We start from the raw sequence: 56793 nt of genomic DNA on the forward strand, positions 1-56793 counted from the left end.
ACCGAGAAGTGGCGCAAGGTGGTGGAGTTCGCGGGGGTGTCGGTGGACTAGGGTGGGCCGCCGCGGGGTCCGTCGCTCGCCGGCAAGAGGTTTGAGGGGGCCAACAGGCCCTCTCAAACAAAAAGTGCGAAAACAACCCCATGCACAGTAGAGACGTGAGCAATCACAGGGGCTTACGGAAGCGAAAAATGGGCACCGGTCGATGATCTTCAGGGCTGTTTGACTTGTCGGGCAAAACAGTGGCAAAATGCCATTATTCCGAATTTCGCAGTCATCCGACGGCAGCGCTTTCCGCGCAGCGCCCGCGTTCCCCGCGATCACCGCACAGTTTGGCGCGTTTTCCTGATGCGAACCGGGGACCACTTCGCTTTGAAAACGCTTGAGGATTGCACCCCCGCCTCAGGCCCTGTAAACGAACCGCGCACCGTTGCCGGCCGCATTCCCGCGGCCGTCCCGCGGCGGGGCCTGTAGCTCAATGGTTAGAGCCGGCCGCTCATAACGGTCTGGTTGCAGGTTCGAGTCCTGCCGGGCCCACCAGGAAATCAATCACTTATCGGACTTTCATTTCGCCGGCCGTTGGGCCACCGCACCAGAAACGCCTCACTTCGTTGCTCGTTGCCATACTTCAGCAGTCCGCAAACTACCGCTCCGCAAGCGACCGCCCTCCTAATCACTGTGCCGTCGTACCCACCACTCTGCAAGCTCGTCCCGGAAGACGAGGTCCATCGGACGCATGCGGCTCGTCACCACAAGAAAGCTTTCTCCCTGTTCGCTGAGACGCCAAAGGGCGCTACTCAACGTGTCGTGAACCGAGCAGTAAGCTACGTCCCGATCAATAGCCGTGTCACCGACCGCCTGATCGAACGCCGCCTGACGGTGCCTGGCGATCGCTGCGATGAGGCTCGCCTGGCACACCACGCCACAGAAGGTGTCGTCCGCTCGGACAACCATTGCCGCCTTGCGGTCCAGCTCTATAAGACGTGAGACGGCAGAGCGCACGGAAAGAAGTGCAGGCACAATTGGCGTCGGCGCTCTACGGAGAAGAAGAAACTCTCCAATGTGCATCGCGATTCTCCTCGGAAGACGTGCGATGGCTAATCGCGAGGTCAGAACCGCGCCTTCGAGATGGTTCACATGCTCGGCATCGACGGCAGGCATCCCGGCCGCTGGCATAGGAGACCGGATTCGCCTTCTCTTATTGTCAGTTGTTGTCAGCCCTATCGGTACTAGGTCGCGCCGGTTAGTCGTTTCAGCCAACTCTTTCCGCCACCGCTGACCTGCTCAGCAGGCTCTGCGGGTCCTCCAACGACCGTCGCGAACGATTCAAAGAATTCGCCGGCGAGTTTCCTGGCAGTCGAATCAATCAGACGCGCCCCAAGCTGGGCGAGCTTGCCGCCGATCTGCGCCTGGACGTCGTAATGCAGCACCGTGACATCGGGGCTTTGCGATTCCAGCCGCACCGAAGCACCACCCTTGGCGAAGCCGGCGACGCCGCCTGAGCCCTCTCCCGAGATACGATAGCTGTTGGGTGGATCGAGGTCGGACAGCGTCACCTTCCCGCCGAAGGTCGCCTTGACCGGCCCGACCTTGAAAACGACTGTCGCGGTCATCTCATTCGGACCAGATGATTCGAGTGACTGACAGCCTGGAATGCACTGCTTCAGCACCTCGGGGTCGTTGAGCGCCGCCCACACCTTTTCACGCGACGCGGGAATGCGCTGGCTGTCGTTCATCTGCATGATTTGTCCTCGCTTCTACTTGCTTGAACCAACTTGGCCGCGCGTTGGCCGCGCCGGCGCACTTGCGTGATCTCGGCGAGGATCGACATGGCGATCTCCTCTGGCGTGATGGCGCCGAGATCGAGGCCAGCCGGTGCCTTGACGCAGTCGATCGCGGCGGCCTCAACGCCTTCCGCAGTCAGCTTCTCGCGCAGCGCCGCCATCTTGCGGCGGCTGCCGACGAAGGCGTGATAGGCGGCCTCCGTCGTCACTGCCGCGCGCAACGCGGCCTCGTCGCCCCTGCCTTGCGTCGACACCACGACAAAGCGCTTCGCCTCGTTGAGCTCGCCCAGCCGATAGCCGTCGATGACCGTGTCGGCATCCGGTGAAGCGGTGAGATCGGCGGGTGGCGCCGCGAGCGTGACGTGATAGCCAAGCGTGCGCGCCTGCCCGGCCAGCGACAGCGCGACCGGGCTCGCGCCGAGAATGACGAGCGAGGGATGCGGCAGCACCGGCTCGACGAAGATGTCCGTGGTGCCCTTGCTCGGGCACATGTTGCTGGCAAAGCGGATGCCTTCGCGACTCTCGCCCGGCTTGACACCAAGCTCGGCGAGCAGATTTTCCGGCTGCACCGAGACCATGCGCGGCTCGCCGTCCTCGAGCGCCTCGCGCGCCGCTTTCAGCACGGCGCCGCGGGCGCAGCCGCCGCCAATCCAGCCCGCAACGATCGTGCCGTCAGCCGCGATGATCGCTTTCGCGCCGGCCTTCGCCGCCGTCACCGACACCGTGCGTACGACGGTCGCGAGCACGAAGGCGCGCTCGGCGGCCTTCATCTGCGCCACCAGATCCAGCACTTCGACATGAGCAGTCATCGGCGCCTCCTGTTAGAGTTTCGCCAGATAGGGTTCGAGCTCTCGCAGGCTCTTCAGCGTATTGGCGGGCGCATAGAGGTCGACATGGGGCAGCGCGGCCTTGATGCCCCTGGCCTCGGGCGCGTAGCCCTGCCAAGCCATCATCGGATTCAGCCAGACGATGCGGCGGCAGCGCCGCGCCAGCGCCGCCATTTCTCGTCCGAGCAATTCGGCATCGCCGGTCTCGTAGCCGTCGGACACGATCATCACGCAACTGCGCGAATGGATCACGCGCGCCGCGTGCCAGCGGTTGAAGCTTTGCAGGCTCTCGCCGATCCTGGTCCCGCCGCCCGCGCCCTGTGCCATGATCGAGAGGCGATCCAGCGCGCGACCTGCGTCCTTCTCCTTCATCGCATCGGACACGTAGGCGAGGCGGGTGTGGAACAGGAACGCCTCGGCCTCGTGGAATTCATCGAGCACGCCGTGGATGAAGCGCAGAAATACGGACGTGTACATGCTCATCGAGCCGGAGGCGTCGAGCAGCACGATCAGCCGCAGCGGCTTGTCCTTGCGCTGCCGTTTCACGAGGCTGATCGGCACGCCGCCATGGCTGATGTTGCGGTGGATGGTTCGCCGGAGATCGAGCCGGTAGCCGCGCCGGCGCGCGAGATCGCGGCGCGTCAACCGCGTGCGCATGACTTTCGCGAGCTGCGCCGCAGCTTCATGGGCCTGCGCCACCTCGTCGGGATCGGCGAAGTTCCGAAAATCGACCTCGGCGAGATTTTCGGCGCGCGAGGCGCCTTCCATGCGCCCCTCAGCGCCGGCCGCCTCCGGCGCATCGTCAGATGACGGAATCCGGTCGGTGGCGGGTCGGCTGTCGCCCTGCTCCGGCCTCGCATCCTGCAAGCCCTTCAGCGATGGGCCATTGGCTCCTTTGGCCGACCCGATGGTTCGCGATCGCGAGCGCACGCGCTTGCCCAGCCAGAACGCGTCGAACAGTCCGTCGAACTTTTCCCACTCGGCTTTGCGTGCCGAGAACAGGTGTTTGAACGCCGAGCGCAACAAGCCCGGCCGCGCCGCGTAGCCCGCCGACATCAAGGCGGCAGCATCGCGCCCTTCCGCCAGTCCAATTCGAAAGCCGGCATCGCGCAACGTGCGAAGAAAAGCGGCGAGCTTGTTGGAGACGAGACGAGAGACCGCGTTGAGGTCGTCGAAGTCGGGGCTCGAGCCGCAGCAACTCATGCGACCCTCCCGAGCAGGCGCTGCGCCACTTCCGGCGTGACGCGAGCGCGATCCTCATGTGTTTTCAAGAGACAAATCAACGTCTCGAGCACGGTTTCGGGCGCATCGTGGAGGTCCCAGATCTCGAGTCCGACCAGCGCAGCCGCCCAGTCCAGCGTCTCCGCAACTCCCGGCACCTTCCGCAACTCCTCTTTCCGGACGCTCTCGACCATGCGCGCAATCTGCAGCGACAGCGACGGGCTCGCGCCTGCGATCCGCGCCAGGATGATGCGGGTCTCGCGGTCGACATCGGGATAGTCGACATAGTGGTAGAGGCAGCGCCGGCGCAGCGCATCGGAGAGCTCGCGCGTCCCGTTCGAGGTCAGCACCACATGGGGGATAGTGACGGCTGGGATCGTTCCGAGTTCGGGGATCGAGACCTGGAAGTCGGACAATAGTTCGAGCAGGAACGCCTCGAACTCGTCGTCGGCGCGATCGATTTCGTCGATCAACAGTACCGGCGCGTGCGCGCGGCGGATCGCAGCGAGCAGCGGCCGTTCCAGCAGATATTTCTCCGAGAAGATCTGATCCTCAATCTCCCCGGCATCGCCGCGATGCGCCTGGATTGCCAGCAATTGCCGCTGGTAATTCCATTCATAGAGCGCGGACGACTGATCAAGCCCCTCATAGCATTGCAGGCGGATCAGTTCGGTCGTATGCACCTTTGAAAGCGCTTTAGCGACCTCGGTCTTGCCGACACCCGCTTCGCCTTCGAGGAGTAGCGGACGCCGCAACAATTGCATCAGCGATATCGCAGTCGCCAGGTCCGCGTCGGCAATATAGCCCGCCGCGGCCAAGGCTTGCGCGATCTCGTCGCGGCCCTTCATGGCTACGCGACCGCTCCCAATTCCTTCGCGGCCTTCCAGTTGCGCCAGTAGTCATGCGGCATCTGGATGTGCGTCGAGCCAAGGAACGAGAACGCATCGTTGACGGCATTGGAGAAGGCCGGCACGCCGCCGACATTCGGGCTTTCGCCGACGCCCTTGGCGCCGATCGGATGATGCGGCGAGGGCGTGACGGTGAAGTCGGTCTCCCAATGCGGCGTCTCGACCGCGGTTGGCATGAAGAAATCCATGAACGAGCCGGTGACGACGTTGCCGGCCTCGTCGTAACGGATCTCCTGGCCCATCGCGATCGCAAACGCTTCGGTCAGGCCGCCATGCACCTGGCCTTCGATGATCATCGGATTGATGCGAGTGCCGCAATCATCCAGCGCATAGAAGCGCCGGACCTTGTACACGCCCGTATCGACGTCGATGTCCATCACGCAGAGATAGGCGCCGAACGGATAGGTCATATTGGGCGGATCGTAATAGCTCACCGCCTCCAGCCCCGGCTCCATGCCGGGCGGTACGGAATTGTATGCCGCCCAACAAATGTCCTTCATCGACAAGAATCTCTCCGGCAGACCCTTCACGCGGAAGCCATCAATGTCCCATTCGAGGTCGTCCTCGTGGACTTCCAGCTTGTATGCCGCGATCATCTGCGCTTTGGCCTTGATCTTTCGCGCGGCCATGGCGATGGCGGCGCCCGCTACGGGCGTGGAGCGCGAGCCGTAAGTGCCGAGCCCGTAGGGTGCGGTGTCGGTGTTGCCCTCCTCGACCTGGATGTTGTCGGCCGGAATGCCGATCTCGGTCGCGATGATCTGGGCCCAGGTGGTCTCGTGCCCCTGACCCTGGCTCTTCGTTCCCATGCGCGCGATGCCGGTTCCGGTCGGATGCAAGCGGATCTCGCAGGAATCGAACATCGCGATCCCCAGGATGTCGCAGTTCTTGGAAGGACCGGCGCCAACAATCTCGGTGAAGAACGAGACTCCGAGCCCCATGATCTCGCGGGTCTCGCCGCGCTTGAAGGCCGCGCGCTTTTCCGCCTGCTCTTTCCGGAGCGCGGCGTAATTCGTCGTCTCCATCATCTTGCGCATAGCGGTATGGTAATCGCCGGAATCGTATTCCCAGCCCAGGGCTGAGTGATAGGGAAACTGCTCCGGCTTGATGAAATTCTTCAAGCGAAGCTCGGCCGGATCCATACCGAGCTTCTGCGCCAAAATGTCCATCGCGCGCTCGATGCAATAGGCGGCCTCGGTGACGCGGAACGAGCAGCGATAGGCGACGCCCCCCGGCGCCTTGTTGGTGTAGACGCCGTCGACCGCGAGGTGTGCTGTCGGGAAGTCATAAGAGCCGGTGACAATGTTGAAGAAGCCGGCCGGCCATTTCGACGGGTCGGCGCAGGCGTCGAACGCGCCGTGATCGGCGAGCACATGGACGCGCAAGCCCGTGACCTTGCCGTCCCTGGTCGCGGCAATCTCCGTAGTCATGTGATAATCGCGGGCGAACGAGGTCGCGGTGAGGTTCTCGATGCGGTCCTCGACCCATTTCACCGGCTTGCCGGTGACGATGGAGGCAACGGCCGCGCAGATGTAGCCGGGATAGGCGCCGACCTTGTTGCCAAAGCCGCCGCCGATGTCGGGCGCGATCACGTGGATCTTCTGCTCCGGCAGCTTTGCGATCAGCGACACCACGGTGCGGATCACATGCGGGGCCTGGAACGTGCCCCAGATCGTCAGCTCGCCCTTGATCTTGTCGAAGGAGCAGACGCACTGGCATGTCTCGAGCGGCGACGGATGGGTGCGGTGATAGGAGATCATCTCCTTGATCGTGACGTCGGCCTTCTTGAAAGCGGCGTCCGTCAGCTCCCTGTCGCCCACCGTCCATTCGAAGATGTGATTGTGATGCTTACGCGGACCGTGTGCGCCCGCGGTTTTGCCTGCGAGATCCTCGCGCAGCACCGGCGCATCGGGATCCATCGACTTGAACGGGTCGACCAGTGGCGGCAGCGGTTCGTATTCGACCACGACCTTGTTGATGCCGTCGTCGGCCGCATAACGGTCGGTCGCGACCACGAACGCGACCTCCTGATTCTGGAACAGCACCTTACCATCGGCCAAGACCATCTGCACGTCGCCCGCAAGTGTCGGCATCCAGGCGAGGTTGACGGTCTTCAACGTCTCGGCGGTGATGACCGCGAGCACGCCTGGGACTTTCAGTGCCTCGCTGTCGTCGATCTTCTTGACGCGCGCGTGCGGGTGCGGCGAGCGTACGAAGTCGCCATGCAGCATGCCCGGCAGCTTCACGTCGTCGACATAGTTGCCCTTGCCTTGCGTGAAGCGGATGTCTTCGACGCGCTTGCGCTTGCAGCCCATGCCTTCGAGTGCGGCTGCGCGTTGGTCCCGCGTGGGAGTCATATCGTTCATTCCGCGGCCTCCTTGAATTCGATGCCATTGAGCTTGGCAGCGGCGTATTGGATCGCCTTGACGATGTTCTGGTAACCCGTGCAGCGGCAGATGTTGCCGGAGATACCCATCCTGATTTCCTCTTCGGATGGCGAGGGATTCTCCTTCAGCAGTCGATGCGCCCGCATGATCATGCCGGGCGTGCAGAAGCCGCATTGCAGGCCGTGCATCATGCGGAACCCCTCCTGCAAGGCCGACAGCGAGCCGTCGGCATTGGCCATGCCCTCGATCGTGGTGATCTCGGAGCCGTTGGCCTGAACTGCGAACATCGTGCAGGACTTCACGGACATGCCGTCAATATCGACGGTGCAGGCGCCGCAATGAGTGGTCTCGCAGCCGATATGGGTGCCGGTCATCTGCAGGTTCTCGCGGATGAAGTGCACCAGCAGCGTGCGCGGCTCGACAAGCCCCTCGACCTCGGCGCCGTTCACTTTCATGGTCACATGTGTCTTTGCCATTGATCCCTCCCTAGCGCGCGCGGCTCGCAGCGCGTTGCAGCGCCCGCGTCACCATGATGCCGCCGACATGTTTACGGTATTCGACCGGGCCACGGGCATCCGCGGCCGGCGACATGATCGTCTCCGCCGCGGCGGCGGCCTTCTTCAGCGCGGCGCTATCGAGGTTCGTTCCGATCACGGCTTTCGCAGCATCGGCCGCGACCAGAGGCGTCTCGTGGACGTTGGTGAGACCGATGGTGCAGCTCGCGACCTTGCCGTCCGCCATGGTGAGCACGACCGCGGCGGCCGCGGTCGCGTAGTCGCCGACCTTCCGCTTAAGCTTTTCGTACGCGTAGCCGTGGCCGGCCGGCGGCGCGGGGACCGAGATCGAGGTGAGGATCTCACCCGGCTCGAGCGCTGTGAAATAGGCGCCCTGGTAGAAGTCAGCGGCCGCGACCTCGCGCGCGCCGCCGGGGCCCTCAAGGCGATAGGTCGCGCCCAGCGTCATCATCAGCGCCGGCATGTCGTTGCCGGGATCGCCATTGGCGACGTTGCCACCGATCGTCCCGCGATAGCGCACCTGCGGATCGGCGATCAGCAACGCCGCCTCGTGGAGGATCGGAACCGATTTGGCAATCTCGTCCGAGGCCAGCAGATCGTGCTGGGTGGTCATCGCGCCGATAAGGAGAGTATCGCCGTCGCGCCGGATGCCCTTGAGGCCAGCGATGCCGTGCAGGTCGACCAGATGGGCGGGGGAGGCTAGCCGAAGCTTCATCATCGGCACCAGGCTGTGCCCGCCGGCCAGTGGCCGCGCATCCTCGCCGAGGTCTGACAAGAGTTTGATGGCATCGGCGACACTCGCCGGCCGGTGATAGTTGAATGAGCCCGGGATCATCATCTCCTCCCAATCGTCTTTGGCGCGAACGGCGCGGACGTTGCCTGGACGGTCTCTCCGGGCGGGGCGAGCTGCAACACCAGCGGCACAGAACAGTAAATTTCGCACGAGTTGCGGCCCAGAACGCACGAATTGCGTCAGGGCCGACGACGTAAGAGCCGCGATCTCGCTGCAACCCCCTCCCGCTTGCGGGAGGAGGTCGGCGCGAAGCGCCGGGTGAGGGCTCTCTCCAAGAAGGGACTGCCCCGTTGCGGAGCCACCCTCACGCCACCCCTCCCCCGCAAGCGGCAGAGGGAGCGCTCCTACAGCGTGGAAAGGGTCTTACGCGTGCCGCCTGTTCGCCAGCCCCAGCCGCGCCTTCACCTCGGCGATCTTGGCCCGGCTCACCGGCACCCAATGCGGCGACGGGCCGTCGAGCTCAAGCACGGCGCCGTCGCCCTCTTTCCGGACCAGCGCGACATGGGGGATAGCGACGATATGGCTGCGGTGCACCCTCAGGAACAGCGAGGGATCGAGCTGCGCCTCGGCCTCCGAGATCGACCACGGGCACATCCGCTCGCGCGTGCCATCATGGACACGTGTGTAATGCGCATCCGCCCGGACGCTGCGGACGTCAGCCGCGTCGATGAAATGCGTGCCGCCGGCACCCTCCACCGGCAGCCGGGGAACGGGTGCCCGTGGCGGCTGGCCGATGCCGCCGAGCGGCGCGGGCATCGGCCGCGGCGATAGGGTCGTTTGAGCCACCGGCTCGAGCACGACAGCCGGGGAGATCACATCCGCCATCACCGCTGTCGGCTGCCGCCGGTCCGGCACCAGCGACAACAAGAAGCCGGCGGCGATCACGAAGCAGAGCACAGCAACGACGATCGATAGGATTTGCTGCGACGCAGCAAGGTTGCCGCCGAGATGCTGATGCCCGCTCGCCGTCAACGGCTCGAAATGCATGCCGAGCATCGCGGTGTAGTGCATGCCGGAGACGGCAACACCGAACGCGACTGCGCTGACGACCAGCCGAACGCCTTCCTGCTGCGCCAGGAAGGCGCGCAAGCCGCCGTAGGCGGTGACGATCGCAACGAGGATCGACAGCAGGACCATCCACTGGTCGTGCGCGATGGCGAAGGGACCGGCCAGCCCATGGATGCCAACGTAGTGCATGCTGGCGATGCCGACGCCGAGCAAGACGGCCGACGAGGCCACCCGCTTCAAGGACGGCTCGCCAATGCTCACGAAGAACAGGGAGATGCCGACCACCAGCGCGCAGATCAGGAACGAGATGATGGTGGGCAGGACCAGATAGACCGTATCCGGCGGCAGCGGCGCGGCCAGCATGCCGACGAAATGCATGGTCCAGATGCCGACGGCGAGAAATGCCGCTGCGCCTGCGAGCATCACGCGGTTACTGACGCCGGGCGTGTTGCGGATGCGAGCCGCAAGCGCAAAGCCGGTATAGCCACCCAGGCTCGCGATCGCCACAGAGAGCGCGACGAGATAGGGATCGTGTCCTTCGAACATGACCTTTTCGGCTCACCCGTCGCCACGGGCGAGCCTCCTCCCGTGGACGATTTTACACAGGCCTACTCACGTTGGTAGCCTATTGTTGACGGGTTTTTTGGCCACTTATCGGCCTTCACCTCTGCGGTCGTCGGGTTGCCGCACCAGAAATGCCTCCCCTTGTTGTTCGTCATATTTCAGCAGTCGCAAACGACTGATCGACATCTGACCTAGCCGCAGTCTTTTCCAATCGATCGTAGCGAGGATGGGCTTCGCAAGAAAAGGCCAAGCAGTGCTGCTTGAGCGACAATAAACGGCCGCTCGCTAGTGACCGCTCTACAACACCAGCAACAGTCCCGAAAACAGCAAGACGCTGAGAATAATGCGCCGGAACAGCGCATCATCGACGCAGCGAAAAACAAAAATGCCGAGCGCCGTTCCCGCGAGGAGTGCCGGGATGCTGACTGCGAAGTCAACCAGGACCTTGGTCGACAGATCTCCTCGGACCAGCATGAGAACAAGTGCGAATATCTGCATGGCGGCGATGAAGGGTTGAACCATTCCGCGCTGCTCGGTTTTTGGCACGCCGTGGATGTCACACCATATGGTCGGTATTGCACCCGGCATTGCCGTCAACCCGCCGACAACGCCTCCGCCGAAGCCGATCAATGCATTACGTGCCGCATTCATCTGCAAGCGATGAGAAAGCACCGGCCTGAACAGCGTGTAGGCCGCATAGCAGGCGACGGCGAGACCAAAGCTCTCTCTGAAGATCCGCGCGTCCGCAGCTTGCAGCAGCCACACGGCGATCGGAACGCCAAGCAATCCGCCGACGACCAGTCCCGAGCTCTGCTTCCAGGGGATGCTTTTTCTCAGGGCCCAAAGACCCGCGGCTTGCACGGTGATGCTGCAGGCCATCATCAGCGGGACCGCCTCCAGTGGCGGGAGAACGTGAAGGAGAATCGCGCCGGCCACCGCCGAAAAGGCAAAGCCCGCGAGGCCCGAGACGAAAGCGCCGCAAAACACGGCAATACTGAGCAGGCAAAACGACGCAATGTCGCCCATGAGCCAGGTCTTTCGGTCGGTAACGTCTTGAATGGCGACTTGAATAGTGACTTGAATAGTGACTTGGCGATCAGTCCCCGGACGACAGTCCGGGCGGCTCGGGCGCTGCCCCGGCATCGTTCTGGCGGGTCGAAATCGACATCGTGGCTGCAAGGATGTGCAGGACGAGAAAGCAGATGGCGATCGTTGCCAGCAACGTAGTCTCGCTCGGTGCCGGAATCCGAAGTTTGCGCTCGGACGACTGTTCACTGAGCGACATTGTCGTGTCCTCCAACATCTGGCGGAGAGGCAAACTGGACCAGTTGACGATACTGTCGAAGAGTGCGCTCTGCCTGTAGCCGTCGCGAATGGTGGAGCGCCTGAAGGAGGCGCCCAGACCAGCCTTCTTTTCGAGAAGACCTCGTGGAGGCGACAAACGAATGCGCTGGAAATGACGCATCGCCTCTGGCCCACGCTCTGCGGTTGAATAATGGCAGGGAGGATGCCGCGATCGACTGAAACATCTTGTGAAGCAACACCCCATAGAACACGCGAGTGAGACGCCGCGCCTTTTCTTCCAAGCGCATGACACGAACACCTTGTGTGAGTGACTGGATACGGCCGGAAGTATCGAACGGGACGCCGCGCCACGCTTTAATGCGGGCTTAATTTGTTCTTATCGTTTCCTTCATTTTGAACGCTGTGCTTGATTTCGGGCCGGTGTACCGGTTGAATATCCGCCTCGCGCGCACCCCCGAAGGCATTGTTTTGCTGTATCTATTTGACGATTTCGTCCTCGACACCGATCAGCGGGAATTGCGCCGTGACGGACATGCGGTTCCGTTGCAGCCTCAGGTTTTCGACCTCCTCGAATATCTGATTCGCCACCGCGCCCGGGTGGTGACCAAGGACGATCTGATCGGCGCAATCTGGGGCGGGCGCATTGTTTCGGAGTCGGCGCTCACCACCCGCATCAACGCGGCCCGTACGGGCATAGGCGATTCCGGCGAGGCGCAACGGCTGATCAAGACCTTGCCGCGCAAAGGCGTCCGCTTCATCGGCGCGGTGCGGGAAGCACAAAGGGAGGTCGAGAACGCGGTCGTACCTCTGACGACTGAAATCTCCACCCTGGTGGTCGGCCGGACAGCCCCCCTCGAGAAGATCGACCAGATGACGCGCCACGTCTTGTCCGGCAAACGGCAGATGGCTTTTGTCACGGGAGAAGCCGGGATTGGCAAGACGGCCTTCCTCGCCAGGGCGGTCGAGCAGCTGACGGAACAGGGCTTCGATCAGCTCTATGGGCGCTGCACTGAACGATTCGGAACGGACGAAGTCTTCCTTCCGCTGATCGATGCACTGGTGAACCGTTATCGCGCAAGCGGTCCGGAATTGATTTCGGCCGTTCGCGTGCACGCACCCACCTGGATCCTGCAATTGCCGGGCGCCGTCGATGCATCGGAACGCGCGGCTTTCCAGGATGAAGTGTTCGGCGCGACGCGCGAGCGGATGCTGCGCGAATTTTGCGATCTTCTGGAAGCGCTGAGCGCCGACCGCCCCTGGATCCTTGTTCTCGAAGATCTGCACTGGAGCGACTTCGCGACACTCGACGTGCTGTCTCGCCTCGCGCGCGGGAACGGCAAGGCGCGCGTGCTGGTCCTCTGCTCCTATCGTCCGGCCGACAGTTCCGTCGGCGGGCATCCCATCCGTCGCCTGCACCGGGATCTCGAGATCCACGGCTACTGCAGCGAATTGCGCCTCGATCGATTGTCGCGTTCGGAGGTCGAGCGTTACCTGGCATTGCGCTTCGGCGACGAGGAGCTTGCCTCCAGCCTGTCAAAGCCCGTATTCGAGCGAACGCTGGGGCATCCCTTGTTTGTTGCCTCGCTGCTCAAACACTTGATCGACCAGGAGTCGATCGTCGAAATGGACGACGGATGGCGCCTGTCCTCGCAGGCGGTATTTGCGCAAGATCGCGTTCCAGACAGCCTCCTGAACATGATCGGCCACGAGCTCGATCGCCTCACCGATAACGAGCGGCGTCTGCTCGATGTCGCCAGCGTTGCCGGCGAGGAATTTTCTGCGGCCCTCGTTGCCGCCGGCCTGTCCGACGATGCGATCGACGTTGAAAGGAACATCGAAGCGTCGATCCGGAAGGACCAAATCCTCATTCGTTCGGGAGTTTCCGAATGGCCCGATGGAACATATTCGGGCTCCTACACCTTCCGTCACATTCTCTATCAGAATATCATTTACCAGAATCTGCCGCCCGGGCACCGCGCACAAACGCACAAGCGCCTGGGCAAGAGGCTGGAGGAGGCCTATGCCGGCCGCACCGGCGAAATAGCGCCCGCGCTCGCACTTCACTTCGAGCAGGGGCGCGATTTTCCGAGCGCGTTGCGCTACCTCCGGGAGGCGGCAAAGAGCTCGACCAAACGCCTCGGCCATGCGGAGGCCGCCAGCTATCTCACCCGCGCGCTTGGCATACTTGATCGTTTCGATGCCGCCGACAAATTCTCAACCCGTATCGCTCTTCTGCGAGAGCGAAGCTGGGCTCTTCGCTCGTGCGGCGACCTCGCAGGCTCCATCCGTGATCTGCGCGACACGATTGCGTGCGCCGAACAAGCGGGCGAAATCAAGCAACTGCTCAACGGCCTCACGGCCGTGAGCAGCCTCTGCTTGCGCGTGGATCGCCACGCCTGCCTCGAGGCTGCTGACGATGTACTGTCGCGGAGCCAGGCGCTTGCGGACGACACATTCAAGGCCCTGATCCAGGGCAGCAGCGCGAGCGTCAACCTGTTCCTCAACGGCTGGCGCAAACAGGATGCCATCCTCTGCGACAGGGCGATCGAGCTGAGCGCGAATGCCACCAATTATGGCATCTTGATCAGGCGCAATGGAATATCCGGTATCGTCGATTGCTGGAGGTCGCGGTACCAGGAGTGCCGCCGCGCCGGTACGGAAGGAAAGCGGTTGGCGCGCTTGGCCGGCGACGTCTACACGTTCGTTCTGTTCAACGTGCTCGAATCAATCGCGCTCATTCATCTGGGCGAATGGCGCGAATTGCGACGTGAGATCACGGCCGGCCTCGAACTGGCCGTCAGAAACGCGAACGGCCCCAGCAGCGCCTTGTGCCGGCTGACGCTTGCGTGGCTGCACGTCGAAGCGATGGACTTTGATGGAGCCCGGGAGCTCTGCGAGAGCGTCGACGATAGTCTGCTGGTCGGCGATCAGTCGACATACTTCCACAAGCGGGCGGTCCTTGCGAAAGCCTATGTCGGCCTGAACGATCCGGCGGGAGCTCGCAGGCAATTTGACGATATTGAGCGCCGCCGGCATGAAGAAGGCATCGACATCGAATTTACCGCCGCGACACAGGTGTATCATTGCCTCGGCGAATATTACCTGCAGGTTGACGACATTACGCAGGCTCAGAGCTGTGCACGCCAGCTCCACGACTATGTGGCTACGGCGCCGGATCTCAATCACCTGGCCCAGGCCCACGCGCTGCTCGCACGTACTGCGCTTGCCCTCGGCGATTCAGCGGAGGCTCAGTTGCACCTGTCGCGCGCGCTGGAGATCGTCGACAGTGCCGACTTCCCGATTGCTTCCTGGCGGGTGTACCGCACGGCCGCCGAGATCTTTGCGAGGTGCGGAGACGTCGACAGAGCGGCGACACATCGCATGCGATTTGCCGAGACCGTCCGAAGGCTCGCGCAAAATTTCGAACCCGAGGATCGGCTGCACAAGAGCTTGCTCGCTGTGTTGGCAACGCGGACAGCGCAACTGGAAGCGATGACCTCGCTGCCTTCTCACCCCGCTTAGCCGGCGGGGCTGGCCGAACGCGTTTGAGGACGACGCCCACGACGCCGGCCAGCGCCGGACATGCGGTCACCGCCGCTGATCCCGGTGCCGCCGATCCCCTGGTCGCTGACCTTCTCTTTGCGGGAGTTTGCTCTGTGCGGCATAGAGATTTTGCGCATTCGGCACGCCGATGTGACATCTATCGCTGACCGAAATCGTCCTCGATGATCCTTTGTCGCTTCATCACGTTTTCAGGCCCGTTCGCATGTCGGATGATCCCGCCGGTGGCTTGACCGCAGAGGCGCAAATCTCCCTCTGCGGTGCCGCTCGTGCTGAAACCAACTCATGGCGCGCCCGCGGCATCGCTATCGCCTGAGCTGCAGGTCCAATGCGCCATTGGTGTAGCCATCCAGCCCTCCCGCGACCCTGACGAAGCGATGGCATGTGACGCCGGTAACGCTCATCGTGATGCAGATGTCCTCGCCCTTGATCTCCCACTTCGTCGACAGCGAGAACGGTCCGCCCTTGAACGTCCCCGAACCGTCGGGATTGAAGCTGACGGTCGCATCGCGGCCGTCTCTCTTGGTCGCGGACCACGGGCGCGAATCAGCGAGCATCTTCGCCGCCTGGGCCGGTCGCAGGAACTCTCGTTCCGCCTGGGCTCTTACGATGCCGCCAGTCGGCGTGAGAGCGGAAACGATGGCGGCTCCAAGGCGGACGATCTTGATCATTTTTGCTGCTGTGGTTCGCATGCCTGCTGGTCCCTTCGATCTTTGACGGTTGATTGGTTGAAACTCTTCGTGGATGGCCGCTGACGCGTTTCGACATTGACGATCCGGCCGTCTTCCATCTCGACGATGCGATCGGCGGCATCGAGAATTCGGCTGTCGTGCGTCACCATGAGGATCGCGCTTCCGCGACGCTTTGCGAGGTCGTGGAGCAAATCCACGACCTGGCGGCCGTTGGCCTTGTCAAGAGCCGCCGTCGGCTCGTCGGCGAGGATCAGCGGGGGAGACGCGACAACAGCACGCGCGATGGCCACACGCTGCTTCTGTCCTCCCGATAGCGTGGCCGGGAGAGCATCGGCCCAACCCAACATGCCGACGTCATCGAGCGCCGCATCAATCAGGTCGGCCTCGTTCGCAAACGCTTTTGGTCGATGCACCTCAAGCGCCATGCCGATGTTTTCGCGCACCGTGAGGCTTTGATGCAGATTGTGGGCCTGATAAATGAACCCGATCCGGCGCCTTACTTCGATCATGGCGCGCTCGTCAGCTTCGCGCAGGTCTTTTCCGAGTGTCCGAATGAAACCGGATTGCAACGACCGAAGCGCTCCAACGAGCGTCAACACCGTGGTCTTGCCACACCCCGAAGGCCCCATCAGCAGAACCATTTCGCCCTGCGCCACCTCGATGTTGAAATCGACGAGGACCTGCCTGGCGGTGTCGCCGGACCCGAATGTATGCCTCACAGCAGCGGCCTCGATGGCCGGGCCACTCTGCTCGTGCTGATGCGCGATGTCTCGATGATGACGATCGATCATATCGTCCTCTAGAAAACATCCGCAGGATCTGCGGCTTTCAGGCGTCTCGTCGCGACAGCGCCCGAGAACAGGCACATCGCAAGCGTCATCGCCAGAACCAGCACAGGCCTGCTTGCCGGCATGGCGATGGCCAGTTCGGTCCCCGCGCCCAACAGCCAGTAGAGGACAAAGGAAAGCAGGATGCCCGGGACAAAACCCAGTGCCGCCAGCAGGAACGCCTCTTCGAACACGACGCCAAGCAGGTAGCGATGGGTGTAACCCATCGCCTTCAGCGTCGCGTATTCGGGCAAATGGTCGTTCACGTCGGCCGACAGGATCTGGTACACGATGGCGAAGCCGATGAAGAAGCCTACGATCACGCCGAAGGTGAATATGAATCCAATCGGCGTATTGTCCTGCATGAACTGCTTGACGTAGTCCGCATATTGCTCCGTGGCCATGACCTTGGTGTCGCTTGCGGGAAGCACCCGCCTGATGCGTTCGGCGACCGTTTCGGCATCCGCGCCGGGCGCTACTTTCAGGAGGATCGCGCTGGCAGCGGCGGCGGAATTGCGCGGAAACAGCCGCAGGAACGTCTGGTCGCTCGCGATCGCCGACCCGTCGCTCGCAACCGACGCGCCAAGGGAGAACAAGCCGACGATCGAAACGGTTCTTCCGGTCACTTCGACCGGGACCGCATGTCCACCTTCAGCCCTGGCGACGACCGCGCCGAACGGCTGGCGGGTCAACCGGTCGAAGAGCAGAGCATCGGCGACACGCAGTTTCGACAATTGGCTCGCGATTTCGGGCCGGGAGAAGCCGTCGAAGTCCGGATCCACCCCGAACACCATCACATTGGCCTGACGAATGCTGCTGGGGCTTCGGAAAGAAGCCGCACCGATCTGCAGGACGGAGCCGCTGGCGACGCCCTCCACTCCCAGCGCCTGATACAACCGCCGCCTCGGCAAGGTTCCGGACTGCCCCAATTCCCGTACCTCGGGACTGAGCAGCACGATGTCCGCCTTGAACATGCGAAGGGGCGTGACGGCCGTCTCGAACAACGCACCCATGATCCCGAGTTGCATGAAGATCAGGACGTCCGCAACGGCAACGCCGGCGAGCGCGACGATGAGACGTGTCTTGCTATGGCGGAGCTGCCGCCATCCCAACGGTGTCCTGTTGGCAAGGCTCCGTATGATCCGATCAATCATTTCGCGAACACGCCCCGAACCTGAAGACGCGACAGCTTTGCCACGCGCTCCGAGTCCTGCTTCGAGAGCGCGACGTAGATTTGCACGACGCGCGCGTCCGTCGACGATGCGGGATCGTTGTTGACGACGGTTTGGCGCGCGATTGCATCGCCGATGTGATCGACACGCCCCTGCAGGCTCGTGGAAATCGCATCGGCGCGGATTTCGACGGACTGCCCCACGCGGATCCGATCGACCTCGGTCTGGTAGACCTCGATAACGGCGCGCATTTCGTCGGTCCCGCCGAACTCGAGCACGCCGTCGTTTCCGACGCGTTCTCCAGCGCGCGCCTTGAGACTCAGAACGCGGCCGCTGAATGGCGCCCGGATGATTCCCAGCTCGAGCGAGGCCTTGGTGACGGCCAGATCTGCCTGCGCGCACAAGAGCTCCTGCTCGGTCAAGGCGATGTCGAGCGACTTGTCCGTTCCGGGCACCTTGGCTTCGATCCGTTCGAGCGCGGCTTCCATTTCGATCCTGGTCGCTTGCGCCGTCTGCAGATCCTTGGCCTTCTTCTCCAGGTTGGACACAGTCGCGAAACTGCGGTCGACGAGAGTCTTCTGGCGATCGTATTCGGCCTGACTCTGATCGATGTCTGCGCGAGCACGGTCGAGCGCGGAGCGGCGCGCCTGCGTCGTGTTGGCGATCTCCCGCCGCTGGCGCTCCAGCATCAGCTTCTTCAGTTCGACCTGCGCCTCGGATTGCGCGACCTGGGCCTTCAACCGGTCCACGCTATCCATGGTCGCGAGCGTTTGGCCGGCCTCGACCCATTGCCCCTCGGATACCAGCAGACTGCTGATCCTCGAAGAGTCGGGGTTACCGGGCGCGCCGAGCTTGACGACCGTCGTCGAGGGTTCGAGATAGCCGAGGCCAACCACTGCGGCAGGCTCTGTCGGCCTCGCGGGGGCGGCGCTATCGGTTCGCGGCGCGGGCCTCGTCGAAACAAACCAAACGGAGGCTGCCGCGGCACCAGCCACGAGTGCAATCAAGAGTAGCCTCGCTCCAAGTCTTGAAAGTCCAAGTCTTGGGAGACCAAGTCTTTTCGATCGCTTCGTGGTCGGCGCAGTCCAGACATCCGGGTGCGGTACCTTGCTTGCCGGGGCAGTTTCGAATTTGGCGTTGAGTTGCTTGTTCATGCCGCACTGTTTAGGACCCCCTGGTGTCAGGGGGATAAGCGGCAGGTTTCGGTTTATTTCATTCCGTTACGCACGCTCGGACGGTGCGCACCGATCCGGAAATCTACGGTTTTCGCCAAGCGACCGGCCGAGCCAAAATCGTGGTAAACAGGCGATCCTGTTACAAGATGTAACGCGAAAAGGCTTGAGAGGCCGGCAAAACCTCGCAAGAAGTGCGCCGATCATGACGACTCCGCATATCCTTGTCGTGGATGACGACCCGAAAATTCGGTCCGGCTTGGCCAAGTTCCTGGGGCAGCAGGGCTTGCGCGTCTCTGTCGCCAGCGATGGCAAGCAGTTTCGGGAAAGGCTGGCGTCTTCCAGACTGGACCTGATCGTTCTCGACGTGATGCTGCCTGACGAAAGCGGACTTTCTCTCTTGCGCCAAACGCAGGCCGACAACCCGATACCCGTCATACTCCTGACGGCGGTTGCCGAAGAGACCGATCGGGTCATCGGTCTGGAGCTGGGCGCCGAGGACTACGTTTGCAAACCGTTCAGCCTGCGCGAGCTCCTGGCGCGCATCCGCGTCGTGCTGCGGCGCCGATCCGCCGTCGATCGCAACGAAAGCGGCGGACGCTCGACCGTCTTCGTCTTCAGCAAGTGGACGCTGGACATCCGGGCCCGGACGCTCAAATCGCCATCGGGCGCCCTGGTCGAACTCACCTCCGGCGAATACGACCTGCTCCAGGCTTTCGTCGAGCACCCAAACCGCGTGCTCAATCGCGACCAGCTGCTGGATCTGGCAAGGGGCCGGACCAGCACGTCGGTTGATCGCACCATCGACGTTCAGGTCATGCGTCTGCGACGCAAGCTGGAAGAAAATCCGGAAAATCCGGCGATGATCAAGACGGTCAGGAACGGCGGGTACATCTTCACGCCGGTCGTCGAAAACAATGTCGGCTAGGGAACAGCCGCTCAGCTGGGTCTGGCGCCCGGGGATCGGCCGCCGGATCGCCGCGACCATGGTCCTGAGCCTGATTGTCATTCAGGCGCAGGCCGCCTTTCAGGTCTGGCTTTTTGCAGAACCGGAAGTGCGGTTGACCGGAGCCCGATGGCTGGCCGAACAAACGAGCCAGATCGCCACGGAGATCTTCTCGCAGCCAGTTGCGGAGCGCGCGGCGAAATCGAAGCAGCTGAGTTCGCGGTTGTCCGTGACCTGGTCGAAGGAGAGACCGACCAACAAATCCGACAAGAGCCAGGAACCCATCTTTGCCAGGCTCGGCGCGACGATCAAGACCATGCTTGGACAAAACATTCGGACCGTAGAGGTGTACGACGCCGGATTTTCGGTCGTGGCACCGTTTGAAAGTCTCAAGACCAAGCTGGAGCCTCCATCTATCGGTCTTTCATTGGGCTCGTGGCCTCTGACCTCGGGCGAGCCGGAGACGCTCGTACCCGCCAGCCTGCGGATCATCGTTCAGGGCGTCGACAGTTCCTGGATCAGCGTATCGTTTGCCGAACCGACGGTCTCCGGCTTCAACTCCTTCGTCCCGCTGCTCCCCTTGATCGGCGGTGGCTTGATCATCGCGGCCATCTCTACGTTGTTGACCCGCAGGATCGTTGCGCCGCTCGACAGGCTGGTCGAAGCCGCGGACCAAATCGGCAAGACGCGGGATTTCGTCGCGGTCTCCGACCAGGGGCTGCATGAATTTGGCGTCGTGGCCCGGGCGTTCGAGGATATGCAGCGCCGCCTTTTGCTGTTCGTGAAGGAGCGCACGCAGATGCTCGCGGCGATCTCGCATGATCTGAGAACGTCACTGACGCGAATGCGCATTTCCGCCGAACAATTCGACAATGATGATGACCGCAACGGCATCATGTCTGAGATAGACGATATGACCGCCATGGTGGACACCACGCTGGCCTTCGCAAGCGGGGAAGCAAGCGAAGGGACCACCCAGCCGATCGACCTGGCGGCGTTGCTCATCAGCCTGGTCGACGAGGCCGCAGACAAGGGACATGACTGCAGCTACGCCGGCCCGGATCATGTTGAATTTACCGGGCGCCTGATCCCCCTCAAGCGGGCGTTCCGCAACCTGATCGACAACGCCGTGAAGTATGGCCTGGCTGCGCGCGTGAGCCTCGAAGCAAGCTCAGGACAAGTCGAAGTCAGCATCAGCGACAATGGGCCCGGCATCCCCGAGCACAGGCTCGAGGAAGCGATGGCGCCATTTCGTCGACTGGATCAGGCCAGAAGCGCAAAAATTCCCGGCACCGGCCTCGGCCTCACCATCGTGCGTGACGTCATCCTGAGCCATGGCGGGTCGATCAGCTTCAAGACCCAGGATGACCGCGGGTTCACGGCAACGGTTCTGCTGCCCAAATAGATCGCAATGGCTTTCATTTCGGCTGCTGGTTGTTGTCCGACGCCCCCTTGTCGGACCATTCCGGCGGCAATCCGAGCCCTCCGGCCACCATCCCGGCTACTCCTGGTCCTCGCCCGAACGCCTCGCAGGCTTCGTATTTCGGCTTGCCGCCGAGTGACGCTCCGAGCTTGTCGAACGAGGGCAGGCTCGGCGCTTTTCCAAACGGCGATTCGCCCTTGATCAGCAGATCGCTGAAGTCGCCGGCGAATATGCCGGCGAGGTCGTAAGCGTCGCCCGCGGTCGAGACCGTCGGCGAATTGGTGAACGAATTGGCACCGCGCGCCCAGATCATCGCGGCCTGCTGCTTCCCGGCACGGTCGTGCGCCTCCGCCTCCAGCGTCAGGCTGCCGAGCCCGACCGGCAGGCGCGGTATCGGCGCCATCACGCCTAGTGCGGCCGGCACGATCGATACCACCTTGGATGCGCCCGCTGCGACCTCGTTCGTTGGGGCGGCCTGGGTCACGATCACACGGGTGGTCAAGTCCGCCGGCTGATCTGGGCCGACCACCTGAAACCGTTCGCTCAAGCCGATGCAGAGCGCGCGATCCACGGCATTCGCGACGAGCCCACGCTGTTCCTGTGACAGCGTTGGCGATGCGGCTTTCGGGAATGTCGCCGGCGCGATGCGGACCGTCCTGGCCGCCAGCACATAGTCCTTGCTGACACGAACCAGCGACTTTGCCAGCACGCCGTCAGACGGCGCCATGTTGTCGTACGACGAAAGCGAGCCGCCTTTGGTCAAGGGTGCGGTGGCACACCCAGACAACAGAAATACGGCTGCCATCGCCAGCACCGGAGCAAAGGATCTATTCGAAGCACAGCCGTGCGACACGGCGGCACCGCGCCAGACTCCCATGATCATTGCCGCACCTGCCCGGCCAAGCCAGTTAGCAGCGCGCACTGCACCGACAGCCTGTCCCTGATAACCATTCGACGCCACAAGGGCCCACGCTACGCCGAACGGAACTATTGGACTCCCTCCGGCGCTCCGAAGAGGAATACGATGCGGACGAATGACATTGGATTAAGGGATGTTACGAAAAATTTCGGCGAGCAGGCCTCGCGAATTGAGTGACCCGGCCTTGCCTTGTCGCAACAACTCGGGACAGCGAGGAAACCGAGCGGACGTCTTCGAGCGATCTCAAAGCAAAGGAGAATTACGCCGCTCATCGCAAACGTCACCGCCGACGCAACGGACTCATCGCCTCATCGATCATGGGATGGTTCTTTTTTGAGTGAAGCTTGCGCTCCCTCGTCCGCCGCAGCAAGCAATCGCACAAGTGGTTCAGTCCCGAGACTCCAACGAGAGATAGGCCTTTTGTCGCACACAGCGACCTTGTCCGGGTCCAACAAATCCGGCCTTTCGGAGAGCCTATCTTCGTCGTACGATGCGTTCCCCGAAAGCTCGGGGTGAACACGAGACAGCGCGAATTCCTCGGGGCGCAACGCCGGCCTGTTCGTCCACTGGTGCTGACTGATCCGCAGGGACTGAACAGCAAGTCGGCCGGGTGCTCCATCGCACGCGCCGTCTCATAGTCCGCCAGCAGACTGCGGTAATCAATTGGATGTGAGCGCATCTGCCGTATCGACCTAGCGATCTTTGATCTTCGACCAAGAAATCAAAAGTCAGTCTTAGTGGACGAACCAATTGCCTAGTCGAGGGGTCGACGATGTCCGATCCACGATCACCAGCTCCCACGACAAATTCTAGCCGCGTCATCAGCTACATCGGCGGTCTGGTCGCAATTGGGGCCATCTATCTCGTCTCGGCAAAAGGTGGGCTTGCTCTCGCCTCTGTTCATCCTAGCGCAACGCCAATTTGGCCACCGACGGGTGTCGCGCTGGCGGCGGTGCTGTTGCGGGGATATCGGACCTGGCCAGCGATTTTCGTGGCGGCGATGATCGCTAATGCGACGACGGCGGGCTCTATTGCCACAGCAATTGCGATTGCGACGGGTAACTCTCTTGAAGCAGTTGCCGGCGCTTATCTCATCAATCGGTGGTCGGGCGGGCGTAACACGTTTTCGAGGCCCAATTCTGTCGCAAAGTTTGCTGTGATTTGCGTCGTGATCGCGACACCGATCAGCGCCAGCATTGGACTGAGCAGTCTGGCAATCTTCGGGTACATCGAACCGAAGAATTTCGTGGACGCGTGGATCACCTGGTGGCTGGGAGATGTGACCGGCGCACTGGTCATTGCCCCCGTTATCGTGCTTTGGGCATCAAGCAGCTATCATGCCTTCAACCGCCATGAATTTCTGGAGACGGTCGGCGTCCTCACGACGGCGGCTGCTGTTGGACTCATTGCTTTCAGTCCCCTGATCGAGCAAGCGCCCGGCCGAGATTCACTGGGTTTTCTGGCTATCCTGCCCATGTTGTGGGCAGCGCTGCGTCGCGGTCCACGCGATACCGCAACGGTTGCCCTGGTACTTGCGGGCATCACGATTTGGGGGACGCACATGGGCGGCGGCCCCTTCGTGACCCCTGATATCAACGCGTCGTTCCTGCTGGTATTGATGTTCCTGATCAGCATTACCGTTCCGAGCCTGCTGCTGAGCGCCGATGTCGAGGTGCGCAAGAAAGCGGAAGGAAGCCTGCGCCGCGCGCACGCCGAACTCGAGCGGAAGGTCGCAGAGCGTACGCAGGAACTGCAGCTCGCCAATGCCGCAAAATCGCGCTTTCTGGCCATGGCAAGCCATGATTTGCGGCAGCCGTTACATGCATTGGGGCTGTTCGTCGCCCAGCTGCGCACGCCGCTCAAACCGGAGGAAAGGACCAAGACGATCGAACGGGTCGACGCAACCCGCAAGGAAATGGATGACATGTTTAATTCGCTCCTGGACATTTCCAGGCTCGATGCCGGGATGCTTACCCCCAAGCTCACCGAATTCCCGATCGCGCGCCTGCTTCAAAAGATCGAAACGGCGTTTGATCAGGCGACGCGGGAAAAAGGCCTGCGGCTACGCATCCAGCCAAGTGACGCCTGGGTGCGGAGCGACGCCATGCTGCTCGAACGCATCATGCTGAATCTGGTATCCAATGCCGTACGCTACACGTTGCGGGGCGGTATTCTGGTCGGATGTCGTCGGCGCGGTGAATTGCTGCGCATCGAAGTATGGGATACCGGTCCCGGCATTCCCGAGGACCAGAGGCAGAATATCTTTGGCGAGTTTTTTCAAATTCCTGCCTCAGACCAGAGCAAATCCGGGGGGCTCGGGCTTGGCCTCGCCATTGTCGACAGGCTTTGCCTGCTTCTCAACCATCAAATCGACCTGGCTTCGACCGTGAGTCGAGGTTCGCGATTTGCGATCCTGGTTCCGACGGTCGATGAAGGCGTCAAATCCGCAGCAGCCACGGACTTGCCTCGCCCCGGCGCGTTTGCAGTCGACGGCAAGGCGATTCTTGTTATTGCCGATGCCCCAATCATGCAGGAGGGAACGGGCGGATTGCTTAGCAAATGGGGATGCTCGGTTCTTGCCGCCGGATCCGACGAAGCTACACTTGTCCGACTTGCTGAGCGCCAGCAACGCCCCGACCTCATAATCTCGGACTATCATCTCGCAAGCGGGAAGACCGGAATCCGGGCAATTGAACAAATCAATGCGGCGTTTGGCTCGTCAATTCCCGCCATTCTCGTCAGCGGCGATACGGCAGCTGAACCACTGCGGGACGCCAAGGATAGAGGGTACATTTTGCTGCACAAGCCCGTCGATCCGATGCAGCTCCGCGCTGTCATGCACGAGCTCTTTAGAGATCATGACGGTGGAAGGGACGCTGGGGCAGTTTCATGATCCAGATTTCGGCGGCCACTCCCAGTCCATTTTTCCGACCTTTATGACGGCCTCGGTGCGCGTCGCTACCCCGAGCGCCTTGAGAACGACCGTGACGTGATTCTTCACTGTCGGCACTGCCATATTGAGTATCTTGGCAATGACCTTGTTGCTTTTTCCCTCAATCAGGAGCGCGAGTACGTCAATCTGACGATCGGTCAACCCGAGCCCCTTGAGCGAGTCGGGCGCCACTTTCTTATTTGCAAGCCGCGGGCCCGCTGTTTCCTCCAGAATCTCCGAGGGAATGTAAACTCCGCCGGAGAATACCAGCTCAATGGCGTTGAGCATCACCTCGCGTTCCGTGGTTTTCGGAATGAAACCCAGCGCGCCGAGTTTGAAAGCGCGCCTGACCGTGTCTTGATCGTCTGAGGACGAGAGAATGATGATAGCGATCGTCGCATAGCGATTGCGCAGTTCGCGAAGGACAGAGAAGCCGTCGCGATCTGGCAAATTGATGTCAAGCAGAATGAGGCCGATGTCCGGATGCTCCTCGACGAGGTGCATGGCCTCTCGACTGTTCGAAGCTTCGAGTATGATGGCTTCTCGCTTCAGTTGCTTCAGGACAGCGTGCAATGCCTCGCGAATCAATGCGTGATCGTCAACAATAAGCACTTTCATAAAAAAGCTCTCCGTCCTCTGACCGCCCGGAGATTCAATAAAAAAATCATACACCCATGTTCGAAACCGTCCATCTTCTATCTCTGGTCCAACCAGCGGTTCGCCGTCAGGCACTCAAAGTAGGAGCCGAGCGCTGCTGTGCTCTATGGTTGCAATCGGCACACAACAGCTATGGAAAGAGCGCGGACTACGTGACGCGCGGAGCTCGCTGGCCCCTTCGTCCATGCGAGCTGTGAATTGCTCATCATGTATCTGAATGATGTCAGATAGACGCTGCGGCCCCGACAGTACCTTGGTCATAGGACCTAGGCACTTCTCTGTAGCGACCTCCGGCCGATTTACACGCTGCGCCGCTTGAACGATGATGTCGACGGTCAGCCTCTCCACCAGCAGGGTTTTTACCCAGCGCGGCCATATGATCGGTGCCGCAATTGCTGTGGTAGCCGGGTCGGTGCTCTGGACTGCGGCGCTGTCACGATCCCGCAGCGTGGTCGCGCTTTTTGACAAATTCGGTGGCTCTCGACCGTTCCTCCTGAAGCGTGCGCGCACGCTGGACGAGGCTAGCCAATGCATGATCGGACCGCAATCCCGAAGCCAGTGGCAGGCGCGCTGCCGGAGTTCACAGCCAACGGCCGCGACCTGCGCATTGATGCCTGCCGCGGCATTGCGCTCTGGTGCATCTTTCTTGATCATGTCCCCAATAACATCGGAAGTTGGCTGACGCCACGGAATTACGGCTTCAGTGATGCCGCGGAAGTGTTCATGTTCGTCTCGGGCGTCACCTGCGCACTGGCCTACGGCAAGGTGTGGAGCTGCGAGGGATGGACCAGCGTGATCCGCCGGACCCTCCGGCGAAGCTGGGACATTTATGTCGCATTTCTGCTGCTCACGCTCGCCTGCGCCGTCCTGGTTTATCTCGCAGGCGGCGACCGTCTTGCTGACGAGAGCAATACGCGCATTCTGTTGGACCAGCCGGGTGCGACGCTCGCGCACGCAGCCATCCTGCAATACCGGCCGGTCAATACCGACGTGTTGCCGATCTTCGTGCTTCTTCACCTCTTGTTCGCGCCGTTGCTGTGGTTGCTGCTCCGAATGCCGAGCGTGACGCTTGGCGCCTCGCTGGCGCTTTATGCGCTGGTGCATATCTTCGGGTGGTCCATGCCGGCGTGGCCGAACGGCCACTGGGCTTTCAATCCACTGGCCTGGCAGCTGCTGGTGGTCCTTGGCGCGTGGATGATAATCGAGGGCGAAAGAGTGCGCCCCTGGCTAACCTCACGCACGGCGCTCGTGCCTGCCGTTCTCTACCTGGTCTTCAGCCTCGTCATCGCATTGAGCTGGAGAATCAAGCCGCTGGAAGCGTTGATCCCGCAGGGGCTGACGAAGTTGGCTTACCCGACGGACAAATCGAATCTCGATCCGTTGCGTCTGTTGCATTTCTTGGCTCTTGCGATTGTAGCGGTATGGTTCGTGCCGCCCAATCGGCAAGCATTGACGACTGCGGTGATGCGCGGCGCCATCCTCTGTGGCAAGCACTCGTTGCCTATCTTCTGCCTCGGCGTCCTGCTTACGCTCGCCAGCCTCCTGGCGCTGCTCGACATATCGGAGGGGCTTGCGATGCAGATCACGCTCAGCGTTGGTGGCGTCCTAACGATGATCGTGGCGGCGACGCTGCTGAACTGGATCAACATCAAACCCAGGTCGAAGCCGACCCTTGCACTGCCGATGGGTGTGCGCGCCCAACAAGACGCCTGGGGCACCGCTGGCTGGCGTCCCCTGCAGGCGTTTCGCCGAGCACTGCGCGAGTTCGGCTGGGCCGGCGGCAAGATCCCCATCGTCGATTGCCAGTTCGCGGAGAGGCAAGCCCACCGAGTGCCTCTCCTCGCCGACGAATTGCTACGGCTCAAGGCAGATGTCATCGCGGCGTCGCCGCAAGGTCATTCTGATCGTTTCGATACTCGCTTGGCATAGAAGACACCACGCCGTCGATTGGACTTCGCAGCGCACGCTGTTTCGAAACCTCTTCAGCATGAGCACTTCCAGGCGCGCAATGCGGCGCCGCGGGCGGCAAGCAGGGATGCCGCCCGGCGAGGGCCGCCGTCTGCCTGGCAGCAGCCGACCTGGCGATCGGTATCTTGATGACGCAGACTGTGGAGGTTGGCACCAACTCCGGCGCCTACCGGGCCGCCGGCCGTCGCGCCCGCATAGGTTCCCGCCAACGCCGCGCGGCGTACCGTTGTTGGTGCAAAAACGGCCCAGGTCAGTTGATCGCCGGACGTGGCGCCTATGGCGTGAGGCTCGTTGAGCACTAACGGGCCACCGCACCAGTTTCGCACTAGAAACAGCCTGACCGAAACGCAACAAACGCGATCGAACCAAAACGAAAATGTAGCAAAATCAGCGAACGCGTTCATTTTTGTCCCGCTCATAACGGTCTGGTTGCAGGTTCGAGTCCTGCCGGGCCCACCAGCAAATCAACTGTGTAAGTTCGTTATCGCAGCTTGCCGAGCCACAGCGCGGTCAGCGCCGAGCGATTGCGCACGCCGAACTTGGCGTAGATCGACTTGACGTGGAAATGCGTCGTGTTCGGACTTTGGTCGAGTTTTTGCGCGATCTGCTTTTCCGAGTGCCCGTCGAGCAGTGCGAGCAACACCCTGCGTTCAGCAGGTGTCAGGGGTGCATTGGCGATGAGCAGGCCGTGGCTGAGCAGTTGCTGACGGTGAAACCATCTCAACCCGCGCATCACGAAGCCCAGACGCTGGCCGTCCTGCGGCGAGAAGCGAGGGGCCTGCGCATCGCGAAATACGAACAGGCGAATCCTCACGTCGTCATTGAGCGCAATGCGCACGGAAACGCTGTCGACGAAGCCGACGTCCAAATAGTGCCGCCGATAGTGCTCGCCCTCGAACCATTCCGGCGGCAGCGCTTCGAACAGCAGGCGGACGCGGAACGGCTCATCTCCCGACATGGAAAGGATCTGAGACAGGTCGACGTTGTTGGACCAGAGCGTATCGAACTGCTTCTGCACAGATGCTGCGACCGCCGGTATCGGGTCCAGTACCCGGACGAGGCGCGGGCGCCAGCCGAGCAAGGGATCGGCCCGCTTGGGCGAAGGCAATCGCACGACCACACCCCATAGCACATTGCGTGCCGACAACATGGTACGCAGTGCGGCTAGCAGATGAGTCAGTGCAGCGTCGCTGTCGCCGACCGAGAACTCGGCCAACTGATCCCAAAGTGCATAGACATCCTGATTCTGCGGATTGGTGGAATCCGTGGATAGATGCATGTCCCCCCCGAAACGAGTGTGCAGGTCACCGACCTTCGAGCAAGCATAGGGGACACCGGACCACCTTTCTAGGTAGTACCAAGACGGATCAAGTGGCGCGATATTCAGTGCGGGTGTTGGGAAGACTGGTCTTCTCACCCTCACGATATTCGGAGATTAACGATGCGCACAGCCACGGGCGCACGCTGGCTTGGGACGCCCGACGACGACCGGACGGAGTTTCGATGGCGTCTCGGCTTTTTCATCGCTCTATCATTGGCCGTTTTGATTGCACTCGCGGCCTTCGCGCAGGAGCCACCCGCTGAAGCGTTGATCCGGCCTACTGGCCCGCTGCCGGCGATCAGCATTCCCTGATCGAGGCGCTGTTGGCGCACCATTTGCGTGGAGCCGAGATTTCATTTGCATTGGAAATTGTGTGATCCAGACCGTTAGCGATCGGGCATTTTTGCCTCGGGGTCCGCTTTGTCCAGGCATTCTGGGAGATCGAAGAAGCCCGCCGTCGCCGAGAGCGGAACCGCGAGCGCGTGCGTGAAGCACGACGCTCGCTAACGTCCCGTCATTAGCCAACTCCTGGAGATCATCATGCGCGCCGTTGCAACTGCTGCGATTGCAAGCGCTTTTGCCCGGGTCTTCCCCGCCTCGTCATTGCAGGTAAAAATTCTCAAGCAGGTCGCGCTGGCCTGCGGGGCCGTCGTGTTCGTGTGGCTGCTGTCGGTCACTTATGGGCTGGATCTCAGCGCCGGATTCTTCTAGCCGATCAGCATCTGATTTTTGCGTTTGCTTCGGTATCCAAGCCCCTCGAGCCACATGTGCAGGGGTCGTCGCGCTCTTCAGGGCAAATTCATAGAAGGACGCGAAATGCGTTGCTCGGACGTTTTGCTCTGCGGCTCGACGCCCTGGGTTGAAGCCGCCGGCTATCTCGCATCTCTTCTCGTCTTCGCCTCGTTTTGCATGAAGACGATGCTTCCGCTCAGGAGCGCGGCCATCTTGAGCAATGTCGCGTTCGTCGCATACGCGTTCTTCGACGGCTTGTATCCAATCCTCATCCTTCACTCGGTTCTGCTGCCTCTTAACGTCGTCCGAACAGTCCAAATGCTTCGCGTCAGGCGAATTGTGGAGCAAGCATCCAAGGGCGAATTCACAACCGAACCGCTATGCCCGTTCATGAAAGCGGCGACGTGGAAGGCCGGGGAGATCATCTTCAGGCAAGGCGATTACGCCGATCGCATCTATCTGCTTGCAAAGGGAAGCGTACGCCTGAATGAAATCGATCTCGTTCTGGGGGCGGGAGAGCTCTTCGGGGAAATTGGCGTTTTCTCGACGGCACATGAGCGCACCCAGACGGCTCAGGCAATTTCCGATGTCGAGCTGCTCTGGCTCACCGAGGCCGAGCTCGCCCAGGTATGCCATGCAAATCCTGCCCTGGCTTTCCACTTCCTGAAGCTGTCGATCAACCGTCTGCTGGCCAACACGGGACGCCGCCTGCCGGCGCACACAGGCCGCGCGGGCACTTGCGAGATCGAGTCGTTCTCAAAACGAAAAACGGGGTGATCGAGTCGTTCTTTCGTGGTCCCCACATCATCAATCATTAAGCGGACTGTCCTTCCGCTGGTCGCGGGACCACTCGCGATGCCAAAGGTCCATGCGGCGCCTCAATCCGGAAGTCTTTGCGCCGACTTTGGCGCCGCGCTCGCTTAACGACAGACATACGCTCCATTTACCAGCACGCGGACGCAAGCTGGCGCTGCCACGGCGGCTCCCAAAGGGGTGGCTCATCGCCCTGCCCTCGCCTGCGCACTGCCGACGGGGAATGACAGACCACGCTCTGGCGACCATTGCACGGAGCTGCGGCGCTCACCGGCGCCGGGGCGGTGGGGCGGGAGCGGCCCCAAATCGCGCTGCCAAATCGTGCCACTGTCGAACTGAATGAGCATGCCATCCGGCGAATAGACCGCACTCTGATTGAATGCGTCGATCCAGATCCGGTTTGCGGGCCAGTACCAGTCGGGCCAGGCGCGAGATGGCTGCCCTGCCTCCGTCACGAGATTAATTTCAGTCCCGTTCTGGGTGACGTGAGCCGGGAGATTTCCCCGGCACATTTGAACGCATTTATAGATGCCGGTGAGATTGATCGATTGAGCCGACAGAAGGGTTGGCGCAAAGGCCATAGTCATTGCGGCGATAGCAAGCGGAAATCGTCTCATACAATCGCTCCTTCGTTGAAATGATCAGGCGTGCCGCAATAGATTCGCTGCCAGGCAGAGTCAGCCGCGCTCTCGACGCGCGAGGCGGATCACTGTGAATTTCGAGTCTTGCTTGCTCCCCTCAACCGCGTCGCGGTTGAGGGTGACTTCGCCCACCCTGCCATCTGGATGCAGGTGAGAAGATCGACATAGCTCTGGCTTCCTGCGGCTGTGGCTTCCCCTTCGCAGCTGTCGCGGGCGGGACCAGAAGCGTCGCCCCAAACCGTGGCGAGCTGTTGCTGCGCGGCGGCCTCGTCGCGCATGCAGTCCGCAAAGCTCTGAGGGAGGGCAAGCCCCATTGCCTTGTCAACAGCTGTGGTCGCCTTGCACGTCGCCTCCACCTTCAATTCGGGGACGCGATCGGAGACGGGCATCACGAACAATTGCGCTCCGAGAAGCGCTGCAGATAATGCTGCCATCGACATCTTGACCTCCTTCACGCTCTATCAAACCAACCACCTTGCAATACCATTACAAGAATTCGGATCAGAACTGGCCGGGTTGAGCCGGAGGAGCAGGCCAATCGAATCTCAGGTTGTTCCTGTTGCTGCGATCAAATAAGTCTTGTCTGCAGACAAAGCTGCTCTCGCAGATCGTCGCTCGAGGCGGAGCGTGGTTCACAACTTTTGCGCGCGGCGTCTTGGCAAAGGCGGCTGTCGCCAGCACCGCTTCCAAGGCGAAAAGCACCGCGAAGGTGAGGATGAAGACGCGTGATACAGCGAGAGACATGCAAATCTCCGGCAATCGGTGAACGTCAGGCCTAACGAGACATGATGTTGCGGGATCGGCCTTGATCCAGATCAAGCTGGCTCCGGCGTTCCTCCATCGCATGCATCTCGCATCGCGACGGCGCGAAGGTATGCCAGACCGTCAGGCGCCGGGTGATGCTACTTCGAGCGCGAATGGCCGCTTGGTGGAGGAGGAAGCTCAAACGAGGGATCGATCCTGTTCGACGCCCGGATTTCTCGGATCAGAAGCCTGGCGAAATAGGCCCTCAACAGGCGGTCGAAAGTCGACCGTGCTTCGCTAATGTCGTCGCAGCCCTGAATGCCTAGGTCTTCGGCAACACCACCCAATACCTGTTGCACCATGACCTGCCTCCTCGAAGCAGATGCCCCCTTTTCCCTTGTCGCCAGTAGGGAGGAAGCCGAGACGGATCGGCTTGATCTATCGCAACCAAGTTGCGACTTTTTTGAAGCGCGAAGGGAAGTCTGACGCCGGTCACAGGCAACCCGACCAGACGACCTCCCGCACCAGCTTCGCTCCAGAAACGCTCCCGTCAAAATGCAACGAACGCGATGGAATGCAGGGCGAAAGTTGCGACGCTCGCGCTAGCGCTCGCGCCAGGCGTGCATCAACTGATCGGAGAGCGGCTTGACGAGGTACGACATCACCGTGCGCTGACCGGTCTGGATGAAGGCCTCGACCGGCATGCCGGCGATCAGCTTCAGCTCGCCCAGGCGCGCGATTTCCGCCTCGGGAACGGCGATGCGGGCCGTATAGAAGCTCGTCGTGCTCTTCTGGTCGATTGCGACGTCGGCGGACACCTGGCTCACTTCGCCGTTGAGTTGGGGCGTGGTGCGCTGGTTGAAGGCCGTAAAGCGCAGCAGCACCGGCTGGCCGACCGACAGGCGATCGATCTCATGCGGGGGAATCCGCACCTCGACGACGAGCGCATCGTGGGCGGGGACGATGAGCATGATCTGCTCGCCGGCGCTGATGACGCCGCCGATGGTGTGCAGCGCCAGCTGATGCACGGTGCCGTCCTGCGGCGCGCGAATATCGATGCGCTTGAGCTGATCCTCGGCAGCCACCCGCTTCTCGACCAATTCCGAGGTCTTGGCGCGAATCTCGGCGAGATCCTTTCCGACCTCGGTGCGCAGATCCTGATCGATCTGCATGATCTGCAGCGTGGTCTCGGTGATCCGGCCTTTGGCTTCGGCAATGGCGGCAACCAAGGCGCCGCGTTCGCCGTGCAGGCGCACCGCGTCGCGCTCGAGCGTCGTCAGGCGCGTGATCTGGACCAGATTCTTCCGCCACAGATCGCGCACGCCCACAAGCTCCTGGTCGATGAAGGTGGTCTCGCGGTCTTTCGCCTGGATCTGCTCGTCGAGACCGCGGATCTGCTCTTGAAGCTGACCGATGCGCTCGTTGAGCTGCGCCTTCTTGCCGGCGCGGGCGGTGCGGCGCAGCTCGAACAGCTTGCGTTCGCCGACGATCAAGCGAGCGACGTCCGGATCAGCGGCACGCGCAACGAGATCCACGGGAAAGCCGAGCCAGTCCTGACCGTCGCGCTCCGCCTCGAGCCGCGTCCGGCGCGCCGCCTGTTCGTCGAGGCTTTTTACGACGATCAGGAGATTGGCCCGCGTCACCGTCTCATCGAGGCGCACGATCACGTCGCCCGCCTTCACCCGGGCGCCCTCACGGACGTTGAGCTCACCGACCACGCCGCCGGTTGGGTGCTGCACCTTCTTGGTGTAGCTGTCGACCACCAGCGTGCCGGAGCCGACGACGGCGCCGGCCAATTCCGTGGTCGCCGCCCAGCCGCCGACGCCGCCGGCGAGCACGAGAACCCCCACGAGGCCGGCGCGCAGGTGCTGGCGGATGGTGTGCGGAACGACGTTGACGGGCTCGCGGCTCACGGGCTTGCCCCCTCGGTTACGATCTTGAGCGGCACTGCCGGCCGAGGCTGCATCATCTTGGCCAGCAGCGCGTCCTTGGGTCCGAACGCCTGCACGCGCCCCTCGGCCATTACGATCAATTGGTCTACAGCAGCGAGCGCGCTGGTGCGGTGCGCGACGACGATGACAATGCCGCCCCGCGCGCGCACGCCGTGGATGGCCTGTGTCAGAGCCTGGTCGCCCTCGGCGTCGAGATTGGAGTTGGGTTCGTCGAGCACCACCAGGAAGGGATCGCGGTAGAGCGCACGGGCGAGCGCGATGCGCTGCCGCTGCCCGGCAGAGAGCGCCGCGCCGCCTTCTCCGATCGGCGTGTCGTAGCCCTTTGGCAATCGCAGCACCATCTCGTGCACACCGGCCGCCCTCGCGGCGGCGATCATCGCCTCCGCGTCGGGGGCCGGTTCGAAGCGGTTGATGTTCTGCGCCACCGTGCCGGCGAACAGCTCGACGTCCTGCGGCAGATAGCCGATGTGGCGGCCAAGCGCCTCGGAGGTCCATTGGTCGAGCGCGGCGCCGTCCAGCCGCACCTTGCCGCGCGCCGACACCCACACGCCGACGACGGCCCGCACCAGCGACGACTTGCCCGATGCGCTCGGGCCGACGATGCCAAGCCCCTGTCCCGGGGTCAACGCGAAGGACGCTTCCATCACGACGGCGGCCTGTTCGCCCGGCGGCACCACGGAGACGGCCTCGACCGTGAGAGTCTTGCACGGTGGCGGCAGCGGCGTCTTCTCCTCCTCGGCCGGGAGTTGCGCCCAGTGCTGCTGCAGGCGTTTCCAGCTCTGCCGGGCCGCGATCAAGCTCTTCCAATGGGCGATGGCGAGTTCGACCGGCGCGAGCGCGCGCGAGGCGAGGATCGAGCCGGCAATGATGATTCCGGCGGTCGCCTCGTGGATGATGACGAGATAGCCGCCGACGCCAAGCACCGCCGATTGCAGCACCATGCGCAGCACCTTGGAAACGGAGCCGAAGCCGCCGGTGATATCTGCGGCATTGCGCTGGGTGGCCATATAGCTGTCATTGGCCTCCGCCCAGCGCGCGGCAAGCCGCCCGCGCATGCCCATGGCCTGCAAGACCTCGGCGTTCCGGCGGCTGGCCTCGGCGAGCGCATTACGCTGCGCGATCTGGCCGGTGACTTCCTTGGTGCGCTCGCGCGTCAGCCGGTTGGTCAGAAGGGTCAGGGACACGAGCAACAGCGATCCTATCGACGCCGTGAGTCCGATCAGCGGATGAAACACAAAGCAGATCGCGAGGTAGAACGGGATCCACGGCAGGTCGAACAGCGCGGTCGGGCCGAGCCCGGACAGATAGCTGCGCACCTGGTCGAGATCGCGCACCGGCTGCAGCCCGTCGCCGCTCGCGCGCGCCCGCAATGGCCAGCGCGCGACGATGTCATAGGCGCGCGCCGAGAATGCACGGTCGAGCCACTCGCCGACGCGAACAAGGATACGCCCGCGCAGAATGTCGAGGAATGCCTGGAACACATAGAGGACGCCGACCAGCGCGGCGAGACCGATCAGCGTCGGCACGCTGTGGCTCGGCACCACGCGGTCGTAGACTTCCAGCATGAAGAACGAACCGGTCAGGTACAGCACGTTCAGCATGGCGGTGATCAGGCCGAGCCCGACCAGCACGCCGCGGCAGGCGTGAAACAGCGAGGACAGGTTTTGCGTTTGCGGTGACTGGTTCTCTGGCGCGGGCCTCGCCGGCGCACGGCGCCACTTGCGGATCAGCCCGCTGAGAATCAAGGCGGCCGCGAGGAAGGGGCCGATGCGCAGGGTGAAGCTCACCAACTGCTCCGGATCTCCGAGGACCTGGCCACACCACGCGGCAGCAGACCGACCGAGATGGCCGCACCAGACGGTGATGCTATCCGACATCGGATCTACTCCAGGCACGCGCGAGCGAACAGGTGCCGGCTGCGCACCAAGAGGGCGTGCAGCCGGCGGCTTGCGGTTCAGACGTTGATGACGCCGTCGTGGTTTCCGTCGATCTTCACTGAGAAGCTGCTGGAAGCCGTATCCCCGTCGGCATCGGCGATCTGGACAGTGAAGTCGAGCTTCTCGTCCGGCGCGGGCTGGGACTGGATGAGGCTGAACCCGCCGATATCGAACGTGTTGTTGTCGTTGCCGCTGATGCCGTCATGGGCGCTGATGTTTTCGATCAGCACGCGGTCGTGGGTTCCGCTCGTGGTCCACTGCACCTTGTCGCCAGTGCTGAGGCCCGTGATGATCAAGTTGCCATCGCCGTCGACCGTGGCGATCGGAACAAATGTCTTATTGCCCGACGTGACGACGAAGTCGGTGACCGAGCCCGATGTGATGTTGACATGCGTGTCGTTGGTGAGCCCATCGACGAACCCCGTCCCCGGTTCCGCGGCGGTGTTGAAGGCCGTGATCTTGACGGTGACGGGGCCGACGCCCGGGTTGGTCTGGTTGACAGTGAAGGACGCCGATGTCGCATTGAAGACGTTCTGGAAGTCGATATTGGCTTCGACGTCGGCCTCGTTCTGGTCCAGATTGGGCACGAGGAAGTTCGTATTCGTGCCCGTCACGTAGGTGATGTACGCGCCTTCAGTGGGATAGTTGTCGCTGTCATTGAGCTGGTTGCCGTTGACGCCGAACGAGGTGGTGCTGCCGGCCTGGCTGATATTGAGCACGTCCTTGGTCGTGATATTTCCGCCCTGGGACTGGTTCAACGGATTTTCCCCAACCACCACGATCTGGGTCGAGGTTGGATCCCCGAAGGTCATGAAGAGGTTGCTGCCGGAGGGCGCTCCGGCGAAGCTGAAGCTGATCTCCGCTGCCGGGGGATTCTGCAGGACGTCGAAGGTGTAGTTGCCGCCGGACAGGGTCAGCTTGAAGAAATCGATGTCGCCTGCAGTGTGTGTGCCGCTGCCATCAACGTCCTTGTAGTAGGTAGCGACAGTATCGCTGTTCGAGAGATCCCGGAGCAGCGTTGTCTGCGAGACCGTGCCATCCAGGATCGTCAGGCTCGCCGGCGAGCTCGTGATGCTGTACGTCGCCGGATCATCCGCTCCGACCACTCCGTTGAGCGTCTTGGTCACGGTGGCGCCAGCGGAGAAGTCCACCTGTCCATCGGCGATGGGCCCGATGGTCGGCGCATCGTCCTGGAACTGCACGGCATCGCCGATGCCGGTCGAGCTCGTCGCTGTATCGCCGTCGCCGTCGGTCACCGTCACCACCGCCAGCAGCGCGCTGTCGGTGATCGAGATCGATTCATCGGTATTGGTCGCGTCCGGATGCTTCAACGAGGCGTATTGCGCCACGCTGACGACACCGCTCGTGCCGTCGATCGCCACTGCGAAGGCCGCCGCCCCATTGGCACCGCCGATGCGGCCGACTACCAGGCTGCCTTCCTTGAACAGGAAGATGCTGGTGCCGCCAGTCGTGTCGAGGCCGGAGTCCACCCCTGCGGCGGACACCGCCAGCGAGAACGCGATGGTCCCGCCCTCCTGGTCTGCGCCAAGCGAGCTTCCGGTCGAGCTCACGACAGCGCTCGGGTCCTGCGCGAAGCCAGCCGGGCTAAGGTCGGTGCTGACATTGCTGACGCCGGTGAACAACGCCGCCACTGCGGCAGCGTCGGTATCGTCAGCATCAGCCTGGAGACCCGCGGTCTCGTCATGCGCCACCGTCGCGCCGCCTTGCACGATTCCGGCCGTCGGCCCGTCGTCCTGGAACTGCACGGCATCGCCGATGCCAGTCGAGCTCGTCGCCGTGTCGCCGTCACCATCGGTGACCGTCACCACCGCCAGCAGCGCACTGTCGGTGATCGACACCGAATCGTCGGGATTGGTGGTGGTCGGGTGCTTCAGCGAAGCGTATTGCGCCACGCTGACGACCCCGCTCGAGCTGTTGATCGCCACCGCGAAGGCCGCGGCCCCTGCGGCGCTGCCGATGCGGCCGACCACCAGGTCGCCTTCCTTGAACAGGAAGATGCTAGTGCCGTTCGTCGTATCGAGGCCGGAGTCCACCCCTGCGGCGGACACCGCGAGCGAGAACACGATCGTTCCGCCCACCGAGTCGGTGCCAAGCGCGCTCCCGGTCGAGCTCACGACAGCGTTCGCGTCCTGCGCATACCCGGTCGGGCTGAGGTCGGTGCTGACATTGGTTACGTTCGCAAACAGCGCGATCACGCCTGGCGCGGTGGTGTCATCGGCATCCCCCTGGATACCCGCGGTCTCGTCATGCGCCACCGCCGGCGCGCCCTGCACGATCCCCGCCGTCGGCCCGTCATCTTCGAAATGGACGGCCGTGCCGACCACGGCGCTCACGGCGTTGGCGCTGCTCAAACTGAAGCCACCGATATCGAAGGTGTTGTTGTCGTTGCCGGCAATGCCGTCGGTGGCGCTGATGTTTTCGATGAGGACGCGGTTGTGGGCTCCGCTCGTGGTCCACTGCACCGTGTCGCCGCTGCTCAGGCCGGTGACGATCAAGTTGCCGTCGGAGTCGATCGAAGTGGCCGGTGTAAATTGCGTGTTGCCTGACTTTTTGATGACGTTGACGAACGAGGCCGACGTGATGTTGACGTGCGTGTCGTTGGTGAGCCCATCGACGAAATTTACCCCCGTTTCCGCGGCGGTGCTGAAGGCCGAGATCTTGACGGTGACGGGTCCGATGCCCGGATTGGTCTGGTTGACGGTGAAGGACGCGCTGGTCGCATTGAAGACGTTCTGGAAGTCTATGTTGGCTTCGACGTCGGCCTCGTTCTGGTCCAGGTTGGGCACGAGGAAGTTCGTGTTCGCACCCGTAACAAAGGTAATGTACGCACCTTCACCGGGGTTGATCTGGTTGCCATTGACGCCGAACGAGGTGGTGCTGCCGGCCTGGCTGATATTGAGCACGTCCTTGGTCGTGATGTTTCCGCCCTCGGATTGATTGAGCGGGTCCTTGCCTATCACCACGATCTGGGTGGAGTTCGGATCGCCGAAGGTCATGAAGAGGTTGCTGCCGGACGGCGCTCCGGCGAAGCTGAAATTGATGACCTCGCTGGCCGCGACCTTGAGGTGGGTGCCCAGGTCGATGGAATCATCGGGGTTGGTGGCATCCGGATTCTGCAGCGCCTCGTACTGGACGCTCCAGAACTTGCCGCCGCTTACCGGGCTCCCGGTCTCCTCGAGATAGACCGCGAAGACGATGACGCCGGCCGCGGTCTTTCCGAGCACGATGTTGTCGTTCACGGTGTCCGTGTACAGAAATACCTCCTCGCCGTCATTGGTGAAGAGGCCGCTCGAGTCGCCGTCCAGCGCACCGCCGTTCTCGTCCGTGAACGAGATATTGCCAACCGAGCCCGTCACGCCGCTGATGGTAATGACATTGCCGCTGCTAACCGCGTGGTTGATCTCTGTGGCCGGAGCGCCCAGTGCCGTCAGCCGACTTGAAAACGCGCTCGGGAGGGCCGTGTTGGTATCGTCATTCTGCAGGCCGGCGGTTTCGTCGAGGGTAACGGTCGTGCCGGTAACGGTGACTGTAAGCGCCATGAGAAGCCTCCTCCAAAAACATCAATGGTGAGCTTGCACTCCACAAATTCCATGCGCAGGCTCTTCGGCGAACCACCGCGTCTGCCACGAGGAGCCGTCTTTTTGAGAACGATAGGCCAAGGGGAAATGGGCGTCGCGAAGCTTGCGTCTACTTCGCGTTCGCCCTTTCTACCCTGCTTGAAGGATCGGTGCGGGAGAGAAGTACCGACAAGAGAATAACCAAAAATTTCTGCATGCTATGCTCCCTTGATCTGCCGCGAACGCAAGTGGAGAGCAAACGAAGGTCTGTATCACTGAAATCGCGACATCAACGCATTACGGAGCGGCCCTGCTCGCATGATCAAAATGCACAATCATCAATCGTCGACGCGTAGTGCTCACGGAGGAAATTCGAGGTCGGGCCTACGCGTTCGAAGTTCCCTAGTAAAAGGCAAGAGGTTCCCAGTAAATGGGGGGAAAAGTGGTACCAACTTCGAGGTGGGTCGCATCGCCGCACGATGACAGGGACAAGGGCAGCCTCGCTGGACACGCGCTAAGGTAGTACTGGATGCCACCCCACAGCCTGGAGCGCCATCCCTTCATCCCTCCACCCGCCACAGCCTCCACCGCTCCGGCACGCCCTTGAGCCGGTGCACGCCGTGATCCCTCAGGCTGATCGCGGACTGCGCCTTCACCAGCTCCTTCACTGCGCTCGACACCAGGACTTCGCCGGCACGTGCCTTGGCGGCGATGCGGGTGCCGATGTGGAAGGCGAGGCCGACCATCTCGCCGCCGCTGATCGTGTACTCGCCGGCGTGCAGGCCCACCCTGATCTCGAGGCCGAGCGTACGCACCGCCTTCTGGATCGCGGTCGCGCAGGTGATACCGGCGGCGGGCGCCTTGAAGGTCGCCAGCACGCCGTCGCCGGTGGTCACGACTTCCTTGCCGCGCGAGCTCTTCAGCTCCTTGCGCACGGCGGCGTAATAGTGGCCCATCACCTTGGTCCAGCGCGCATCACCGAGCTTGGCGGCCTTTGCGGTGGAGCCGACGATGTCGACGATCAGGATGGTCGCGAGCGCCTGCTTGAGCTCGGCGCTGCGCGCGGCCGATGGGCGCCGGTTCGCGATGGCCCCGGTCAGCGGCTCATAGCGATGGTTGCGCCGCCGCGCGATCGCGGCCTTGGCATAGTCCTGGGCGCGCTGCGCCGTGCGGCAACGGATCGTCTTCTCCTGCGGCACGCGCGTCCAGTAGACTTTTCGCCCGCTACCTGCGCCGCTGACTTCCACTGCGCCCCACTTCAGGAAGATCGTCGAGCCGGCGCGTGTGATGCACCACGCCTTCGACGTGTAGCCGGATACGTTCGACTGATGGACTCCGATGCGAAGGAATTTTGGCATGTACGCGCGGCTGATCGCAGGAACGTTTGGGCGGACCCCGGGCCAAAAAGGGTAGTCGGACATTCCTGCGTTGGCAACGGTGCTTCCTGGCCCGCCACCCCGTTCTCCGAGCCTTAAGATCCCCTGCCGGCGCCCTGCTTGCCGATCGTGCAGCGCCATGCGGCCAGACGTTCGCCCGGATGCCGCGCCATCCATTCGGCGAGCTGCGGCGCACCCATCAGGCAGGACTGCATCGTCACATCGGCAAAGTCCGAGGTCGTGACGATCTGTTCGTGACAGTCCGTCGGAGAGGAAAGACGACAGAGCACGGCAATGATCCGGATCATCTCACGCAAGCTCCTTCGACCAGTCGTACCCGGCTCTGGCGGCCGAGCGCGCCACCGGTCTGTCTGCATCGGCGCTCGAGGCCTTTTCGGCGCGCCGCTGATAGTCGTCGGCCAGAACCTTCAGCCGCGTCGCAACCGCATCGTCGGTCATGCTTCGGGCCGCACGGAGCAGGCTCTGCGCCGTTTCCATGTAGGCCTTGCCTCGTCGTGACATCTGGAGCGTCATGGGATCCTCACGCGGTTTTCTGCAAGCGCATCGAAGGCGATCGGAAAAAGACCGACCCAGTCGCGGTCATCCTGGCGTCGCGTCGCAAAACGTTCGACGCATTTCTTCGAGCAAAGAGGCCTGCGCCACGCGTAGTACCGAACGAGACCGAATCTGCCGTCGCAGACTGCGCACCGGCCGGTTCGACCATGAGGATTTTCGGAGCAGGTTGGCATTGAAGTCTCCTCTTGTTGTCACGCCAGATACCGCCAATCACCTCTTCTGTTGCACCGGGCATTGTCTCGGTTCCCGATGAAGCGGGCGGCATTCGTCATCCGGCCGCCAACGAACTCAGCTTACGAGTCCCGCGCGGCGATCTCTTTCAACAAGATGTTCTCAATTGCCGGTCCGCACGACGCGCGGCCCCGCCGATGAAGGCAGGGCCGGCAAACGTGCGTTTGCGCAACCTGACCGGAACGTGACATGGAGACGAGTGACGGCGACCGCGCAGGTCTCGCGCGTGTCAGCCAGGATACGCAAACAGCTCGATCGGATCGCTGAAGCCGCGCACCTCGTATTTGCCGACGCACTCCAGCTCGAATTTCGGCTCGACCTGCTCCGCGAAGTCGCGCGACAGCAGCACGTTTCGCCCGAGCTGCTTGGTGAGCGCTTCAAGGCGCGAGGCCATGTTGACGGCGGGGCCGATCACGGTGAAGTCGAGCCGGCTCGATGATCCGATATTGCCGTACATGACGTCGCCGACATGGACGCCGATGCCGTAGTTCAGCGGCGCGCGGCCGCTGCTCTTGTTGCGCTCGTTCAATGCGGCCATGGCCTGACGGGCCTCGGTCACGGCATGCAGCAGGTTGGCGCAGGCATCGGGGTGGCTCAGCGGGAAGATCGCGAGCAGGCCGTCGCCGATGAATTTCAGGATCTCGCCGCCGTGCCGCGCGATCGGCTCGGACATCGCGTCGAAATAGTCGTTGAGGAGATCGATGACATCGTCGCGCGGCCAGTTGTCGGAGATCTTTGTGAAATCGCGCAAGTCGCAGATCATGATCGCGGCGCGCACCGTGGTGCCGGTGCCGCGCCTCGTGGCGCCGGCCAGGATCAGCTCGCCGGCATGGGCGCCGACATAGGTCTCCAGCAGCGTTCGCGCCAGGCGGTTCTTGATGCGGATCTCGCTGACCAGCGCCAGCACCGGCAGTACGTTCTTCAGGGCCGCGATATGCGCCTCATCGAAACCGCCGGGCCGGTCGGTGGCGAAGGTGACGAAGTGGCGCTTGCCGAGCGTGTGATGGAGCGGCCAGGCAACGTAGTCGGTCAGGCCTTTCGCGCGCATCTCGTCATAGAGCGCGTGCTTGCGGCCGAGCGACGGATCACCCTCGAGCTTTTCGCGGAGCTCGGTCGCGCCGTCCATCATTTCGTTGATAGGACTGCCGATGAACTCGGATCGCTCGAGCACGTCGAAGTCGACCCGCGTTATCTTCGCCTCGCGCATGCCGTCCGACCACATGAAACCGGCGCCGAGCCATTGCGGATGCTGGATCCGGATGTGCATCGTCGACCGCTTCAGCGGAATGCCCGCCTGCTGGAGACGGATGCACATCTGCGCGAAGATATTATCGATGAAGCGCTCGTCACGCGTGCCGTTGGTGAGCCAGTGGACGACGCCGTCGGACAGCGTGGGGAGATTTTGGTGTGGCGCGCTCATATCCGGCCCCTTCGCGGCGGTCTGCATCGGCAGGAGATATAGTGCGCCGGCCGGGCCGCGCCAACCTAGCCAGTTGCACGGATTGTGCGCATCTGGCGACCGGAGCCTACGCCGCCGGGCGGCATCCCGGCACGGCCGGCACCGCGATTGCTGAGCGTGGTTCAGTATCGCGTGCGCGGCTGAACGTCTTATCGGATCGCACGATCACGTTCAGATAGACCGCATTCCGCGCTCTGGTGCCTCACCGGAACGTCACCAATTTGCAGGTCGCAGCACCTTCATCTCGCGGCTGAAGTCATCTCACTTCACCCGGCGCAGGAAAGCCGTGCGTGATCGACGAACCGGGCGGGGGCCATGACGAAGAAGGACACCAACCGATGCGTTTACCGATCATCTCACCCAGCAAGCTGACCTCGGAGCAGAGGGCTCTGGCCGCCGACATGAAAGAAGAGATCGCCCAGAAGTACCAGGGCTTCGTCAACATCCGCGAGGACGGTGCCCTGATGGGTCCCTGGAATCCGTGGCTGCACGAGCCGAAATTCGGCAAGCCGATCTGGGATCTCGCCAAGGCGATGGCCGTCAATCCGTCCGTGCCGGCCGCAGTCCGGGAGATCGCGATCCTGGTGACCGGCACGCATTTCAAGGCGCCCTACGAGCTCTACGCGCATGTGCGCATGGCGGAACGACGCGGACTGTCGGACGAAAAGCTCGCGACCATCGTGTCGGGCCAGCGTCCCGTGGATCTGACGCGGCAGGAGGCGGTCGCCTACGACTTCGCATCGGCGCTCATCTCCGGCGGCATCCTGCCGGAGCTGACCTACAAGGCGGCCGTGGAGCAGTTCGGCAAGCAAGGCGCCGCCGAGCTATCCTACTTCATCGGCTTCTACTGCATGGTGTCGGTGACGCTGAACACGTTCGACGTGCCGGTTCCGGAGAGTTGAGCACGCGTCCTCGCAGGGAGACAAAGATCCGGCCGGCGTTCGCCGGCCGGATCAGCGATGCCTCAATCGACGATCGCAGCCGCGATCTCGAGTTCGACCAGGAAGGCCGGATTCGCAAGTGCGGTGACGCCGATCAGCGTACTTGGCGAGGGCCGCTCGCGGCTCCAGGGAAACGGAAACAGCTCGTCCTGGATGCAGTGCTGCACGAACGCCGGCACGTCCACCGTGTAGGTGCGACGGAACACGACGTCGTCCCATGCCGCGCCGGCGGCCTTCAACTGGATCGTCAGCGCATCGAGGATCGCGATGTACTGGGCCCTGATGTCGCCGACATGGAGGGGCCTCGACTCCCTGTCGGTCGGCACCTGGCCCGCGATGTAGATCAGCTTCGCGGGCGCGGTGACGCTGAGGATCCGGGTGAAGGCCGTGCTTGTGGAGAGACCCGGAGGGTTGATGTATTGCTTCGGCATTGGAATCTTGTTCCCTGCCTACGTATTGGTCGCGACGTCGATGACGATTTTCACGTTCGCGCCGCTCCTGACGGCGTCGTGCGCCGCCATCGCCGTGTCGAAGGTGAACCGGCGGGGATCGATGATCGGGCGTATCTTGCCGGCATCGGCCAGCTTGGCGATCTCGCGCAGGATCGCGCCGTGATGGGCACGGCGTTCGCCGCTCAGCATCGGATAAAGCACATAGACCGCGCTGATGACCGCGCAACGCAACGACGACGTCAAGAGGTTATGCGATTCAAACGCCGCGCAGCTCGTGATGTGACCATAGTGGCGTACGGCGCCGAGCGAGGCTTCGAGCGTGCTGCCGCCGACGGTGTCATAGATGACGTCAAAGCCCTTCCCGCCGGTGTATTTCTCGACATACTCCTCGGCGCTCATGCGCGTGTAATCGATCGGCGTTGCGCCGAGCCCGCGGACGAGATCCTGCTTCTGGGCCTGGGTCGTCGCGTAGACGTTGGCGCCGAACGCCCTGGCGAGCTGGACAGCGACATGACCGACGCCTCCGGAACCGCCTTGAACCAGAACCTTGTGGCCCGGCTGCACGTGCGCGCGGTCGACCAGGCCTTCCCATGCCGTGAGCGCGACCAGCGGCAGTGCCGCCGCCTCGCGCATGGTGAGATTGACGGGTTTCTTCGCCATCAGAGCGGCGTCGACCGTCATGAACTCCGCGAGCGAGCCCGGCAATCCGCGCACGCCGCCGGCAAGACCGTAGACCTCGTCGCCGACCGCAAATCCTTCCACGCCCGGCCCGACATCGGTGACGACGCCGGCTGCATCGGTGCCGAGCACGGCCGGCAGCTTCGGCATCGCGTACGGCGCCTGGCCCGTGCGGATCAGACCATCGACCGGATTGACCCCACTGGCGTGAACGCGGACGCGCAATTCGCCGTTCCCGGGAGATCGCGATTCGATATCCGCTTCGCGAAAGCGGCCGTTTTGATAGGTGTCGAGGATGAGTGCACGCATGTTGGCGTCTCCCGCATGAGATCGTCGGCAAGTGATCGCCGCCTATCTGGACGCAGTCGCGCCGTCCGATAAGATCATCCAACCTGCACTCGATACTGAAGAAGATTCACCAATGATCGAGAACAGCGAACTATCGGAGCTGGCCGCCTTCGCCGCGGTCGCGACCCATCGCAGCTTCCGCAAGGCCGCGCTCGAGCGGGGCACGTCGGCCTCCGCGATGAGCCACGCCGTGCGCAGCCTGGAGGATCGCGTTGGCGTGCGGCTGATCCACCGCACCACGCGTAACGTGTCCCTGACCGATGCGGGCCAGACGCTTTTCGCGCGATTGGGACCGGCCCTGACGGACATCGGCGTCGCCGTCGACGAGCTGAATTCATGGCGCAACACGCCGTTCGGCACGGTCCGCCTCAACGTGCCCAACACGATTGCGCCGTTCGTGCTCGGAGACGCGATCGAGACGCTGCTGAAGGCCAATCCCGGCCTCCGGCTGGAGATCGCGGCGACGGACCGGCGCGTCGACATCGTCGAAGAGGGCTTCGATGCGGGCATCCGCCTCGGCGAGCGGCTCGCGCAGGACATGATCGCGGTGCGCATCCGCTCCAACTTGCGTTTCGCCGTGGTCGGCGCGCCTGCCTATTTCGAAAAGCGGGCGGCGCCGGCGACGCCTCACGAACTGCAAGATCATGTCTGCATCCGCTACGCATTTCCAAGCGGAACGGTGCTGCACTGGGTGTTCGAGCAGAACGGCGAGACCATCGAGATGCCGGTGGACGGCCCGCTCACCGTCGACAGCCAGGAGCTGATGGTGGATGCCGCGGCACGCGGCCTTGGCCTCGCCTATGTCTGGGAGCACCGCGCCGCATCCGCTCTTCGCGAGGGAAAGCTGGTGAAGTGCCTGCAGGGCTGGTGCCCGGTCGACGAGGATCTGTTCCTGTACTTCCCCAGCCGGGCACACCAGACCGCAGGCCTGCGCGCCGTGATCGACGCGCTGAAAGCATGAGGCCGACAGACACGATGCTGGCGGAGCGCGGGAGGGCCGCCTAGCCGACGAGCCGGATCGATGCGAGCACGGCCAAGCCCGAAACGAGCTTCAGTGTGGATGGGCCGGCCAGCTCGACCTTCAGCGTGCTACCGTCGGGAATGACGATATCCTCGCTATTGAGACGAATGCTGCAATCGCCGGAAACCGCGTAGACGAGGTGCGTGCCCGCGGACAACGGCCGCTCGCCCGGTTCCCTCAGCGCCGCAAGCTCGATTTCCGCAGCTCCGCGCCGCGCCATCAGGTTCACGACCTCGACGGGGCCTTCCTCGAGCGCAGTGACGATCTCGAGTTCGCCGGTGAAGCGCACCGTCGTGAAAGGTTCACGCTCGTCGAATTCCTGCGTCGGCGATTTCAGCACCAACCCACGTCCCTTGACGACCATCTGCAGGCGGTCGATGCCGGGCATGTGGGAGAACGGACCGGGCGCCACGACCGGCGTGGAGGCGAAGCGCCAGAGCAGGCAGTTCCAGTCCTTCACCGGGCTGTCTGCGCGATAGGCGCCCGCAATATCGGTGAAGATGCCGCCGCCGTTCTTCCAGGGCGAGCGGGTGTAGTCTTCGGGTCTCAGCAGCGTGGTTTTCATGTGTTGGGGTCGTCCGGGATCGCAAGCGAGCGAGATATCATGCCCGTGGCGAGCCCGCTTTGCCACCCCGTTCGACGGCCGCCCTGGACTCAGCGGCTGGAGGCCTTGACCAGCGGACATTTGCTCTCCGCGAGCGGCCAGACCGTCTCTTCAGCCGGAATCTTGCGCACGATCTCGAAATAGTCCCAGGGGTATTTCGAGTCCGACGGCTTTTTGACGCGGACCAGATACATGGTGCGCGTCACCCGGCCATCCGCGCGAATGTGCGCATCCTCCGAGAAGACGTCCTCGACGGGAAGCGCCTTCATTGTGGCGGCAACCTTGTCGGCGTCGTCCGTGCCGGCGCTGGCAACGGCCTTGAGATAGTGGCGCACAGCGCCATAGACGCCGGCATGCAGCATCGACGGCATCATCCCGGTTTTCGCAAAGAACGTCTTCGACCAGGCGCGCGTGGCCTCGTTCATGTCCCAGTAGGACGCCGTGGTCAGGTAAGTGCCCTGCGCGTCCTTGAGACCGAGGGCGTGCACGTCCTGAAGGAACAGGATCAGCGCGGCGAGACTCTGGCCACCTTGTGTCAGGCCGAATTCGCCCGCCTGGCGCATCGCGTTGACAGTATCGTTGCCTGCATTGGCGAGGCCGATGACCTTGGCGCCGGAGGATTGCGCGCTCAGCAGGAATGAAGAGAAGTCCGGCGTGTTGAGCGGATGGCGGGCCGCACCCAGCACCTTGCCGCCCGAGGCGGTGATCACACTGGTCGCGTCCTGCTGGAGCTGATGGCCGAAAGCATAGTCCGAGGCCAGAATGAACCAGCTGCTGCCGCCGGCCTTGACCACAGCGGACGCAGTGCCGTGGGAGACGGCGTAGGTGTCGTAGGTCCAGTGGAAGCCATAGGGCGAGCATTGCTCATTGGTGAGCGCGGTCGTGCCGGGTCCCGAATAGAGGACGACCCGCTTCTTTTCCCGGGCCAGGCCCTGGACCGCGAGGGCAACGCCCGAATTCGGCACATCGACGATCGCATCGACGTCCTCGACGTCGAACCAGCGGCGGGCGATCGCGGAGCCAACATCGGCCTTGTGCTGGTGATCGGCGGAAATGATCTGGATCGGCTTGCCCAGCACCTTGCCGCCGACTTCATCGGCCGCCATTTCTGCGGCGACCAGCGAGCCCTTGCCGGTGATGTCGGCGGTCACGCCGGCCATGTCGGTGAGCACACCGAGCTTGACGACGTCGCCACTGACTTGCGCCTGTGCGGCAACGGGAAGCGCAAACAGCAGCAGAGCGCGCGCAATCCATTTCATCTGCCGTTCCTTTCGATGCGCTGGCATGACCGATATCTCAGCATTTGACGGCGTCGAGCCAGGCCAGGATCATGGCGGCCAGATCGTCGCTGTTGTTTTCGATCATCATCATGTGACCGTTGCCCTCGATGCCGCGATCCGGAAGCCAGACGAATTCTGCGCCGAGATAGCCGGCCGTCGCCGCATCAACCTCGCGCGGATGGCGCGGATCGCGGTCCCCGGTCACAATCATGATCGGCGTGGACCGCAGACGCACGGAATCGCCGATCCTGAGCCCGCGACCGGCGATGTTGAAGCGCTCGTTCAGGATGCGCGCGCTCTCCGGCGCGAATGAGCGGCAGTAGTTTTCGAACGCGCCCTGCGGAAAGCGCGGCGTATTGGCCCAATAGGCCGCAGCAAACTCCGCCGTCAGCCGCACCGGCATGGTTTCATCCGAATAGACCGGATGACCGGCGCTGGCGTCGTCACGCAAGGCGAGGATCGATGCGGGATCGTCGGGCAGATCGCGCAGCAGATTGGCCGGCGGCCCCGGCGCGATGCCGATCACGGCGCGGACGAGATCGGGACGCCGCTCCGCCATCCACCATGCCATCGGCCCGCTCGCCGAATGCACCAGCAGCACGGCAGGGCCGATCTGCTCGACCAGCGCCAGCAGCGAGGTGGCGACGTCGGCGGTGCCCAGCCGCGGAAAATCCGCCGGCTGCGGCGAACGGCCGTGGCCCGGCCAGTCCGGCACGAACACATCACGGCCCGCCGCGGCGAACCGCACCGCCCAGCCCGGCCGCCCATCCGGCGTCGCCAGATAGCAGGTCCCGGTGTGACCGGCGCCGTGAACCATGACGACGGGCGCCCTGCCCGTGGCCGCGCGCGGCGATGGCACATGATCGACATAGACCGGATGCGCCGGCGTTCCCGCATAGAAGCACCGAGCCTCACGCTCGCACGACGGGTCTCCAGCGCTCCGCCAGGCCGACGTCGCCTCCATCCGTTCCTCCACAACTATCGACGACGGCCATTCTTACGGGTCGCGCGGCGATGTTAAGATCATGCCGGATCGAAAATCAACCAGAAAGTCTCATATGAGACCATCTCGAAAATCGTCGAACGGCACGACCAAAAGCCTGCCACCGGAGCGGGGGCCGCTCGCGGCGGTGATCGGGGGGACCGAGCTCCAGATCGCGTACCGGATGGGTTACGTGCTGAACTTCTACCGCGAGCCGTCGTTCCGGCGGATCGAGATGGAGCTCGGTCTGACGAGACCGGAGATCGTCACCCTGATCTTCCTGAACTTCCGCGAAGGCGTGACGGCCAGCGAGATCTGCGAATTCTCCGGCCATCTCAAGGCCAATATCAGTCGCGGCATCATCGCGCTGGAGAAGAAGAAGCTGATACGGCGCGCCGCCGACAAGACCGACAGCCGCCGTCAGCAATTGTTCATGACGGCGGCCGGCCGCGCGCTCTACGCGCGATACATCCCGGCCCTGCGCGAGCGGGAGCGCGCCATGCTCGCGTGCCTCACGCGTGCCGAGCGCAACGAATTCGAGCGCCTGCTCGACAAGCTCGCCGCGCACGTGCCGCAATGGGCCGCGCTCGACGAGCTCTGAGATTGGAGCGACGCAGCAGGCAGACGTCCCTCACTCGCCCTTGCCGCCCTTCAGCTTCGGCAAGGTCTCGACGATCTTCTGCTTGCCGTCGATGATCTCGGCGAGGAAGCTGGCGCGGTCGATGTCGCCGTTCTGATCCCAGCTTGCTTCCATCAGCATGCCAGGGGCCTTGTCGGGCGTCAGGGTCAGGCCCTTCATGGCCGCGCCAAAGGCCTTGCTGTCGAATTTGCCGATCTTCTCGGTGACGTATTTGACGAGATAGACGGCGGTATAGCCCTTGATGCCGTTGTGATCGGGCCGGTACTTGTAGCGCTCGCTGAATTTCTTCGTGAAGTCCTCGATCGCCGGCACCGGTGCGTCGGCGGACAGGCCGACATGGCCGCGCACGCCGTTGGCAGCGGGGCCGGCGAGTTCGACCACCTTCTGGCTGAGCAGCGTGGTCTCGCCGAACAGCGGCGTCGCGACGCCCTGCCGCTTCGCTTCGATCAGGAAGCGGGCGCTCTCCTCCTCGTTGGTGTAGACGAAGATCGCGTCGGCCTTGGCGCTCTTGAGCTTGATGACGTCGGAGCCGAAATCGACCTGGCCCTGCTCGGTCGAGATATCGGCCGCGATCTCGATATTGCGCGCCTTCATCTCCTTGACGAAATTATCGCGACCGCCCTTGCCGAAATCATTGTTGACCCAGACCACCGCGACCGCCTTCACCTTGAGCTTGTCGTGCAGGTAGTTGGCGATCTTCGGCATCGAGAATTGCTGGCCGAAGGCGGTGCGGAAGATCCAGGGATTGCCTTGCGTCGTGATGTCGGCGGCCTCGGCACCGACGATCTGCGGAATCTCGGCGGCCTGCGTCAGCGCCATGTTGACCTTGACCGAGCCGGAATAGATCGGCCCGAGCACGACGTAAGGATCCTTGTCCAGGACCTTCTGCACCTGTGCGCGCGAGATGCCGGGGTTGCTCTGGGTATCCAGATGCTCGGTCTGGATCTTTCGGCCCGAGATGCCGCCGGCATTGTTGATCTCGTCGACGGCGAGCGCGACACCGTCGCGCCAGTTGGTGCCGGAGACGGCGCCGGGGCCGGACAGCTCGATCACGTCGGGGATGTAGACCGTGCTCTGCGCCTGCGCGACGCTCGCCCACAGCGATACCGCAATCGCGATTCCAATTGGCCCTGCAAAGTGCCTCATGACGTTCTCCCTCCCTTTTGCTCTGTTGTTATCTCGTTTGATCCGTCCCGCCGTCGAAGCCGAGCAGCTTTGCCGGCGTTCGCCACAACAGGCGATGTTGATCGCCCGGATCCGGGAACAGTTGTGTCAGCACCGCGAGCAGCGGGCCGTAATCGAGCCGCTCCGGGGCGCGCAGGAACGGATAGTCCGAGCCCCAGACGCAGCGGTCGAGCGTGAAGGCATCGACCAGCGCGGCGATGAAGGGCCAGGTGTCTTCATACGGATGCGGCTGCTGCGAGAACTTGTAATAGCCGGACAGTTTTATGTGCGCGTCGCGTTCGCGGCCGATGGCGAGCAGCGCCTGGAACGCCTTGCCCTGTAACCCCTGCGCGACTGAGGGACGGCCGCAATGGTCGAACACCAGGCGCACATTTGATTTGTCGATCAGCGGCAACAGGTCGAGCAACTGGTCCTGCTCGACCTGGATCTGGAGGAACAGGCCGAGGCTCGTCAGCTTCTCCAGCAGTGGCGCGGTCTTGAGATAATAGGCGGCGCCGTGAAACGACACGTTGAAGGCGACGCCGATCACGCCGGCGGCTTTCAGCCGTTCGAGTTCCTTGATGTCGACGTCGTTCTCGACGACGGCGACGCCCCGAAAGCGGCCGCCGCCCTGCTCCAACGTGTCGAGCAGGATGCGGCTGTCGCTGCCATAGCCGGTGTTGGTGGCGACGACGAGCGCGTGCCTGACATCGAAGGCGTCGAACACGCGCAGCAACTGCGCCGCGGGCGCGATCTCCTGCCCGCTCGGACGGTACGGCGTATCGGCGGAATAAGGAAAGCGGACGGGATCGATGGCGTGGATGTGACAATCGATCCTGGGGGACACCGGCAGCGTCATGGTGCAAAGCTCCCCGGCGAAGGTCAGAACGTCGCTTCGATGGCCTTGATCAGTTCCGGCGTCACGTCGGGCATGACGCCGAACCAGGCCTTGAAGGCAAGCCGGGCCTGGTTCAGCAGCAGGCCGAGCCCGTTCACGGTGACGCAGCCGCGCGCACGGGCCTCCGCGAGGAACGGCGTCTCGAGCGGCGTATAGATCAGATCGGCCGTGAGCGTTTCCGGCCGCAGGCGCGACAGGTCGATCTCCAGCGCGGCTTTGCCGACCATGCCGCGATCGGTGCAATTGACGAGCAGTGCGACATCGCCAAGCGCGGCGCCGCGGTCGTCCCACGCAACCGTGCTCACGGCAGGGCCAAATTCCTTTGCGATTGCCTGCGCTTTCTCCGCCGTGCGGTTGGCGATGCGGATCTCGCGCGCGCCGTTCTCGAGCAGCGCGACCACCACCGCGCGCGAGGCGCCGCCCGCGCCCAGCAGCAGGATCGGCCCGGCATCGCCGCGCCAATCGGCCCTGGCGTCGCGCAGGCTCTGCACGAAGCCGTTGCCGTCATTGTTGAAGCCGGAGAGCGTGCCGTCCTGTTCGACGACGATGGTGTTGACGGCTCCGATGCGTTTTGCGGTTTCGTTGACGCGGTCGAGCAGCGGCATCGCCGTCTGCTTGTGCGGCATGGTGACATTGCAGCCGCGGAAACCGAGCGCGACGAGGCCGCGGAGCGCGTCCTCCAGCCGCTCCGGCTTGATCGCGAGCGGCACATAGCTGCCGCGGATGCCGTGCGCCTTCAGCCAGTAATTATGAATGACCGGCGAGCGCGAATGCGCGACCGGCATGCCGATGACACCCGCCAGTCCAAAACCATCCGCCTGCGACATGCTGCGCTTCCATTCCCCGAGGCCGCCGGCGCATCCTGCGCGGGGCAATTGTTCCTCCATGGCCACGCCTTTTGGCGCTCGACCATGCTATTTGGTCATTTGTCCAATTCTATTAGGGGGAATGGTCAGCTTGCGCAATCTGAATCTCGGGGGCGCTGCATGCCGAGGACCTCGCGTCGGAAGCCCGCCAACATCGATCCCGGCGCGGCAAGGCCGGCATCAGCGCGTCATTTCGACGTCAGTGCCGCAACCGGACGCCAGGCGTCGTCAGGCGCGGCCGCGATGAATTTCCGGCAACGGTCACGCATCAGCTCAGCGGGCCGATCGTGCGCACGTTGCTTCAGCACGGCCTCGAAATCGGCGAGCGCGGCGGCAAACCGGCGCGCCCGATAGTTGGCGAGACCGTGCTCGTAATCCGCGATCCAGCCGGCTTCGGTAACACCTTCATCCACGATTCCGATCAGTTCGTGGACAGAGAGCCCCTCCTCGCGTCCGTAGACCGCGATGCTCTCGATCTCGCGCGTGAGGATGGCCCCGCGTGCCAGGCGTTCGGTCGCCTCGCCGATCAGGATGCGCGTGCCATAGGACTTGTTGGCGCCTTCGAGCCGGCTGGCGACGTTCACGGCATCACCGATCACGGTGTAGTTCAGTCGCAGCTCCGAACCGATATTGCCAACCAGCATGCGGCCCGAATTGATGCCGATGCGGATCTGAAGCGGCTGGCCGAGGTCGTCGACAAGGCCGGACTCGTCCACGGCCCTGCGGCAGACCAGCGCCGCGCGACAGCAGCGCAGGGCGTGATCTTCTTGTGGCTGCGGCGCGCCCCAGAATGCCATCACGGCGTCGCCGATAAACTTGTCGATGGTGCCGCCATTGGCGACGATGATTTCAGACGTGAGGTCGAGATAGCGTGACAGCAGCGGCACGACGCGGTCGCCGAGCCGCTCGGACAGTCCGGTGAAGCCGGCGATGTCGATGAACATCACGCTGAGCTCCTGGATGCTGCCGCCGGGCCTCGCCTCGACGCCCTGCCGCAGCAAACCGCGAACGAGATCGGCGGGGATGAACTTGCGGAAGGCGGACAGGCCGGACGCCATCTCGGCGATGGCGCCCGACAGGCTCGCGATCTCCTTCAGCCGCGACGGATGGCGGCGGACCTGCTCCAGCGCGAAGGCCTCGACATGGCGAAGCTCGCCGACGACGCGCGACAACGGCGCGGCAATCACGGAGCGCGCCAGCACTGCCGACGCGAGCGCCGCAAGCACGGCGCCGACGGCGAGGCCGAGGATCAGCCGCCGCAGCGTCGTCTCAACGGGGCCGAGAAATTCCGCCTCGGGGATCACGGTTGCGAGCGACCAGCCGGGAAACGGCAAAGGCGTCAGCGCGACCTCGTAGGCCGCGCCGCGTGACGTCAGGCGGCTGCGCCAGGCCTCCTTGCGGCCAGCCTCCCCCGCCTGTTCGAGCGCTGCGCGCGCCAGCGGCAGCAGCGTGATGTCGCTGCGCACAGGGTGCAGCTCGTCGGCCTCCTTGTCCGGGGCTGCGACGAGCACACCGCTATCGTCGACGATGAACGCGGTTCCGGTACGCCCGACCTCGAGCTGCGACAGGAAGCGCGCGAGCCTCGTATATTCGATGACGACGGCCAGAACGCCCTGCCGCTCCTGATAGACGTCGATGGGGCCGGCAAAGGCAATCGAGGACCGCTCGCCGGTTGGATGGTCCATCACCCTGAACCATTGCGGCTCGTCCGCGGTGAGTCCGGCCTTGAACCAGACCTGATCGGCCACGCGGAACTCAGTCGGCTCGAAACGGCGGCTGGCGAATTCGATATCGCCGGGCACGACGTCATATTCATCGACGCGGCGCTGACCCGGATGATCGGTCAGCGAGATCTCCATCATTTCCAGGCGGCGATCGCCGAGCTTGTGCGCAGCGAAGAACGAGCCGTCGGGCCAGCCGAAAGCGACCCAGGAGATCGTCGCCTGCGACTGCAGCTGCGAGAGAAAGACGAACTCGCGCTTGTCGGCCTCGCGGGTGTCGAGCACGTTTTGGAGGAACAAGGTGCGGATCGCAGTGTGCGCGGCGCGCGCCTCGTCGACGATGGCCGCGACCTCCTTGCGCACCGCCGCCACGATCTGCTCGTTGATGGTGGAAGCGAGTTGCCGGCTGGTCGCCTCAGCCGTGCGCCACCACAACAGGCTGGAAAGGGCGGCCGTGAGCAGGATCGCGGCCAGGACCAGGGCTGACACTGCGAGGCGAATGCTGACCGTCAGCCTTGCAACCGCCTGAAGCCTCCGTCCGGGATCGACATTCATCGCCGTTTTCGCCTTCGCGGACCTGCGCATCCTCTGACATCGCTCTACGGCGCCGGCCGTCCTTTGTTACGTCTGGCAAATGCGGACCATCCGCGCCAATGCCTCGCGGCTAACGTCTCGATAGCACCAAGGCATTGGATTTACGCCGGCGTCTGCCCGTTAATCCCGACCCAAGCGCACCAACCGGGCGCCCTGACCAATCGGTCTCACGGATTCGTGAGCATTCCAGCGGTAACGCCGGCTGCGCAGGAGGCGAACGAGACCATGCGCCTTCGCCTGCCAGGCGATGCATCTGCAAAAGGAGAACTTCGATGTCTGCCAAACACGTCGTCACCACGCTCGCTCTCGCCGGCGCCATGTCGACCGCGCTTGCGACCCTCGCCGCCGCGGGCCCGCTGACCAAGGCCGAAGCCGACGCCGCCGTCGCCGCCAAGAAGGAAAAGTGCTTCGGCGTCGCGCTGAAGGGCCAGAACGATTGCGCCGCCGGACCGGGCACGACCTGCCAGGGCACCTCGACAGTCGACTTCCAGGGCAACGCCTGGAAATTCGTCCAGGGCGGCACCTGCACCAGCATCGACCTGCCCGGCGGCAAGAAGGGCTCGCTGAAGCCGGTCTGACGCGGCCAGGCCAATCCATCACGCCAACACCAGGGAAGCGGAGACGCACCATGATCACGGCCACCAAGCCCGCCACCGTGCCGCTCCGCTTTTCACTTCCGATCGGCGGTGCCGCCGGAACCAGCTTCAAGCCCGAGCACCTTCCGGCGATTCTCGAGGCCGGCCCGCAAGCCGGCTTCTTCGAGGTGCACGCCGAGAACTACATGGGCGCGGGCGGAGCGCCGCATCGCGCGCTGGAAGCCATCCGCCGCGACCATCCGCTGTCCCTGCACGGCGTCTGCATGTCGATCGGCGGGCCGCAGCCGCTCGACAAGACGCATCTGGCACGCTTTCGCAGCCTCGTCGCGCGCTATCAGCCGGCACTGGTCTCCGAACATCTCGCCTGGTCGACGCACGAGACCAGCTTCTTCAACGATCTTCTGCCGCTGCCCTACACCGAGGCGACGTTGGCCTGCGTCTGCGATCACATCGACGAGGTGCAGGAAGCGATCCGCCACCCGCTGCTGCTGGAGAACCCGTCGACTTACATCACCTTCCGCCAGTCGACGATGAGCGAGACCGATTTCATTCGCGCCATCGTGCAGCGCACCGGCTGCGGCCTGCTGCTCGACATCAACAACGTGTTCGTGTCCGCGACCAATCACGGATACGCTGCGCTCGACTATCTCGCCGATTTCCCGCTTGCTCACGTCGGGGAGATTCATCTCGCCGGCCACGCGGAGCAGACGGACGATGACGGCAACCTCCTCCTCATCGACAGCCATGACGGCCCGGTCGCGGATGCCGTGTGGAAGCTGTTCGAGATCATCATCGCGCGGCGCGGCCCCATACCGACGCTGATCGAATGGGACAGCAAGATCCCGGAATGGCCGGTCCTGCGCGCCGAAGCCACTGCCGCGCAGGCGATCCTCGATCGCTGCAACCCGGCGGCAGTGACGGAGGATCGCCGTGCGGCCTGAAGCTGACCCCGGATTTGCCGCGGCCTTTGCGCCGCCGCTGCTCGACCCCGCGCGTGATGCGCCGACGGCCGTGATCGGCCGAAACGGCAAGCCGGCCGGCCGACGCTATGACGTCTACCGCAACAACGTCAC

The 56793-nt window shown here is 63.1% G+C and carries 54 protein-coding genes and 1 tRNA gene (2 of these 55 running past the window's edge); 17 read left to right on the forward strand and 38 right to left on the reverse strand.

All coding sequences use genetic code 11. The annotated features are described in order from the left end of the window. Together JQ635_RS27180 and JQ635_RS27185 are read left to right on the forward strand one after the other, a co-directional pair. Positions 1-51 carry the 3' portion of a Bug family tripartite tricarboxylate transporter substrate binding protein gene (locus JQ635_RS27180; RefSeq protein ID WP_211412854.1) on the forward strand. 924 nt of this gene lie to the left of the window's left edge, so 51 of the gene's 975 nt are visible here — the last part of the coding sequence; its start codon lies off the left edge, out of view; its stop codon occupies positions 49-51. Positions 52-461: 410 nt separating this feature from the next. Beyond that, a tRNA-Ile gene (locus tag JQ635_RS27185) sits at positions 462-537 on the forward strand. Positions 538-666: 129 nt separating this feature from the next. On the opposite strand, the gene JQ635_RS27190 is transcribed toward JQ635_RS27185, so the two are convergent. The 11 genes from JQ635_RS27190 to JQ635_RS27240 form a co-directional block, all read right to left on the reverse strand. Beyond that, positions 667-1158 (reverse strand): hypothetical protein, encoded by a 492-nt coding sequence (locus tag JQ635_RS27190; protein WP_211412855.1) that lies wholly within the window; start codon positions 1156-1158, stop codon positions 667-669. Positions 1159-1226: 68 nt separating this feature from the next. Further along, complete coding sequence (locus JQ635_RS27195; protein ID WP_211412856.1) at positions 1227-1739, reverse strand: SRPBCC family protein; 513 nt, start codon at positions 1737-1739, stop codon at positions 1227-1229. Then, a complete protein-coding gene (locus JQ635_RS27200) occupies positions 1730-2590 on the reverse strand; it encodes an XdhC family protein (protein WP_211412857.1) in 861 nt (286 codons plus the stop codon). Before JQ635_RS27200 ends, JQ635_RS27195 begins: the two co-directional genes overlap by 10 nt. 12 nt (positions 2591-2602) lie before the next feature. Continuing rightward, the gene (locus JQ635_RS27205) at positions 2603-3811 is read right to left on the reverse strand and encodes a vWA domain-containing protein (RefSeq protein ID WP_211412858.1); all 1209 of its coding nucleotides are present in this window, start codon (positions 3809-3811) and stop codon (positions 2603-2605) included. Continuing rightward, positions 3808-4677: an AAA family ATPase gene (locus tag JQ635_RS27210; RefSeq protein WP_211412859.1), complete on the reverse strand. Its 870-nt coding sequence runs from the start codon at positions 4675-4677 to the stop codon at positions 3808-3810. The genes JQ635_RS27205 and JQ635_RS27210 overlap by 4 nt, the downstream gene beginning before the upstream one ends. A 2-nt stretch (positions 4678-4679) precedes the next feature. After that, entirely contained in the window at positions 4680-7100 is a 2421-nt protein-coding gene (locus tag JQ635_RS27215; protein WP_211412860.1) for an aerobic carbon-monoxide dehydrogenase large subunit, read from the reverse strand. Next, on the reverse strand, positions 7097-7597 hold the full coding sequence (locus tag JQ635_RS27220) for a (2Fe-2S)-binding protein (RefSeq protein ID WP_211412861.1): 501 nt from the start codon (positions 7595-7597) through the stop codon (positions 7097-7099). The genes JQ635_RS27215 and JQ635_RS27220 overlap by 4 nt, the downstream gene beginning before the upstream one ends. Before the next feature lie 10 nt (positions 7598-7607). Beyond that, positions 7608-8471: an FAD binding domain-containing protein gene (locus JQ635_RS27225; RefSeq protein ID WP_211412862.1), complete on the reverse strand. Its 864-nt coding sequence runs from the start codon at positions 8469-8471 to the stop codon at positions 7608-7610. Between the two features lie 321 nt (positions 8472-8792). Continuing rightward, on the reverse strand, positions 8793-9983 hold the full coding sequence (locus JQ635_RS27230; RefSeq protein ID WP_211412863.1) for an MHYT domain-containing protein: 1191 nt from the start codon (positions 9981-9983) through the stop codon (positions 8793-8795). Positions 9984-10298: 315 nt separating this feature from the next. After that, positions 10299-11027: a sulfite exporter TauE/SafE family protein gene (locus JQ635_RS27235; protein ID WP_211412864.1), complete on the reverse strand. Its 729-nt coding sequence runs from the start codon at positions 11025-11027 to the stop codon at positions 10299-10301. A 70-nt stretch (positions 11028-11097) separates the two neighbouring features. Continuing rightward, on the reverse strand, positions 11098-11466 hold the full coding sequence (locus JQ635_RS27240; RefSeq protein ID WP_211412865.1) for a hypothetical protein: 369 nt from the start codon (positions 11464-11466) through the stop codon (positions 11098-11100). Positions 11467-11735: 269 nt separating this feature from the next. Between JQ635_RS27240 and JQ635_RS27245 the strand changes: the two genes are divergently transcribed. Next, on the forward strand, positions 11736-14828 hold the full coding sequence (locus JQ635_RS27245) for an AAA family ATPase (protein WP_211412866.1): 3093 nt from the start codon (positions 11736-11738) through the stop codon (positions 14826-14828). A gap of 344 nt (positions 14829-15172) precedes the next feature. Here the strand turns inward: JQ635_RS27245 and JQ635_RS27250 are convergent, their stop codons facing one another. Genes JQ635_RS27250 through JQ635_RS27265 form a run of 4 tightly spaced genes read right to left on the reverse strand, consistent with a single transcriptional unit; the run spans position 15173 to position 18454 of the window. Further along, the gene (locus tag JQ635_RS27250; RefSeq protein WP_211412867.1) at positions 15173-15538 is read right to left on the reverse strand and encodes a hypothetical protein; all 366 of its coding nucleotides are present in this window, start codon (positions 15536-15538) and stop codon (positions 15173-15175) included. After that, positions 15535-16350 carry an ATP-binding cassette domain-containing protein gene (locus JQ635_RS27255; protein ID WP_211412868.1) on the reverse strand — a complete coding sequence of 272 codons (816 nt, stop codon included), beginning with the start codon at positions 16348-16350 and terminating at the stop codon, positions 15535-15537. The genes JQ635_RS27250 and JQ635_RS27255 overlap by 4 nt, the downstream gene beginning before the upstream one ends. A gap of 8 nt (positions 16351-16358) precedes the next feature. Next, entirely contained in the window at positions 16359-17540 is a 1182-nt protein-coding gene (gene devC, locus JQ635_RS27260; RefSeq protein ID WP_211412869.1) for an ABC transporter permease DevC, read from the reverse strand. After that, on the reverse strand, positions 17537-18454 hold the full coding sequence (locus JQ635_RS27265; RefSeq protein WP_211412870.1) for an HlyD family efflux transporter periplasmic adaptor subunit: 918 nt from the start codon (positions 18452-18454) through the stop codon (positions 17537-17539). The genes devC and JQ635_RS27265 overlap by 4 nt, the downstream gene beginning before the upstream one ends. Positions 18455-18935: 481 nt before the next feature. On the opposite strand from JQ635_RS27265, the gene JQ635_RS27270 reads away from it, so the two are divergent. Beyond that, complete coding sequence (locus JQ635_RS27270; RefSeq protein WP_211412871.1) at positions 18936-19658, forward strand: response regulator; 723 nt, start codon at positions 18936-18938, stop codon at positions 19656-19658. A 58-nt stretch (positions 19659-19716) separates the two neighbouring features. Then, entirely contained in the window at positions 19717-21081 is a 1365-nt protein-coding gene (locus tag JQ635_RS27275) for a sensor histidine kinase (RefSeq protein WP_211412872.1), read from the forward strand. Positions 21082-21094: 13 nt separating this feature from the next. Here the strand turns inward: JQ635_RS27275 and JQ635_RS27280 are convergent, their stop codons facing one another. Next, entirely contained in the window at positions 21095-21904 is an 810-nt protein-coding gene (locus JQ635_RS27280) for a DUF3313 domain-containing protein (RefSeq protein WP_246583803.1), read from the reverse strand. A gap of 886 nt (positions 21905-22790) precedes the next feature. On the opposite strand from JQ635_RS27280, the gene JQ635_RS27285 reads away from it, so the two are divergent. Beyond that, on the forward strand, positions 22791-24911 hold the full coding sequence (locus JQ635_RS27285; protein ID WP_211412873.1) for an MASE1 domain-containing protein: 2121 nt from the start codon (positions 22791-22793) through the stop codon (positions 24909-24911). Here JQ635_RS27285 and JQ635_RS27290 read toward each other — a convergent pair. Then, entirely contained in the window at positions 24906-25568 is a 663-nt protein-coding gene (locus JQ635_RS27290; RefSeq protein ID WP_211412874.1) for a response regulator transcription factor, read from the reverse strand. The genes JQ635_RS27285 and JQ635_RS27290 overlap by 6 nt on opposite strands. Before the next feature lie 567 nt (positions 25569-26135). Here JQ635_RS27290 and opgC point away from each other — a divergent pair. Beyond that, a complete protein-coding gene (opgC, locus tag JQ635_RS27295) occupies positions 26136-27536 on the forward strand; it encodes an OpgC domain-containing protein (protein ID WP_211412875.1) in 1401 nt (466 codons plus the stop codon). A gap of 53 nt (positions 27537-27589) precedes the next feature. On the opposite strand, the gene JQ635_RS27300 is transcribed toward opgC, so the two are convergent. Together JQ635_RS27300 and JQ635_RS27305 are read right to left on the reverse strand one after the other, a co-directional pair. Beyond that, positions 27590-27994, reverse strand: coding sequence for a DUF992 domain-containing protein (locus tag JQ635_RS27300; protein ID WP_211412876.1), 405 nt, complete (start codon positions 27992-27994; stop codon positions 27590-27592). Between the two features lie 62 nt (positions 27995-28056). Next, positions 28057-28791, reverse strand: coding sequence for a helix-turn-helix transcriptional regulator (locus JQ635_RS27305; RefSeq protein WP_246583805.1), 735 nt, complete (start codon positions 28789-28791; stop codon positions 28057-28059). 225 nt (positions 28792-29016) lie between these two features. On the opposite strand from JQ635_RS27305, the gene JQ635_RS27310 reads away from it, so the two are divergent. From JQ635_RS27310 to JQ635_RS27320, 3 genes are all read left to right on the forward strand, one after another. Then, positions 29017-29208 (forward strand): hypothetical protein, encoded by a 192-nt coding sequence (locus JQ635_RS27310; RefSeq protein ID WP_211412877.1) that lies wholly within the window; start codon positions 29017-29019, stop codon positions 29206-29208. A 228-nt stretch (positions 29209-29436) separates the two neighbouring features. Next, positions 29437-29607 carry a response regulator gene (locus JQ635_RS27315; RefSeq protein WP_246583806.1) on the forward strand — a complete coding sequence of 57 codons (171 nt, stop codon included), beginning with the start codon at positions 29437-29439 and terminating at the stop codon, positions 29605-29607. A gap of 105 nt (positions 29608-29712) precedes the next feature. After that, on the forward strand, positions 29713-30405 hold the full coding sequence (locus JQ635_RS27320) for a cyclic nucleotide-binding domain-containing protein (protein ID WP_211412878.1): 693 nt from the start codon (positions 29713-29715) through the stop codon (positions 30403-30405). A gap of 221 nt (positions 30406-30626) precedes the next feature. Here the strand turns inward: JQ635_RS27320 and JQ635_RS27325 are convergent, their stop codons facing one another. The 9 genes from JQ635_RS27325 to JQ635_RS27365 all read right to left on the reverse strand — a co-directional run bounded on the left by JQ635_RS27325 (position 30627) and on the right by JQ635_RS27365 (position 41203). Continuing rightward, positions 30627-31058, reverse strand: coding sequence for a hypothetical protein (locus tag JQ635_RS27325; protein ID WP_246583807.1), 432 nt, complete (start codon positions 31056-31058; stop codon positions 30627-30629). An 89-nt stretch (positions 31059-31147) separates the two neighbouring features. After that, positions 31148-31522, reverse strand: coding sequence for a hypothetical protein (locus JQ635_RS27330; protein ID WP_211412879.1), 375 nt, complete (start codon positions 31520-31522; stop codon positions 31148-31150). Positions 31523-31583: 61 nt separating this feature from the next. Further along, positions 31584-31826: a hypothetical protein gene (locus tag JQ635_RS27335; protein ID WP_211412880.1), complete on the reverse strand. Its 243-nt coding sequence runs from the start codon at positions 31824-31826 to the stop codon at positions 31584-31586. 602 nt (positions 31827-32428) lie between these two features. Further along, positions 32429-33739, reverse strand: coding sequence for an HlyD family type I secretion periplasmic adaptor subunit (locus tag JQ635_RS27340; protein WP_211412881.1), 1311 nt, complete (start codon positions 33737-33739; stop codon positions 32429-32431). Next, on the reverse strand, positions 33736-35655 hold the full coding sequence (locus JQ635_RS27345) for a type I secretion system permease/ATPase (protein ID WP_283826907.1): 1920 nt from the start codon (positions 35653-35655) through the stop codon (positions 33736-33738). Before JQ635_RS27345 ends, JQ635_RS27340 begins: the two co-directional genes overlap by 4 nt. Positions 35656-35732: 77 nt before the next feature. Then, complete coding sequence (locus JQ635_RS27350) at positions 35733-39275, reverse strand: DUF5801 repeats-in-toxin domain-containing protein (RefSeq protein WP_211412882.1); 3543 nt, start codon at positions 39273-39275, stop codon at positions 35733-35735. 578 nt (positions 39276-39853) lie between these two features. Next, positions 39854-40651 carry an adenylate/guanylate cyclase domain-containing protein gene (locus JQ635_RS27355; RefSeq protein WP_211412883.1) on the reverse strand — a complete coding sequence of 266 codons (798 nt, stop codon included), beginning with the start codon at positions 40649-40651 and terminating at the stop codon, positions 39854-39856. A gap of 113 nt (positions 40652-40764) precedes the next feature. Further along, a complete protein-coding gene (locus JQ635_RS27360; RefSeq protein ID WP_211412884.1) occupies positions 40765-40977 on the reverse strand; it encodes a hypothetical protein in 213 nt (70 codons plus the stop codon). Position 40978: 1 nt separating this feature from the next. Then, positions 40979-41203 (reverse strand): hypothetical protein, encoded by a 225-nt coding sequence (locus JQ635_RS27365; RefSeq protein WP_246583808.1) that lies wholly within the window; start codon positions 41201-41203, stop codon positions 40979-40981. Between the two features lie 227 nt (positions 41204-41430). On the opposite strand from JQ635_RS27365, the gene JQ635_RS27370 reads away from it, so the two are divergent. After that, positions 41431-41664, forward strand: coding sequence for a hypothetical protein (locus JQ635_RS27370; RefSeq protein WP_211412885.1), 234 nt, complete (start codon positions 41431-41433; stop codon positions 41662-41664). A 41-nt stretch (positions 41665-41705) separates the two neighbouring features. Here the strand turns inward: JQ635_RS27370 and JQ635_RS27375 are convergent, their stop codons facing one another. After that, positions 41706-42896 (reverse strand): adenylate/guanylate cyclase domain-containing protein, encoded by a 1191-nt coding sequence (locus JQ635_RS27375; protein WP_211412886.1) that lies wholly within the window; start codon positions 42894-42896, stop codon positions 41706-41708. Positions 42897-43273: 377 nt separating this feature from the next. Between JQ635_RS27375 and JQ635_RS27380 the strand changes: the two genes are divergently transcribed. After that, positions 43274-43837, forward strand: coding sequence for a carboxymuconolactone decarboxylase family protein (locus JQ635_RS27380; protein WP_211412887.1), 564 nt, complete (start codon positions 43274-43276; stop codon positions 43835-43837). Positions 43838-43899: 62 nt separating this feature from the next. Here JQ635_RS27380 and JQ635_RS27385 read toward each other — a convergent pair whose 3' ends face one another. Beyond that, entirely contained in the window at positions 43900-44307 is a 408-nt protein-coding gene (locus tag JQ635_RS27385) for a RidA family protein (protein WP_211412888.1), read from the reverse strand. 18 nt (positions 44308-44325) lie between these two features. Further along, a complete protein-coding gene (locus JQ635_RS27390) occupies positions 44326-45315 on the reverse strand; it encodes a zinc-dependent alcohol dehydrogenase family protein (RefSeq protein ID WP_211412889.1) in 990 nt (329 codons plus the stop codon). A 115-nt stretch (positions 45316-45430) separates the two neighbouring features. Between JQ635_RS27390 and JQ635_RS27395 the strand changes: the two genes are divergently transcribed. After that, positions 45431-46315, forward strand: coding sequence for a LysR family transcriptional regulator (locus tag JQ635_RS27395; protein WP_211412950.1), 885 nt, complete (start codon positions 45431-45433; stop codon positions 46313-46315). Positions 46316-46355: 40 nt separating this feature from the next. Here JQ635_RS27395 and JQ635_RS27400 read toward each other — a convergent pair whose 3' ends face one another. The 3 genes from JQ635_RS27400 to JQ635_RS27410 form a co-directional block, all read right to left on the reverse strand. Continuing rightward, on the reverse strand, positions 46356-46940 hold the full coding sequence (locus tag JQ635_RS27400; protein ID WP_211412890.1) for a HutD/Ves family protein: 585 nt from the start codon (positions 46938-46940) through the stop codon (positions 46356-46358). Positions 46941-47029: 89 nt separating this feature from the next. Then, positions 47030-48238 (reverse strand): ABC transporter substrate-binding protein, encoded by a 1209-nt coding sequence (locus tag JQ635_RS27405; protein ID WP_211412891.1) that lies wholly within the window; start codon positions 48236-48238, stop codon positions 47030-47032. A gap of 37 nt (positions 48239-48275) precedes the next feature. Next, positions 48276-49223 carry an alpha/beta fold hydrolase gene (locus JQ635_RS27410; RefSeq protein ID WP_211412892.1) on the reverse strand — a complete coding sequence of 316 codons (948 nt, stop codon included), beginning with the start codon at positions 49221-49223 and terminating at the stop codon, positions 48276-48278. A 94-nt stretch (positions 49224-49317) separates the two neighbouring features. On the opposite strand from JQ635_RS27410, the gene JQ635_RS27415 reads away from it, so the two are divergent. Continuing rightward, the gene (locus tag JQ635_RS27415; RefSeq protein ID WP_211412893.1) at positions 49318-49842 is read left to right on the forward strand and encodes a MarR family winged helix-turn-helix transcriptional regulator; all 525 of its coding nucleotides are present in this window, start codon (positions 49318-49320) and stop codon (positions 49840-49842) included. Positions 49843-49872: 30 nt separating this feature from the next. On the opposite strand, the gene JQ635_RS27420 is transcribed toward JQ635_RS27415, so the two are convergent. The 4 genes from JQ635_RS27420 to JQ635_RS27435 form a co-directional block, all read right to left on the reverse strand. Next, positions 49873-51027, reverse strand: a complete 1155-nt coding sequence (locus tag JQ635_RS27420) for an ABC transporter substrate-binding protein (RefSeq protein ID WP_211412894.1) — start codon at positions 51025-51027, stop codon at positions 49873-49875. 28 nt (positions 51028-51055) lie between these two features. Continuing rightward, complete coding sequence (locus JQ635_RS27425) at positions 51056-51904, reverse strand: amidohydrolase family protein (RefSeq protein ID WP_211412895.1); 849 nt, start codon at positions 51902-51904, stop codon at positions 51056-51058. Positions 51905-51927: 23 nt separating this feature from the next. After that, entirely contained in the window at positions 51928-52770 is an 843-nt protein-coding gene (locus JQ635_RS27430) for a shikimate dehydrogenase (protein WP_211412896.1), read from the reverse strand. 227 nt (positions 52771-52997) lie between these two features. Further along, on the reverse strand, positions 52998-55085 hold the full coding sequence (locus tag JQ635_RS27435; protein WP_211412951.1) for an adenylate/guanylate cyclase domain-containing protein: 2088 nt from the start codon (positions 55083-55085) through the stop codon (positions 52998-53000). A 311-nt stretch (positions 55086-55396) separates the two neighbouring features. Between JQ635_RS27435 and JQ635_RS27440 the strand changes: the two genes are divergently transcribed. The 3 genes in view from JQ635_RS27440 to JQ635_RS27450 are tightly spaced (at most 50 nt apart) and all read left to right on the forward strand, a layout consistent with a single transcriptional unit that may run on beyond the window. Next, complete coding sequence (locus JQ635_RS27440; protein WP_018645959.1) at positions 55397-55702, forward strand: BufA1 family periplasmic bufferin-type metallophore; 306 nt, start codon at positions 55397-55399, stop codon at positions 55700-55702. 50 nt (positions 55703-55752) lie between these two features. Then, positions 55753-56661, forward strand: coding sequence for an MNIO family bufferin maturase (gene bufB / locus JQ635_RS27445; protein WP_211412897.1), 909 nt, complete (start codon positions 55753-55755; stop codon positions 56659-56661). Beyond that, positions 56651-56793, forward strand: partial view of an HvfC/BufC N-terminal domain-containing protein gene (locus JQ635_RS27450; protein WP_211412898.1) — the start only. It continues 640 nt past the right edge of the window; the window shows 143 of its 783 coding nt (coding positions 1-143); its start codon is at positions 56651-56653; its stop codon lies off the right edge, out of view. Before bufB ends, JQ635_RS27450 begins: the two co-directional genes overlap by 11 nt.

This window comes from Bradyrhizobium iriomotense (assembly GCF_018130765.1).
Lineage (GTDB): Bacteria > Pseudomonadota > Alphaproteobacteria > Rhizobiales > Xanthobacteraceae > Bradyrhizobium > Bradyrhizobium iriomotense_A.

Coding starts and splice junctions, on each gene's coding strand:
- JQ635_RS27310 (WP_211412877.1), top strand. CDS start 29,017: ATGCGCACAGCCACGGGCGCACGCTGGCTTGGGACGCCCGACGACGAC.
- JQ635_RS27375 (WP_211412886.1), bottom strand. CDS start 42,896: ATGAGCGCGCCACACCAAAATCTCCCCACGCTGTCCGACGGCGTCGTC.
- JQ635_RS27330 (WP_211412879.1), bottom strand. CDS start 31,522: ATGTCGATGGCAGCATTATCTGCAGCGCTTCTCGGAGCGCAATTGTTC.
- JQ635_RS27210 (WP_211412859.1), bottom strand. CDS start 4,677: ATGAAGGGCCGCGACGAGATCGCGCAAGCCTTGGCCGCGGCGGGCTAT.
- JQ635_RS27345 (WP_283826907.1), bottom strand. CDS start 35,655: ATGTCGGATAGCATCACCGTCTGGTGCGGCCATCTCGGTCGGTCTGCT.
- JQ635_RS27385 (WP_211412888.1), bottom strand. CDS start 44,307: ATGCCGAAGCAATACATCAACCCTCCGGGTCTCTCCACAAGCACGGCC.
- JQ635_RS27190 (WP_211412855.1), bottom strand. CDS start 1,158: ATGCCTGCCGTCGATGCCGAGCATGTGAACCATCTCGAAGGCGCGGTT.
- JQ635_RS27435 (WP_211412951.1), bottom strand. CDS start 55,085: ATGAATGTCGATCCCGGACGGAGGCTTCAGGCGGTTGCAAGGCTGACG.
- JQ635_RS27225 (WP_211412862.1), bottom strand. CDS start 8,471: ATGATCCCGGGCTCATTCAACTATCACCGGCCGGCGAGTGTCGCCGAT.
- JQ635_RS27205 (WP_211412858.1), bottom strand. CDS start 3,811: ATGAGTTGCTGCGGCTCGAGCCCCGACTTCGACGACCTCAACGCGGTC.
- JQ635_RS27350 (WP_211412882.1), bottom strand. CDS start 39,275: ATGGCGCTTACAGTCACCGTTACCGGCACGACCGTTACCCTCGACGAA.
- JQ635_RS27200 (WP_211412857.1), bottom strand. CDS start 2,590: ATGACTGCTCATGTCGAAGTGCTGGATCTGGTGGCGCAGATGAAGGCC.
- bufB (WP_211412897.1), top strand. CDS start 55,753: ATGATCACGGCCACCAAGCCCGCCACCGTGCCGCTCCGCTTTTCACTT.
- JQ635_RS27430 (WP_211412896.1), bottom strand. CDS start 52,770: ATGTCGCAGGCGGATGGTTTTGGACTGGCGGGTGTCATCGGCATGCCG.
- JQ635_RS27415 (WP_211412893.1), top strand. CDS start 49,318: ATGAGACCATCTCGAAAATCGTCGAACGGCACGACCAAAAGCCTGCCA.
- JQ635_RS27380 (WP_211412887.1), top strand. CDS start 43,274: ATGCGTTTACCGATCATCTCACCCAGCAAGCTGACCTCGGAGCAGAGG.
- JQ635_RS27410 (WP_211412892.1), bottom strand. CDS start 49,223: ATGGAGGCGACGTCGGCCTGGCGGAGCGCTGGAGACCCGTCGTGCGAG.
- JQ635_RS27335 (WP_211412880.1), bottom strand. CDS start 31,826: ATGTCTCTCGCTGTATCACGCGTCTTCATCCTCACCTTCGCGGTGCTT.
- devC (WP_211412869.1), bottom strand. CDS start 17,540: ATGATTGATCGGATCATACGGAGCCTTGCCAACAGGACACCGTTGGGA.
- JQ635_RS27405 (WP_211412891.1), bottom strand. CDS start 48,238: ATGAAATGGATTGCGCGCGCTCTGCTGCTGTTTGCGCTTCCCGTTGCC.
- JQ635_RS27280 (WP_246583803.1), bottom strand. CDS start 21,904: ATGGCAGCCGTATTTCTGTTGTCTGGGTGTGCCACCGCACCCTTGACC.
- JQ635_RS27425 (WP_211412895.1), bottom strand. CDS start 51,904: ATGACGCTGCCGGTGTCCCCCAGGATCGATTGTCACATCCACGCCATC.
- JQ635_RS27255 (WP_211412868.1), bottom strand. CDS start 16,350: ATGATCGATCGTCATCATCGAGACATCGCGCATCAGCACGAGCAGAGT.
- JQ635_RS27270 (WP_211412871.1), top strand. CDS start 18,936: ATGACGACTCCGCATATCCTTGTCGTGGATGACGACCCGAAAATTCGG.
- JQ635_RS27365 (WP_246583808.1), bottom strand. CDS start 41,203: ATGACGCTCCAGATGTCACGACGAGGCAAGGCCTACATGGAAACGGCG.
- JQ635_RS27400 (WP_211412890.1), bottom strand. CDS start 46,940: ATGAAAACCACGCTGCTGAGACCCGAAGACTACACCCGCTCGCCCTGG.
- JQ635_RS27325 (WP_246583807.1), bottom strand. CDS start 31,058: ATGAGACGATTTCCGCTTGCTATCGCCGCAATGACTATGGCCTTTGCG.
- JQ635_RS27235 (WP_211412864.1), bottom strand. CDS start 11,027: ATGGGCGACATTGCGTCGTTTTGCCTGCTCAGTATTGCCGTGTTTTGC.
- JQ635_RS27230 (WP_211412863.1), bottom strand. CDS start 9,983: ATGTTCGAAGGACACGATCCCTATCTCGTCGCGCTCTCTGTGGCGATC.
- JQ635_RS27420 (WP_211412894.1), bottom strand. CDS start 51,027: ATGAGGCACTTTGCAGGGCCAATTGGAATCGCGATTGCGGTATCGCTG.
- JQ635_RS27440 (WP_018645959.1), top strand. CDS start 55,397: ATGTCTGCCAAACACGTCGTCACCACGCTCGCTCTCGCCGGCGCCATG.
- opgC (WP_211412875.1), top strand. CDS start 26,136: ATGCATGATCGGACCGCAATCCCGAAGCCAGTGGCAGGCGCGCTGCCG.
- JQ635_RS27300 (WP_211412876.1), bottom strand. CDS start 27,994: ATGAGCGGGACAAAAATGAACGCGTTCGCTGATTTTGCTACATTTTCG.
- JQ635_RS27320 (WP_211412878.1), top strand. CDS start 29,713: ATGCGTTGCTCGGACGTTTTGCTCTGCGGCTCGACGCCCTGGGTTGAA.
- JQ635_RS27240 (WP_211412865.1), bottom strand. CDS start 11,466: ATGCGTCATTTCCAGCGCATTCGTTTGTCGCCTCCACGAGGTCTTCTC.
- JQ635_RS27195 (WP_211412856.1), bottom strand. CDS start 1,739: ATGCAGATGAACGACAGCCAGCGCATTCCCGCGTCGCGTGAAAAGGTG.
- JQ635_RS27220 (WP_211412861.1), bottom strand. CDS start 7,597: ATGGCAAAGACACATGTGACCATGAAAGTGAACGGCGCCGAGGTCGAG.
- JQ635_RS27390 (WP_211412889.1), bottom strand. CDS start 45,315: ATGCGTGCACTCATCCTCGACACCTATCAAAACGGCCGCTTTCGCGAA.
- JQ635_RS27275 (WP_211412872.1), top strand. CDS start 19,717: ATGGTCCTGAGCCTGATTGTCATTCAGGCGCAGGCCGCCTTTCAGGTC.
- JQ635_RS27250 (WP_211412867.1), bottom strand. CDS start 15,538: ATGATCAAGATCGTCCGCCTTGGAGCCGCCATCGTTTCCGCTCTCACG.
- JQ635_RS27315 (WP_246583806.1), top strand. CDS start 29,437: ATGCGCGCCGTTGCAACTGCTGCGATTGCAAGCGCTTTTGCCCGGGTC.
- JQ635_RS27215 (WP_211412860.1), bottom strand. CDS start 7,100: ATGAACGATATGACTCCCACGCGGGACCAACGCGCAGCCGCACTCGAA.
- JQ635_RS27355 (WP_211412883.1), bottom strand. CDS start 40,651: ATGCCAAAATTCCTTCGCATCGGAGTCCATCAGTCGAACGTATCCGGC.
- JQ635_RS27285 (WP_211412873.1), top strand. CDS start 22,791: ATGTCCGATCCACGATCACCAGCTCCCACGACAAATTCTAGCCGCGTC.
- JQ635_RS27360 (WP_211412884.1), bottom strand. CDS start 40,977: ATGATCCGGATCATTGCCGTGCTCTGTCGTCTTTCCTCTCCGACGGAC.
- JQ635_RS27290 (WP_211412874.1), bottom strand. CDS start 25,568: ATGAAAGTGCTTATTGTTGACGATCACGCATTGATTCGCGAGGCATTG.